Genomic DNA, 57,671 nt, shown 5'->3' with positions numbered 1-57,671 from the left:
GGACGAGTTACCGGGCTTTCTGGAAGTACCAGCCTGCCACGTACGAGATGGATCAGCAGCGTCATACGCTCTTTTCGCTGACGATTGCCAATGCCGGACAATTTGGCAATAACGCCTGGATTGCTCCGAAAGCCAATGTAGCCGATGGGTGGCTGGATGCGTGTCTGTTAAAACCGTTTCCGGGGACGGCGGTGGGCGCGTTGGCCTGGCGGCTTTTTAATAAAACGCTCGATCAATCGAAATACCTGACGGTGCGCCCGCTGCGCTCCCTCGTGGTGAAAGGGGAGGGGCCCCTGCTGATTCACGTGGACGGCGAACCGGTTCAGTTAAGAACCGATACGGCCACGGTACAAGTCATCCCTTCGAGTCTGCTGGTGGTTCGGTAAGACAGCCGTTCGGGAAAACCAGACGGTTTTCAACTCAGTTGAGCATCCCGGCAGTTGAGTTCGTATTTTTAGCAAATCAATCCGCTTTTCATCGGTTTGGAGGCCGCCGGACAACAATTTTGTTGCATTCGCAGGTGACCTAAACAACAAATACATTCCCAGTTGCCGCGAACGGATCATGATGAAGCATGCCTATTACCTAGTGGCGGGCTGGCTCCTGCTGAGCAGCCTGTGCGCCTGCCGCCCCGCCCCGACGACCATCGACCCCGAACCTCCCGGTACGGAGCAGCCTGGTTCCCCGGGCGATGTTACCGAAATTGGCCAGCCCCAGGGAGCAGCCGTGAGTCAGACCATCGGACCGGAAGGCGGTACGTTGAGCACGGCGGATGGACGCGCGCGGCTGACCATCCCGGCCGGAGCGGTGGAGAAAGCCACGACCATTTCCATTCAACCCATTACGAACCACACACCGCAGGGTGTCGGACAGGCCTACCGGTTTCTGCCCGATGGACTCCAGTTTAAAAAACCGGCCCTGTTGACGTTTCAGTATGCCGATTCGGACGTAGCAGACAGTGCCCCCGCTGCCCTGGGAATTGCCTACCAGCGGGCGAACAAAATCTGGTATGCCGTGGAAGGAAAACAGGTGGATACGCAGAAACGGGAAGTATCCGTGCCGATGCCCCATTTCAGCGACTGGAGCCTCTTCGAGCAGTTTCATCTGGTGCTTGCGTCTGGTTCGAATCGGGGGTATCTGAACTACGGTGAATCGGTTACCCTGGAGTTTGTCGAAATCGCGTCGCTGACGGGAAAGGGCGAAGAACCGCTGGTCACGAAAAATACGGGTGGGCAGGCTAATTCCGGATTAAAATGGTCGTTACTCGGAGAGGGCAAACTGACGTATGATAAAACCTCCGCGACTTACACGGCCCCGACATCGCAGCCCAAACAAAATCCGGTTACCATAAGCGTCGAGGTGACGTTCACCAACAGCCCGGCGAAGCTGATTCTGGTGCGGCAATTCTTCATCGGCCCCGGCTATATCAAGATTAATTTTCTGGGACAGGAGCGTGTCTATACGGTTGGCGTGTTTCTTAACGACGAAGAACCGGCGTATTCGGCCATTGTCGGCGGAACGCTCACCGAAATGTTCAGCATTGAGTTCAGCAATGGCCGGGAGGGCAGTGTCTTCCGGTTTCATGATGAATCAGACGCGGGCCGGTGCCGGGTCAATTTTGAAAACAGCAGCGGGGACCAGTACGATTCCGGGCATTCGTGGTGTAATGGGGAAGATATGATTGCGAATGGTCAGGTCGTGTTTGAAAAATATGTGCCCGGTAGTTACGTAAAAGGCAAAATATCGGGTAATCTGATCAACTACAAGGATCACTGTACCAAATCCGGTCCGGCGATCAGTGGCGAATTTTACGTCCGGGCCATGCCGAATTTATAGTCTTTTTGGACGTAACTTTGCTCATGGCAAGATGTTGAGACGATGAGCAAAAAAAACAGCAGCAATAAATCCCGTTCGGGGATTGTCTTTTCGACCGACCCGGACTACGCCTATCAATTCGATAACGAACCGGAGGCCGAAACCCTTCCGTCCGCGCAACAGAACCTGAAAATCTGGCTCGACCGCAAGGGGGGCGGAAAAATCGTTACCGCCATCCGGGATTTTATCGGCACCGAAGCCGATCTGACCGACCTGGCCAAACAGCTCAAAACCGTCTGCGGCACTGGCGGCTCCGCCAAAGACGGCGAAATCCTGATTCAGGGCGACCACCGCGACAAGGTGCTGGCCTGGCTGACGGGCAAAGGCTACAAGGCCAAAAAGTCGGGAGGCTGAAATTAATTAAAAGTTAAAAGTTAAGAGTTAAAAGTTGGCTCCGCCCAATAGCTGATAAATTGGCGGAGCTAACTCTTCACTCTTACCTCTTCACTGAATTTAGTATCCAAAGATTTCTTCCAGGGAGAGTTTTTTCACCGGGCCGTATTTGTTCAGGTCGGTCGGGTTGACGCGTTTTTCGGAAGCTACAATGCAGTAGGTATACGGTTTGTTGGCCAGGTACTCGTCGCTGAATTTCTTCAGATCCGCGTAGCTCAAATTGTCGAGCGCATCGTAAATTTTCTGGCGTTCATCGTAATCCAGCCCTTTTTCCTCGGCGGCCAGGTAGTTATAAATCACGCCATCCTGCAAAATACGCTCGGTTTCGTATCCTTTTTTCATCCCTTTCTTCGCGGCATCCAGTGCGACGGGTGATTCCGGCAGGGCGTTCAGCAGTTCGTTCATCCCGGCCACGGCTTCGGGCAGTTTGTCCGCCTGGCTACCGATGTAACCGATGAGGGTGTATTGATCGTCTTTTTTGGACGGGGTATCGTAATAGGCGTAGGTCGAGTAGGCGAGGGCTTTCGATTCGCGGAGCGTCTGAAACACCACCGAAGCCATACCGCCCCCGAAGTAATTGTTGAAAAATTCGATGATAGGCGTTTGCGCCGGATCGAACGCCCGGGTGTTGCGCACCCAGGAAATCTCGGACTGGACCATATCGTAATCGGCAAACAGGACCTGGTTTTCGGCCTGCGGGATTTGTTTGAAATCCTGTTTTTTCGGTACAGCCGCAAAAACCGCCGGTAATTTGTGCAACGTCACGATTTCTTTCGTAAAAGTCGCCAGCGGCTGCGGGCCGTAGTAAATAATCTGGTGTGGCAGATTGACCAGATTATGAAGGAAGGCTACCAATTCGGCGGCTGTCACTTTTTGTAATTCGTCGTTGGTCAACTGGTTGTTGAACGGATTTTTCGGGCCGTATTGCGCGTATTGCATCAAACCCTGCATAATGGCCCCCTTGTTGAGCTTGGCATCGGCGCGCTGTTTCAGAATGCGCCCTTTCAGCTCCTCCAGCGCCTTTTCGTCAGGTTTGCAGGTGCGAAGCAGCGTTTCGAGCAGCGTCACCGCCGGAACAAAATTTTCCTGAAGACCGGTCAGTCGAATGGTCGTGTATTCGTTGCCGGGCTGGATGGCGTAGTTGCAGGCCAGGCTGTAAAACTCGGTGCTCACCTGCTCGGCGGTTAGTTGGTCTGTACTCAAAAACGACAGGTATTGGGCCGCCAGACCCACTAATTTGCTGTGGTAGGTTCCCATTTTCAACCGGTAGCCCAGTCGGAAAATCTGGTTCTCCACGTTCGGAGCGTATAAAACATCGGCCAGACCGGCTTTCCCGCGCTTAATATCCTTTTTGTAGTCGAGCCAGACCGGTTTAACCGGTGCCATGGGCATGGAGTTTACGGTTTCCAGAAACGGCGACTGCTTGTCGGTGTTGGTCGCTACGGGCGTGATGGCCGGTTTGTCCACTTTCTGAATGCTCTTGTCCTCACCCTTGCGTTTGTAAACGATCACGTAATTATCCTTCATCCACTGGTTGGCGAACTCCACCACGTCTTTTTTGGTGATTTTGCCCATTTCGTCCAGCCGCCGGGTATAATTCAGCCAGCTTTCTCCCTTATCGTTGATGAAGGCTTCGAGCAGCGGATTCACCCGGCTGTAGTTGTTTTCCAGTTCGCGGATGGCGTTCAGTTTATAATTGTTGACGATGGCCCGCAGGATTTTTTCGTCAAACTCCCCGCGCTTGAGTTTCTCGACCTGCCCGATCAGCAAATCCTTGACTTCTTCCAGCGACTGCCCTTGTTTGGGACGCCCGGATAACGACCAGACCGAGTAATCCTTCAGTTTTTCGAGGGAGGAGCCACCGCCCAGAATTTTCTGCTGTTTGTTCAGGTTCAGGTCGATCAGGCCAGCCGCCGAGTTCGACATCACTTCGTCGGTCAGCGTTGCCAGCAGGGACGCTTTTACATCGAGCGCACCCGGCAGGCGGTAGCCAATCCGCACGTTATCGGGCGTCGGGCCAAACACGTCACGGGTCTGAATCCGGGTCAGCGGGGCTTCGGGGGCCGGTTGGTAAAGCTGTACGTCCCTGGGTTTCCAGAAGCTGAACGTTTTGTCGATTTTCTTCACCACTTCGTCCGGATTCAGATCACCAGCCATGATGATGGCCATGTTGTTCGGGACGTAATAGGTATCGTAGTAATTCCGGATTTCGACCAGCGACGGATTTTTGAGGTGTTCCACCGTTCCGATGGTCGTTTGCTGGCCGTAGTTGTGGGTCGGAAACAACGTCGCCATCAGCACTTCTTCCACCTTCCAGGGGTCGTTGTCCAGGCTCCGGTTTTTTTCCTCGTAAACCGCTTCCAGTTCGGTGTGGAAAATCCGCAGGACCGGTTTCCGAAACCGTTCGGCCTGGAGTGCCAGGTAGCGGTCGAGGGCGTTGGCCGGAATGTCTTCGAGGTAGCAGGTTACTTCGTAACTGGTGAAAGCATTGGAGTTCTGGCCGCCCATGCTGGCGATCATCTTATCGTACTCATTGGCGATGGCGAATTGGGCCGCTTCGCCGGATTTCTGGTCGATTTCCCTGTAGATGGCCTTCCGCTGAACCGAATCGGTGGTTTTGTTATACGTTTCGTACAGCGCATCGATCTGGTCAAGCAGCGGTTTTTCCTTCGCCCAATCCAGGCTGCCATACCGGTCGGTGCCTTTGAAAAGCATGTGTTCCAGGTAGTGCGCCAGACCGGTATTGGTGCGCGGATCGGTGTTGGAACCCGCCCGCGTCGGGATAAACGTGAAGATGCGGGGTTCTTTTTTATTCACACTGAGAATAACCATCAGACCATTCCTGAGCGTATAAAACCGCGTCTTCATCGGGTCGTTGGTCACGTAACGATAGGTGTACCCGTTGCTGGTGGCGGTTTTCCATTCCGGAACCGTGCGCGGTTTCTGGGCAATGATCGGCTGGATCGCCACCAGCCCCAGCAGAAGAGAGAGAAGAAGCGGTTTCATTTATATAGAGTGATGAATGATGAGTTAAGAGTTATGAGTTGGCTCTGCCAGTTTATTGGCTTTTGGGCGGAGCCAACCGCCGGGCGGCCCCGTCATAACTCTTAATTCTTAACTCCTAATTTTTAACTTACTTAACCCCTCCCAGCCAGTTTTTCAATGGCTTGTAGAACAGGAGCATCAGGGCGGCAAAACCGAAGCTGAAATAGACGACACTCATAAACATGTCGGGCATTTGCCGGACGTTTTCTTCGTCGAAACCGCCCGCAAACAAACCGGCGATGAGGTTCCCGAGCGAGGTGCCGACGAACCAGATACCCATTAACTGGCTCATATACCGTTTTGGGGCTAGCTTAGTAAACGAGCTGAGGCCCACCGGACTGAGGCATAACTCGCCCAGGGTGTGAAATAAGTACGTGAACGTCAGGAAAATAGGAGAGGTGAGCTGGCCGGTCAAGGCAACCTTGGACGCCACCACCATCACCAGATACCCGAGGCCCAGCAGCAGCAACGCCACCGCAAATTTCAGGTGTGGGAGCGGATTCTGGTTGCGGTTTCCCAGGAAAATCCAGAGACTGGCCAGTACCGGTGAAAAGAGCAGGATAAAGGCCGGGTTGAAGTTCTGAAACCAGCTGGAGGGCATCTCCCAGCCGAAAAAATTCAGGTCGGTGTACCGATCGGAGAAAATCTGGAGTGATGAGCCCTGCTGCTCGAAACCGGCCCAGAAAATGGCCGACGCCAGGAAAAAGACGAACAGAACGCCGACGCGCTTCTTTTCGACAAGCGTTAACCCTCCGGCCAGCAGAATAAACAGAAAGTACCCCACCGCCGTCAGCGCAATAATGATTCCGGCGCCCTTGGCGAGCCCCTGGGCCGTGGTCAAATCCAGAACACCCGTTAGTTGCAGAACGGCCAGAATACCAATCAGGCCCACCACAAAAAACAGACTCCGGTTCTGGCTGCTGCCTTCAGAGGTGCTGGCGGATTTGACCGGCACATTCCCAAAGTCGCTGAGGTATTTTTGGCCGAAAAGCCGGAAGATGATCAGGCCCAGCAACATCCCGACAGCGGCCGCGCCAAATCCGTAGTGCCAGCCCACTTTCTGCCCCAGGTAACCGACAATGGTGATGCCGAGGAAGGAGCCCATGTTGATGCCCATGTAGAAAATCGAGAAAGCCGCGTCGCGCCGGGCACCCCCTTCGGGATAGAGTTCGCCGACGATGGAACTGATGTTGGGTTTGAGCAGGCCCGTTCCGATGGCCACCGTAACCAGGCCCAGGTAAAACAAGGTGCTGCTACCGGGAATCGCCAGCAGAATATGCCCCAGCATGATCACGATACCGCCGTACCAGATGGATTTTCGCTGGCCGAGAAGGTTGTCGGCGATCCAGCCACCGGGCAGCGAAAGCAGGTAGGCCGAAGCCGTGTAAAGTCCGTAAATAGCCGCTCCTTCAGATTCGCTGAGGCCCATCCCGCCCCGTACGTTGTCGATCAGGAAGAGCAGCAGAATGGCCCGCATCCCGTAGTAGCTGAACCGCTCCCACATTTCGGTAAAAAACAGGACGTAGAGGCCCGTTGGGTGTTTTGCCGAGGGAGAAACGGCGGAAGGTGATGCGATCGTTTGCATTCGAAAAGTTAGGTTGATGAGCGTTAGACGGCGTTAAAATCCGGTTTTTATCGTAAAAAGCACATTAAATATACTCGTTCCGCCGGAATCTCCCAAAACTGGATCGGTTATTACCGAAATGGTCCAACTTTGTGCTATGATTCTACCCGTTACTTTTCAAACCAATCCGTACCTGATTCTGGACTTTACGGAGAACAACCCGGACCTGGCAACGCTCGACCTGACGGATACCGCCGTTTTTACCGATTATGTGTTTGGTCAACTGCGCCGGAACGGAGCCGCTGTGGGCGTCGGCGGGTACAACGAACACCGGGTCATTTACCGGCGCAGTGCGCATTTTAACCAGACCGACGAACCCCGTTGCATTCATCTGGGCATGGATCTCTGGGCGGCAGCCGGCACCCCGGTTTTTGCCCCGCTGGACGGCGTGGTCCATAGTTTTCAGGATAATGACCAGTTCGGGGATTATGGCCCGACACTTATTCTGGAACACGAACGGAACGGAAAACCGCTGTTCTCGCTCTATGGTCATCTCAGTCGGCTGTCGCTGACGGGTTTGCAACGGGGTAAGCGGGTAGCGACTGGGCAGAAAATCGGCGAAATCGGGCCGTATCCCGAAAATGGCGACTGGCCCCCGCACCTGCATTTCCAACTGATGACCGATCTGCTGGGTCATCAGGGTGACTTTCCGGGTGTTTGCTCGGTTTCGGAGCGGGAGCGGTTTCTGGCGATTTGCCCGAACCCGAACGAACTGCTGCGGATTCCGGGGCTGCCCTGACTATTCGGTGATGGTGATCGTGATGGTGTGCGGAGCGACTTCGTCACCACCGAAGTACGGAAAGAGCCGGTAGCGATTAGTATTTTGGCCATTGGGACAGCCGCGGGCGAAGGTGGTTTCTTGTCCCTTGAAGGTAAAAACGTATTTGTCGCCGACAATGCTCAGTTTGTAATTGGCGGGTTGGTTGAGTTCGGCGGTGCCAAGCTCCTGGGAAAACCGCTCCCCATTGCGGTAGCAGTAGGCATAGATGCGCAGGGAGTCATCGCGCCAGTTCCAGCCAAACCGGGCACTGGCCGTTTGGTGGTGTGTGTTGCAGTCGGAAAAACCGTATAACTTGTTGATGTCGTTCTGGTTTTCGGCGAGCTTGCTGGTGTAAATGGCCGAATTGTCAAACGTGACGTTGAAGGACAGGCTGGTTTTGGTGGTAAACGTCAGGGCTTCATGATCCGACGACTGTTCACCAGCTTTGATGCGGTAAACCGTTGTGACGGGAGCAGAAGGGGCAACGGGTTTGCTGGACGGCTCTTTACAGCCCAACAAGCCCAGGTAAATCAGAACGATAAAAAGCGGCCGCAATAATAGCATAGTTTGACTCAGCGAATCGTTAGGACACATTACGGTACAATCAATGGTAACGGCAAATTGAACAAAAGCTTCTGGTAAACGGTAACTAACAAGTAATCTTTTATATCCATGCGTAAACTTTCATTGTTGATTTTAAGTATTCTGAGCCTTTCACCGGCCCTGGCTCAGGTGAACCAGACCCCCGATTTGCCCGCCAACCGCATCGTGGTGCTGGGCGACGCCGAACTCGAACTCCCGGCGGATCAGGTCAGGATAACTGTAACCCTGCAATATTCGGACCCAACTGATGCCCGAAAAGCGTACAATGCGCACCAGGCGGCCGAAAAACAACTGGTAAAACTGCTAAAAGACTATCAGATCGACGAAAAAGACATTCGGTACACCCTGTTGCAGGTGCAGAAAAATCAGAACGAAATTTATCAAACGGGCGAACGACGGCAGGAAGTTGTCACCTTTCAGCAGGTGATTTTCGAACTCAGCAAGCCCGAGCGCTACCCGGCGCTGCAACTGGCCCTGATCAACGCCGGATTCAACCGGTTTCAGGCTTCCTATCGCTCCACCAAAGAAGAGACCAGTAAAAATCTGGTGCTCGAAAAAGCCGTGGAAGCCGCCCGCGAAAAAGCCGTGGTGCTGGCCAAAGCCGCCGGCCGGACGCTCGGAACGGTCCTGAGTGTACGCGATACCGAAGAATCGGATCCGGTTTTGCAAAAACGGTTCGGCCTCGCGACCGAAGCCATGTCGGCCCGGGTAGGATATGGCAGCAACCTGCTCGATATTCCGCAAACCATCCGGATTCCGGCGCAGGTAAAGGTGACTTTTGAGCTGCGATAAACCGGTTACGCTTTTAGAGCGTGTTCAGCGACTCCGTTGGTGGAACAGGCGAGGAGTATGGAGTCAGCGTGGTAATAAACCGTTCGCGGGATGTCATTACTTAATTGTACTTTTTAGTATGTTTAGGTAACAAACCTGCCAAACGAATGAAATACTGTCTACTCCTTTTTTGTTTCCTGTTTTTTATTCGATTCGTACCAGCCCAGACGCCAAGCGGTTCTGTACTAACCATTTCCACGTTTACGAACGGGATGGAAAAACAACCCGGTTTTCTGACATTTTACTGGGATGCCAGGAAGGGGAAGGTCTGGCTGGAAATTGATAAATTCGATACGGAACTGCTCTATTATCCGTCGCTGGCATCGGGCATCGGCTCCAACGATATTGGGCTGGATCGCGGGCGGCTGGGGCAGGAGCATATTGTAAAATTTCAACGCACCGGCCCGAAGGTTCTGCTGGTCGAACCCAATTACCAATACCGGGCGATCAGCACTGATCCGCTCGAACGGCGGGCCGTGGAAGAATCCTTCGCGCAGTCGGTGCATTGGGGGTTTGATATCGTCGCCGAAGAAGGAAACCGGGTGCTGGTCGATCTGACGCCGTTTCTGTTGCAGGATGCCGTGGGGGCCATTCAGGACATCAGCCGGACCCGGCAGGGCAGTTTCCGGCTGGATGCCAGCCGCTGCGCCATGTACCTGCCGCATTCCAAAGCCTTTCCGCAAAACACGGAATTCGAAGCAACCATCACGCTGACCGGCGATTCGCCCGGTGCGTATCTGCGCTCGGTGGTGCCGACGCCCACCTCCGTGACCATGCGCCAGCACCATTCGTTTGTGCAGCTGCCCGAGCCAGGGTATAAATCCCGGGAATTCGATCCGCGGGTTGGCTACGGTGGTATTGAGTATTTCGACTACGCTACACCGGTCAGCCAGCCGATCGTGAAAAAATACATATCGCGGCACCGGCTCGAAAAGAAAGACCCGAAGGCGGCTGTCAGCGAGGCCGTGAAACCGATTGTCTATTACCTCGATCCGGGCACGCCCGAACCCATCCGGTCGGCGTTGATGGAAGGAACCGCCTGGTGGAATCAGGCGTTCGAAGCGGCTGGTTACAAAGACGCTTTTCAGGTGAAACTGCTGCCACCCGATGCCGACCCGATGGATATTCGGTACAACCTCATCCAGTGGGTTCACCGCTCGACGCGCGGCTGGTCGTACGGCGCCAGTGTGATCGACCCCCGCACGGGCGAAATCATCAAAGGCAAGGTGACGCTCGGGTCGTTGCGGGTTCGGCAGGATTATTTGATTGCGCAGGGCCTGGTCGGTAAATTCGATACGGATACCGCGCACGTAGCCGAAATGATGAAGATGTCGCTCGACCGGCTGCGGCAACTGGCCGCTCACGAAGTGGGGCATACACTCGGTTTACCGCATAATTATATCGCCAGTTCGCAAAACCGGGCCTCGGTCATGGATTACCCCACGATGGTGGCCAAAGTAAAAGGCGCTAGCATCGATTTGTCGGATGCCTACACGCTCAGCATTGGAGACTACGACAAATGGAGTATTATCTGGGGCTACCAGGACTTTCCGGCCGGAACCAACGAAAAGCAGGAACTGGACAAAATCGTCCGGCAAATGCACGCCAAAGGGCTGACCTTTCTGACCGATCAGGACGCCCGGCCCGAAAGCAGCGCCCACCCGGCGACCCACCTGTGGGACAATGGCGCGAATGCCGTGGATGAACTGAAGCGGACGATGGAGGTTCGGAAGGTGGCCCTGAGCAATTTTTCGGAAAAGAAAATACCGGCCGGAACACCGATGGCAACGCTCGAAGAAGTATTCGTTCCCATGTACCTGTTTCACCGCTACCAGGTCGAAGCAGCCGCTAAAGTGCTCGGCGGCCAACAATACACCAATGCTTTACGGGGCGACGGGCAACCGGTTTTATCCACGGTCCCGGTGGATGAACAACGCCGGGCGCTGGATGCGTTGCTGGCCACCATTGACCCGCAATTTCTGGCGGTGCCGACATTTTTGCTGAAATCCATTCCTCCGCGTCCGTTCCGCTACAGTCCGAACACGCGGGAGGTATTCAAACGCCGGACGGGGATGACGTTTGATCCGCTGGGGCCGCCCGAAGCCGCCGTTGGCCTGACGCTTCGCTTGATGCTCAACCCGGAACGCTGTGCCCGGCTGGTGCACCAGAAAATGTTTTATCCCAACCAGCTAGGCCTGGACGATGTGCTGTATCAGCTCATTAAAACGGTCTATAAAAAACCAATCGATCGGACCTATACCGGTGAAATTAACCGGATGATTGATCTGAAACTGGCCGAACAGCTGATTGCCCTGGCCCAGAACAAGGAAGCCAGCGGAGCCGTGCGCGATTTGGTCCATCGGGCGCTGCTGGACATTAAGAAACTGGTCGAACCGGTTGCCGCGTCAACCCATTACGGACTGATTACGCACCTGATCCGGCAATACGAACAGAATCCGGCCGAGACAACCACCTCACCGGTTTTGACGCCCCCCGACGGGATGCCGATCGATCCGGGACAGGACTGGTTGGAAGGTTTACGGGGGGAACCGGCCTGCGAATGGGAGCAATAAGCCAGTGACTCAACCGTTTGAAAAATAGGTACTTTAATTTGCTATTACCGGACAATGCGTTTTTCATTTGTTTTTATCGTGCTGGGGATTGCGCTGGTTTTTTACCTGAGCTGGATTCCCAGTCCGTATATGCAGTTTGTGTGGTTTTTACCGGACTGGGTGGCCCGCTGGGCCGATGTTCGAAAGAATGGCGATTTGCGCACCGCCGTTCCTTTCGTCTTTCTGGGGTTTTGCAGCGGAATGATGTTGTCCCGTGCGCAGGCCCCCTGGTTCTGGTGGCTGGCTACCGGTTTCGGCCTGACAATGGTGGCCGTCATTGCGGAGGTGGGGCAACTGGCGTTGCCTTACCGGTATTTTAGCTGGGCCGATATCCAGTGGGGGGCCGCCGGTTCGGTGCTGGGTTTGGCGGGAGCCGTACTGGTTGTCTTCATTGGTCGGCGACTCCGCATCGGCAATCCGTCTGAATAAAGGCAAAACCGGGTTTGTTTTTCCCGTCATCGGGGTTCATTATCAAGGTTTCGGGATGGAAAACCGGTCGCTGGTCAGCCTGTGGGCCGACGGATTGGCTGACTGCATTTTGATGATTCTGGACAAGAATCAACCCGTTTCAAACCCGTTCATTTTTAGGGTCAATGAAATAAGAAAGAAGATAAGTTAGGCTCAAACTGGGTAAATAGGTGGATATTTGTCGTTTATTACTATAATCTTATCCACTTATTCAACCCAACATGAAAAGAATTTTGAGCATTTTCTGCTTATTAGGCAGTCATTTGATTAGTGCCCAGCAGGCCACCGATTCCGCCAGACCGGCCGCCCTTTCCGAGAAAAATGAATTAAAATATAACCTGAATGAGTCCGGTTCGCATTTCTTCAAAGTAACCTTTCTGAACCAGACCTGGCTGCGGCTCAACCAGAGCAATCCCGGAAGCACCGTCGTCAGCGATCCCAAAGACAACACCTTCGACATTGGCCTGCGCCGGACCCGGATGCAGCTATACGGTCAGATCAACGACCATGTGCTGGTGTACTTCCAGTTTGGGATGAACAACTTTAATTTCCAGAACGGTTTTCCGTCATTTAATACCGCCGGGACACCGTCAAACCGGAAAGTACAGGCGTTTTTTCACGATGCGGTGGCCGAATACCGGGTTTGGAAGAACAAAGATTACCTGAAAATCGGAGGGGGGCTGACCATTGTGAACGGGTTGTCGCGCTTCAGCCAGCCCGGCGTAAGTTCAATTCTGTCGATGGACGTGCCGGTTTTTGCCCAGGCTACGGTGGATCAGACGGATGAGTTTGCGCGTAAACTGAGCGTGTATGCGCGCGGTCAGGTCGGTCCGATCGATTACCGGTTTGCCGTCAGCGATCCGTTCCCGATTCAGACCAGTGGAGCGGTTCCGCCCGCGCTGGGGCCCAATGCCAGTTTTGCGTTGAAAGGGCATCATAAACAGTTTCAGGGGCTGTTGCTCTACCAGTTCTTCGATAAAGAGTCCCACCAGACTCCCGGCTACCTGACCGGAACCTACCTGGGGAAGAAGAAAATCTTTAATCTCGAAGCCGGTTTTATTACGCAGAAAAATGCTACCTGGCATACCGGGGAGACTCCGGCTGATACGGTTTACCAGAATTTGAATCTCTGGTCGGTCGCGGCTTTTCTGGACATGCCGACCAATCGGGCGACCGGAACAGCCATCAGCGCCTACCTCGGTTATTTCAACCTGGATTATGGCAAAAACTACCTGCGCTATAACGGGATCATGAACCCGGCCACCGGCACGACCCGGCCCATCGGTGGGTTAGGCGGAACGCAGGGGAACGCGTTTCCAATGTTCGGAACGGGTAGCGTCATTTATTCGCAACTCGGCTACTTGTGCCGCCAGGATTTGCTGGGTAGCGCGGGAACACTGATGCCGTACGCCCAGGCCCAGGTCAATAATTTTGACCGCATCAACGGCAGCATGGGTGTCTATAGTCTCGGACTAAACTGGCTGCTCAAAGGACATATGTCCAAACTGACACTCGACTACCAGAACCGTCCTTACTTCCAGGCTTTGCCGTCGGGGCAACTCAATGCGGAGGGGCGCCGCGGACAGTGGGTTTTGCAATACCAGGTATTTATTTGATGACCAGGGGGTAGCATGAAAGGGAGGTCTGACAGCCTCCCTTTTTCGTTGGAGCAATTTGCAGCATACGGTTTTCGAAGCCTGTCAGGTACCGAAAACAGGAGGTTCGCTTGCCATTGAAGCGGGGAGAAAACAAAATGGCAACAAACGATAAATAGTACCACAAATGAAGAGAATAGTAGTAGACCCCAGTAAGCGAGGGGGGTATTTTTGCCCTGGAGCCGATCGGACACCTATTCATCAGCGGCCTATCCTGGAAACCCTAAATCGGACGTCCAGTCCTTAGAAACTGTACAGCAATGCAAAGAAACGAGACTGAAAACCCATCCCGAAGGAGTTTCCTGCAAAAAGCAGCCCTCCTGACGACCTTACCCGTCAGCCAACTGACCGCATCGGTCGAAAAGCCGTCCTCTCAGGCAGTTGAGGTAGGAAATTTACCGGAAATGATTGAAGCCAATGGCCGGTTACGGCTGCAGTTCGGGAAAGAAACCGTGGTGATTTCAAGGGGGCTGCAACCGTTTATGGTGGTCACCAAAACCGGCGCGATTGTGGTGCAGGCCCAGTTACCGGAAAAACCGTTTCCGTCCAAACGCATCTCTTACGGATCCGCCCTGGAGACGGTGATTTCGCGGGATAACGGCAAAACCTGGACCACAATTCCGCTGAAACCCGGCGAGAACGGGTTGAATCTGGAAGGGGGCGGTGTTCAGTTGAAGGACGGCACACTGGTCGCGCTGGACACCTACATGACGCCGGGTAAGAAAGATGGTCAGGGTTTGGGACAACTCTATACGTCGCGCGATGACTGGCAGACGGTGGATGGGCCTCAGGAGGTTGTTTTCGAGGTCCCCAACGCCGATTTTTACGCGTCCAAAGACGACGGGGGGCATCCACACGAGGCCCAGCGAATCCATCGCCGGATTCTGGAAATGCCCAACGGGGATCTGTTGACCACGTATTATGGCTGGAAAAAAGGTGACCGGACCCCTTCGACCTACATGCCCACCATGATGAAGATGCGGGTTCTGTTGGTCCGTTCGACCGATAAGGGCAAGAGCTGGAAGCAGGTTTCGACCATTGCCGTTGGTCCGGAGATCGGTACGGAAGGGTTGGACGAGCCGGTCATTACCCGCATCAGTAAGGGGCCAAACGCCGGGCGACTGCTTTGTCTGATGCGGACGGGCCGGGAGTTGCGGGAGGCTTACTCGGACGACAATGGGGCCAGCTGGAGTCCGCATTATCCCCGGATTTTTGCCGGATTGGATATTTATCGTACGGAGCTCTGGGGAGACTGGCTGCAAAACCAAACCGATGCGACAGGCAAACCGGTGCAGGAAGTCAAACCGGATGACCTCCGGGGCGCGGTAGTCGATCCGGATCTGATCGAACTGCGGAGTGGTTTGCTGGTAGCCGCCTTCGGGGTGCGGGTTCCGCAGAAAGCGTGCTGGAAATATCCCGGGCATTCCTGGAATGGGAACTATCTGGCGTTTAGTGAAGACCACGGAAAAACCTGGCCCAATGTGGTGCGGCTTACCTCCGGTGTCATGACGACGCATTACATGGCCATTGAAGAATTGCGAACCGATAATCAAATTTACGTGACCTACGATCAGGGGGCCTGGGGAAAACCCAACCGGAATATCATCGGACGAACCCTGGATATTACCCTCAAAGGCTAAGGCGGATCGTTTGCCGCGTTGACATCAAAAAGGGCACCGACAAGTGCCCTTTTTAGTGGAAGAAAACCGGCTCATTACAGGTCCAGCGTTTTCAGAACATCGTTCATGTTCCGAACGGCGTCGGCTGATTTGTTGAAAGCCGCCTGCTCATCACCGTTGAGTTCGAAATCAATGATTTTTTCCCAACCGCTACGACCGATCACGACCGGAACGCCCAGGCAGATATCCGACTGGCCGTATTCGCCTTCCAGGTACACGCAGCAGGGGAACACCCGCTTCTGGTCGCGGACAATGCTTTCGACCAGGATGGCACCCGCGGCACCCGGTGCATACCAGGCCGAGGTGCCAATCAGTTTCGTCAGCGTGGCACCGCCTACCATCGTATCAGCCGCTACTTTTTGCAGCGATTCGGCATCCAGGAAGTGACTAACCGGCACGCCCGAGTAAGTGGCCAGCCGCGTCAGCGGAATCATTGTCGTATCGCCGTGACCGCCGATGACCGTGCCCTGTAAATCGTTGGGCGAACACTTTAGCGCCAGTGACAAATACGTTTTAAACCGGGCCGAATCCAGAATTCCCCCCATCCCGATGATGCGGTTTTTGGGCAGACCGGACGATTTCAGCGCCAGGTAGGTCATCGTATCCATCGGGTTGGAAATAATCACAAAAATAGCCTCCGGGGAGTATTTCAGGATGTTTTCGGTAACTCCTTTGACAATGTTGGCGTTGGTACCGATCAACTCTTCGCGGGTCATACCCGGTTTCCGGGGAAGGCCCGATGTGATCACGACAACATCCGAATTGGCGGTTAATTCGTAATTATTGGAAGAACCGGTAATCTTAACATCGCAGTCCAATAAAGTAGACGCCTGCAGCATGTCCAGCCCTTTGCCTTCGCTCAGCCCTTCTTTAATATCCAGGAGGACAACTTCCTCCGCTAGTTCTCGGCGGGCGATGTTATCGGCACAGGTCGCTCCAACCGCCCCGGCACCTACTACGGTAATTTTCATAGAGTTAGTGGTTTTAAGTTTTCGTTTCCCGGTTCACTTGGTAGAGAACCGTTTTAATTATTGTGGTTAAATCAATGGGTATACAACTGATTCATTGCCAACTATTTTAACGGGTACAAAAATAGGAGAGCCGCCGAACACTGCTATTGTAGAACCGGCTTTTTTTTAAGAAAGCAGACTTTTGAGGGAAAAAAAGTGTTATAGTGGTGTTTTCGTATTCAAACGCACTACCCGAACACTACATATGGCAAACCGTCGGTTATTATCGGCAATTTTGAGTTCTATTTTCTTTCGACGTTCGACCAAGAAGGCGTCCCGGTATGCCCGGAGTGGCAAAAGCCTGCTGGAATTAGTGCAGCGGGTTGCCGACAAAACCAGGGTACTGGGCGTGGGGGCCAGCTACTCGGCGGCCAAGGATCATATCAACATCGTGGTGCGGATGGTCCGGGCGTATGCAAAAGGCGAATACCGGGCCATTTCCGGCAAAACGCTGCTGCGGATGGTGGCGGTTCTGGTGTACTTTGTGTCGCCGATCGACTTCATCCCCGACGTCCTTCCGATTCTGGGGCTGACCGACGATATTGCGCTTATTTTGTGGCTGGTCAGCTCCGTTTCCGACGATATTGAGCGGTTCCGGGATTGGGAGCGGACGCACCCATCGTCGATTAAAATTGGGTGAAAACGTTTTTTTTGTGCACAATAAATTCGTAATAATCGTTACATTTGTAAAGAGGTTCTGCATACACTTATAATTCATACTATCATGGCATTACTCACAATTTATGCATTCTTAGGCTCACTCGGTGGAACCGAACTCCTTTTGATTGGTTTGGTGATCCTGTTGTTCTTCGGTGCAAAACGCATTCCTGACCTGATGAAAGGCCTTGGCAAAGGCATCAAAGAATTTAAAGACGCTACCAAAGACGTTCGCGAAAATATCGAGGAAGGACTTCGCGATACGAATGTTAAATAAGGAGTTTTGAATGCTGAAAGGCGTTAATGGATGAATAGATTGATCCTGTAGCTATTGATTCATTCGGGCTTTTATTCATTCAGGACGTTTCGTTATTTCAGACAACAGCTCGGCCTGACTGGTCGTTCTGTTGTCTCTTTTTTTCTACCAGTCGTACCCGATTATGCCTCTAAAACCGTACGAATCTCTCGCCGGGATTCAGCGCGATTTGGCCGCCGGAGCCATTACCTGTCGCCAGTTGGTTGAACATTACCTGCAACGGATCGAAGAAAACCGCCACCTCAATGCGTTTGTTGCCGTCTATGCCGATGATGCCCGCCAGCGGGCCGATGAAGTAGACGCCAGATGGCAGGCCGGCACCGCGGGTCGTCTGGCCGGAATGGTGCTCGGTATCAAGGACGTACTCTGTTACGAGCAGCACGGCGTTCAGGCCGGAAGCCGGATTCTGGACGGTTTTGTGTCGCAGTTTACCGCCACCGCCGTGCAGCGGGTGCTGGACGAGGATGTGATCATTATCGGGCGGCAGAATTGCGACGAGTTTGCGATGGGCTCATCGAACGAGAATTCGGCATTCGGGCCGGTGCGGAATGCCGCGGATACCAGCCGGGTGCCGGGTGGATCGTCGGGCGGTTCAGCCGTGGCGGTTCAGGCCGGTTTGTGCCTGGCGTCGCTGGGGTCGGATACGGGCGGGTCGGTGCGGCAACCGTCGGCTTTCTGTGGTACGGTAGGCTTAAAACCAACGTACGCGCGGGTATCCCGCTGGGGGCTCATTGCCTATGCTTCCTCCTTCGATTGCATCGGACCGATTACGCATACGGTGGAAGACGCGGCCCTGCTGCTGGAAATCATGGCCGGCCCCGATGTCTTCGATAGCACGGTCAGTCGAAATCCGGTTCCGGCGTATAGCCAGAACCTGACCCTGAACCGCCCCTTGCGGATCGGTTATCTGCGCGAAGGCGTGGAAAGTGAAGGGGTCGATCCGGCGATTCGGCAACAAACGCTGGGGGCACTGGATTGGCTGCGCGAGCAGGGGCACACGGTCGAACCGGTGGATTTCCCGTTGCTGAAACATATTCTTCCTACCTATTATATTCTGACGACCGCCGAAGCGAGTTCCAACCTGTCGCGCTTCGATGGCGTCCGCTACGGTTTTCGGAGCCCCGAAGCCACGGATCTGGAGTCATTGTACAAAAAATCCCGGACCGACGGTTTTGGCGATGAAGTCCGTCGGCGGATTATTCTCGGAACCTTCGCGCTCAGCTCCAGCTATTACGACGCCTATTATACGAAAGCCCAGCAGGTCCGCCGATTAATCAAGGATGAAACCGATGCCTTGTTTGCGCAATACGATCTGGTGGCTTCGCCGGTAACGCCGACCACGGCCTTCCGGATCGGCGAGAAAGCCAGCGATCCGCTGCAAATGTACCTGGCTGATATTTTCACGGTACAGGCCAACGTGGTTGGTTGCCCGGCCATTTCCATTCCGAACGGGACGGACAACGAGGGCCTTTCCATCGGTTTTCAGCTGATGGCTGCACCATTCGGTGAAGCGGATTTACTGGCCACGGCCCAGGCGCTCACGGAGCGGGAGGGCGCGCTGGCGTAGAACGTCCAAAGCCCCCCGGATCGACCCCGTTGTGAAATCATTTCGTTCTGGAAATTATTTCTGACACGATAGACGCGTCTGTTTTCGTTTCCTTTCCAGAGAAAGGCACGGTAATTGAAGCGGGATCAGCAGTTTAGCGGTCAAAACCAGCCTCCGTTTTGCGGAACGGTTGAATAGGTTTTTCCGCTTGTTTGCGTAAAAGTTTGACGAAAACTGTTTTTTGTCCTATTTTTATCCACCATACCGTTCTTTCCTCCGGAAATACTTAACCAAAATGTAAACCAAAAACCTGCTCATGTCGAACCTGAAGAAGACCCTTCACGGCCTCCGATTGGCTTGTACAGTCCTCATTTTCGTAAGCATTGCTCCCCGGAGCTGGGGCTTTTTTCAAACCGATACCACTAGCGTTAAAGCCGACACGGTACAGGAATCCGCCATCGAAGTGGCCGACGTCCCCGAAGTACTTTCGATCCCCGAAGAGGTGCTGCGCGATCGGCTGGCGAAACTGGAACAGTCGATTCCCCTCAATTACAACAAAACCGTCCACGGCTTTATTGATTATTTTACGTTCCGCAAACCGAGCTACACCAAGAAGGTCCTGGAGCGGGTGCCCATGTTTTTCCCTTTATACGAGCGGTTACTGGCCCAGTACGAAATTCCGGACGAGCTGAAATATCTCTCCATTGTGGAGTCATCGCTGGACCCTAAGGCGGTTTCCCGCGTCGGGGCCGGAGGGTTGTGGCAGTTCATGCCATATACCGGGGAAGAATACCAGTTGTATCAGGATGAGTATGTGGACGAACGGATGGACCCGGTGAAATCGACGGATGCCGCCTGTCGCTACCTGAAACGCTTGTACAATGTGTTTGGCGACTGGCACCTGGCCCTGGCAGCTTACAACAGCGGACCGGGAACGGTAAAACGGGCCATGCGCCGGTCGGGGGGCGATTCGTTCTGGACCATTTATAATTACCTGCCCAAAGAAACCCGGGCGTACGTGCCGCAGTTCATCGCCCTGACCTACATGATGAACTACGCCAACGACCACGGTATTTTTGCCGAACAACCGGAGTATCCGATTCCCTGCGACACCATTCACGTCAACGGCTATCTGTCGATCGAGCGGTTTTGTCAATACAGTGGCGTACCACTGGCCGAGATTCAGAAAATGAACCCGTCGATCATGACCGGGGTTTTGTCGGACCAGACTCGCGGCTTTGTCCTGCGGGTGCCCCGAGCGCATTTCGATTATTTTGCGTCCAACCGCCGGTCTATTCTTGATTCGGCTGGCCGGACCCCCGCGCTCGCCACCAACATGCTGCTGGCATCGACCGAAAGCGTAACGTATGGATCGGATCTGGCCCGGAAGCGGGATCATTTCCCGTTCACCGATGCCGATGAAGAGCAGGCCCGGGAATCGTCCCCCGTGGTTGCCGCAAACCCGATTGCCGCGGAGGACGATGATGTCGAAGAGGTGGTTCGCCGAAAACCGAAGAAAATCGTGTACGTGGTGAAAAAAGGGGAAGCCCTGTCGAACATTGCTGAAAAATACAAGGTGGAGCTGTACGACCTGAAAAAATGGAATCACCTGCGCTCCAACCGGATTCTGCGCGGTCAGAAACTGGTGATTTTGCGGGAACCGGCCACTCCGACAACGGCCTCGCGGCTGGCCCACGCTGGCAAAAGCCAAGGCAAGTCAGAAACCGCAAAAAAGTCGAAAACCTACAAACCAAAATACCACCGCGTGCAGGACGGCGATACGCTCTGGAATATTTCCCAGCGGTATAGCGACCTGACAGTGGATCAATTGAAAAAAATCAATAATATCAAAGGGAATTCGCTCAAACCGGGTCAGAAGCTGATTGTCGGCTAGGCCAAGCCGGGTAGCGCTGATGAGCAGAAAACCGGGATGAAAGCCTCTTTGTGGACTGACAAAGAGGCTTTTTAAGGTAATAAATCCGGATTGGCGGCTCAAACAAGTCGGACATCCTTCGTATCTTTGTTTGGTTAGCACACCGCAAAGAAGAAGCCATCGATCGATACGCATAAAGGGATCGTATCGTTCGAAAAGTAAAAAAGCATTTCCGGATGTGGCATACGTGATTCCCGGCCAGGGGAAATTCGGGAAGGCGAGTCGGTTGGGTGATCTCATCCAGCTTTTTAATGAAGGATAAAACGGCTAGAACCCCTGGAGGGAGCTAGCCCGTTCACCAGGTCGAATGAACCGAATATGATTGCTTATATTTCCGGAAAAATTACCCATAAGGAACCCACACTGGTTATTCTGGAAACCAATGGGGTGGGCTACGAAATTCACATCTCCCTGTATACATCGACGGGCTTGCCCAAGCTGGACGAGCCGTTTAAATTGTATACCTATCAACACATTCGCGAAGATGCTCAGACGTTATACGGTTTCGCGAATCTCGACGAAAAAATCCTTTTTCTGGATCTGATTGGCGTGTCGGGCATCGGCCCGAATACGGCCTTGACGATGCTCTCGACCCTGACGCCCGGTGAACTCCGGCAGGCCATTCTGATGGAAAATATCCGGGCTATCCAGGGAATCAAAGGCATTGGTAGTAAAACCGCCCAGCGGGTGATTCTGGAACTGCGCGACAAGATGAAGAAAGCCGGTATTCTGGCCCAGGCCGATACGCCCACTTACCGGATGTCGGCCAATCCCGTTCGCGACGAAGCGCTGGCGGCCCTCGTTACCCTCGGTATCCCGAAACCCGTTGCCGAAAAAAGCCTCGATGCCATTCTGAAACGGGAAGGTGAAGAACTCAACGTGGAACAACTTATCCGGCTGGCTCTAAAGTAGTTAAGTGTTGGGGCTTACGAATGAAGAGTGGGCGGAGGCATTCTTCAGCCTCTTAATTCTGAACTCTTAATTCTGGACTAAAATATTGGCCCGGTTTTCGCCGTTTGGTTGTAGAGAAAACTCTGTTAAATAGAAAACTACCTATTCCACCGAATCTAACTATACGTGCCTCTTTTGGAATGTGTTGAGTCCCACCGTTTGACCCCGATGCAGTTGGTAAAGGGTCGAATTGATCCCTGGTGGATTGTGCTGTGTGCGTTGCTAGTCGGTCCTTTCTGGATGAATTCGGCCGTCGCTCAAACGCCTGCACGTCGGCGTGCTGTTTCGCAGGCCGATTCCATCGCGCGCGCCCGTCAGGATAGTATCCGGGCGACCCGCGCTGCCGAACGCCGTCCGGTTATCCGTTGGCGGGATCGGTACGTGAGTCCTTTTTCGTTGACGGTTCCCAAATCGCCGTTCCTGTTGCGTGACCCCCGGGCGGTTTCCACCGATGTGCAACTCGACCATGCGGGTCAGATTTCGGTTCGGGAACGCGTTGGTGCTCAACCGGGCGTTGCCCGACCAACGATGCCCGGCCCGGCAACGGCTACTCCCCCCGCGGCTACAACCGGCGTCATCGGATCGACGGTGGGCGTTCCGGCGCTCCCCCGTTCCACCTATGGGCTGCCTTACCGCCCCGCAGAAACCATGTCGTTTCAGGAGTATAACCGGGTGCAGAACCAGCGGGTTCAGCGCGGATTATGGCGGGAATACAGCGCCCAGAGCGACGGCAAAAGTGCCGTCAGTGGGAGGGGGTTGCTTCCGAAGCTGGAATTACCCCCGGTTTTTGACCGGCTGTTTGGCGGCAATCTGGTCGATTTCAAGCCGAACGGTTTTGTGATGCTGGACTTTGGGTATCTCTACCAGTTCATCGACAACCCGGTTATTCCGGTTTTGCAGCGCCGGAATGGCAACTTTATTTTTAACGAACAGATTAACATCAACTTCAACGGGAAGATTGGCGAACGGCTGGGCGTGACGGCCAACTACGATACCAAGTCCAGTTTCAATTTTGAGAACGTCCTGAAACTGAACTACCGGCCACCCATTCCGAACCTGCCCAACGCCAACAACCTGACGAACGGTTTGCCCGGCACGGGCGGACTACCAACCAGCCTGTCGGCGGTCGGCGGGATGGGCCAGTCGGCGGTGCCGCAGTTTCAGCCGCAGGACCCCAGCATCATCCAGGGCCTAGAAGCCGGTAACATTAGCTGGCCGCTCAGCAGTCAATTGATTCCGGGCGTGCAGAACCTGTTCGGGGTGAAAACCCAGTTACGTTTCGGGAAACTGTATGCCACGCTGGTGGCATCGCAGCAGCGTTCGAAGCAGGAAGAAATCACGATTAAGGGCGGTTCGTTGCAGCGGCCGTACGAAATCCGGGTCGATACGTACGACGAAAACCGGCACTTTTTCCTCTCCAGTTTTTTCCGGGATAATTACGAACGGTCGCTGAACCGGTTGCCGCAAATCATGTCCGGGGTAACCGTTACGCGTTTAGAGGTGTACGTAACCAACCGGACCAATACCACCACAACCCTGCGGAATATTGTCGGTTTTGCCGACCTGGCCGAACCGCAGCCGTACAACCGGACCAACCCCAACCTGCAACCCATCAACGCCAATCCGGCCAGCCCGGCCGACAACACGCGTGGCAACGGGTTGTATAACCGGTTGAGAACAAATAACGCCGTTCGGCAGGTGGATCAGACGAGTTCGGTGCTGGACGGAACTTTCAATTTTGCCAAAGGCATTGATTACGAATTGCTGCGTGGGGCTAAACGCCTGACGGAAACCGAGTATAAATTTCAGGCCGAACTGGGGTATCTCTCGCTGGTAACCCCGCTCCGCAACGACGAGGTACTGGCGGTTGCCTACGAATATACCTATCAGGGCCAGAAGTATCAGGTGGGTGAACTGACCGAAAATTACCAGAATCGTCAGGATGATGAAGTGCTGGTTCTGAAGTTGTTGAAGTCATCGACGATCCGCAACAATACGCAGTTGCCGATGTGGAACCTGATGATGAAGAACATCTATTCGCTGAACACCACCCAGATCAACAAGCAGAATTTTCAGTTGCGGATTATCTACAAGGACGACCTGACCGGGATGGACAACCCGAACCTGCAGGAAGGGCCAGTCAAGGACATCCCGCTGGTGCAGGTCTTTAACATGGATCAGGTCAACGCGCAGCTTGACCCCCAGCGTGATGGAAATTTTGACTTTGTGGAAGGCATTACGGTTGATAGTCGCTATGGGAAGGTCATCTTCCCGGTTTTGGAACCGTTCGGGTCGTATCTGGCGAAAAAACTGGGGTCGGACGATGCACTGAAAGCCAAATACGTGTATAACGAACTGTACCGCAATACACTGGTCGATGCCCAGCAGGTGGCGGGCAAGAACAAGTTTTTCCTGAAAGGGAGTTACCAGTCGGCGATGGGGGGCGAGGTAACGCTGCCGTACGGCGTCGATGAAAAATCGGTGCAGGTCACGGCGGGTGGGGTTCCGCTGACGCCGGGCGTTGATTTTGTGGTCGAGTCGCAGATTGGCCGCGTGCGGTTTCTGAACGAAAGCATGATGAACTCCGGGCAGGAGATCAAGGTCCGGTACGAGCGCCCGGACCTGTTCCAGAACCAGATTCGGCGGCTGGTCGGAACACGGCTGGACTACAAGCTGAGTCCGGACGTGAGCCTGGGGATGACCGCCATGAATATGAAGGAAACCCCCGCCGGTTTTCTGACCCGGGTCGCCATTGGCAACGAACCGGTGAACAACACCATTCTGGGCTTCGATGCCACGATCCGGAAAGACTCGCGGATGCTGACTAAACTGCTCGACGGTTTGCCGCTGATTCAGACGAAAGAATTGTCCAGTATCGCCTTTCAGGGTGAGGTCGCGCAGTTGTTTCCCGGTGTGGCACCCCGCGTGAAGCAGAACTCGTTCATCGATGATTTTGAAGCCGCCCGCACCCTCTACGACCTGACCCGCCAACCGACGCGCTGGCGACTGGGCTCGACGCCGACCACGCCGGAACGGGCGTTTCCGCAGGGCACGGCGGCCGATCCGCTGGCGTATGCCTACAACCGCGCCCGGATTTCGGTCTATACGGTGGATAACACCTTTGCCTCGGCCACCACTGTTATGAACAACCGGGTGCCGACCAGCAACCTGACGGATGCAGACCTGAACAACCACTACGCCCGGTTTTTCCAGTCGAATGAACTCTTCAAAGGCCGCTCGCTGCGGCTGGTGAACCTGCCGGAAAATATTCTGGACGTGGCTTATTTTCCGAAAGAACGCGGGATGTACAACTTCAACCCGAATCTGGATGCCGACGGGCGCCTGACGGGGGATCCGCGCAAGAATTTCGGAGCCGTAATGCGGGCCATTTCGTCGGATGCCGATTTTGACAACGCCAACATCGAAAACATCGAATTCTGGCTGATGGACCCGTTTCTGGGACAGGTTGATCAGACGAACGCCATCATTCACGACGGTTTCGACAACAAACCCAACCTGACGGGGGGGAAGCTGGTGTTTAACCTCGGCGATATTTCGGAGGATGTCATCAAGGACAGTCGCTACGGTTTTGAAAACGGGCTGGCGGTTCCGAACGGGCTGACGCCCGATTCGACGCAGTGGGGCCGGGTGACGCGTTCGCAGTTTGTGACGCAGGCGTTCGACAACGTGACGCGTTCGCAGCAGGATGTGGGGCTCGACGGGTTGAGCAACCGCGAAGAAGTCCGGTATTTTCAGAATTACATCAACCAGGTGTCACCCCGGCTGAACGCAGCGGCCCGGGAGCGGCTGCTGAGCGATCCGGCCAACGACGACTTCATGTTCTATTACGGGCAGCGGGCCGACTCGGTGCGACACATTGTCAGCCGGTACAAGCAATACATGGGGATGGAAAACAACTCGCCCGAATTGCAGGATCGCAACCAGTTGGTGACGCCCGCTTCGACCACCTTGCCCGACATCGAAGACCTGAACACCGATAACACGATCAACGACAACGAAGCCTATTATGAATACGAGATCGATCTGCGGCCGGGCCAGTTGGCGGTGGGTCGGGGCTATATTGTCGATAAAGTAGACGTTCAGAAAGGCAATACCACCATCACCTGGTATCTGTTCCGGATTCCGGTCAAGGATAATCCGAAAAAGGTCGGGAACATCAACGGGTTCAAGTCGATGCGGTTTGCCCGGATGTACCTGACGGATTTTCAGGACCCGGTGGTGCTGCGGTTTGCGCAGTTGCAGATGACTTCCAACCAATACCGGAAATACACCGGCGATTTGTCGGCGCGGGGGCTGCAGGAAGTGCCGGAACCATACGACGCGCAGTTTAAAGTGGCCGCCGTGAACGTGGAAGAAAACAGTGCCGCCGGTCAGAATAAGTATGTGTACCGCGTGCCACCCGGTTTTCAGCGCGACCGTGACTTTACGCAGATCAACACGGTGGAACTGAACGAGCAGTCGATGAGCCTGAGCGTGACCAACCTGCGCGACGGCGATTCGCGGGCGGCTTACAAGAATACCAGCCAGGATTTGCTGTTCCGGGAGCGGTTACGGATGAACATCCACATGCACAACGAAGCCGACGAAAGCGGGCAGGTGTCGGCGTTTATCCGGCTGGGGACCGACTTTACGGACAACTACTACGAAATCGAAATTCCGAATCTGGTCAGTACGCCCGAAGGTCCCCAACCGGAAGATATTGTCTGGCCGGATGCCAATTACCTCGATATAGCCTTCGAAGAACTCATTAACCTGAAGGCGGAGAAAAACCGCCAGCTGACCCGGCTTTCGGCCGCGCCGTTTACGATGAACAGCCTCGATGGCAAGTACAAACTGACGGTGGTCGGGAACCCGGATCTGAGTTCGGTGCAGATTATTATGATCGGGTTGCGGAACCCCAGATCGCCGGACGAGCAGCCCAAGAGCTTTACCGTCTGGGTGGACGAACTGGTGGCGAATGGCTACGACCAGACCGCCGGGCGCGCGGCTGTTGGGGTGCTCAATGCCAAGCTGGCGGATGTGGCCACCGTGACCGCTTCGGGCAAGATCACGACGTTCGGTTTTGGCGGGGTGCAGCAACGGATTGCCGAACGATCCCGCGAGACGAGTTCGGAATACGGAATCCAGTCGCAAATTGCGGTCGATAAGCTGTTCCCCGAAAAATGGGGCCTGCGGATTCCGCTCTATGTCAACTATGACCAGCGCCTGATTCAACCGCATTTCAACCCGCTGGACCCGGACACACCGCTGGAAACGACCTTATCGACGATGGGCGAGAACGAACGATCCCGGTATCGACGGCTGGTGGAAGACCGCACGGTTCAGCGCGGGTTCAACCTGTCGAACTTCCGGAAGGTGAAAACCAATCCGAACGCGAAGAACCATTTCTACGATTTCGAAAACTTCTCGTTTACCTACGCGACCAACGAAGCGACCCGGACCAACATTCTGACCGAGCAGTATACCCAGCGGCAAACACGGGGTGGTGTTGCCTACATTTACAGTGCGCAGCCCAAACCCTTCGAACCATTCAAGCGGTTTCAGTCGTTGGAGCGGCCGTATCTGCGCTGGCTGCGGGATTTCAACCTGACGCTGCTACCAACCCAGGTGGCCATTCGGGGGGATGTGGACCGGAGTTTTATCAAAACCCAGCTCCGAAATTCGGAGCTGACCACGGCGGGCATGGTGCCACAGTTTGAGAAGTATTTCTGGTTTAACCGGGATTATGATTTGCAGTGGAACCTGACCCGAAACCTGATTGTGACCTACAAAGCCCACACCCAGGCCATCATTGACGAACCCGCCGGGGATTTGAATACGCAGGCGAAGGTCGATTCGGTTTGGGCCAATGCCAAACGGTTTGGCCGGACGAAAAACTTTGAACAGAATATCCGGACGACCTACCGGATGCCGCTGGATAAACTGCCGTTGCTCGACTGGATTGCCGCCGACCTGACCTACAACATCGGATACCAGTTTCAGGCCAATTCCTACGGCATTACCGATACGCTGGGCACGCCGTTTGGCAATACCGTCCGCAACAACCGCGAGTGGGGCTTGCAGGGCCGGGTGGATTTTATTCGCCTGTATAACAAAATCAAGTCGTTGCGGTTTGCCAACACGCCGTCTCCGCCCCGGAAAAATTTCACCCGGAACCCCGGCGACATCGAGGATATCCAGCGAACCGAAAGCCGGGTGCTGAAGAGTTTTGTCCGGACGCTGCTGACCGTTCGGGGCATCAACTTCAATTATACCGTCCTGGAATCGACGATTTTACCCGGCTTTATGCCGACACCGCGCTTCTTCGGTCTTTCAAGGGAGAACGCGCCGGGGTTGCCGTTCGTGCTCGGTAGTCAGGATCGGAACATTCACCACAAAGCCGCCGAACGGGGCTGGCTGACGCGCAGCGTGGTGCAGAACCAGCCGTTTACGCAGACGCTCGGCAAACGATTCGATGCCCGCACGACGCTGGAACCGTTCAGGGATTTCCGGATCACGGTCGAAGCCCGGCTGACGCGGCAGGATAATTACCAGGAGTTTTACCGACCCGATTCAACGGGCCGGTTTGTGAGCCAGAGCCCGCTGCGAAACGGGCAGTTCAGCATGTCGTTTTTGTCGTTCAAAACCGCGTTTATGAAACAAAACCGCGACAACTCTTCCCCCATTTTCGACCGGTTTGCCGAATACCGCAAGATCATTTTGAACCGTCTGATGGGATTGAACACGGGCGTAGGAACGGGGGGGGAATACAACCTGACTTCGCAGGATGTCCTGATTCCGGCGTTCTTTGCGGCTTACAGTGGGAAAGATCCCAATACGGTGAAAATCAATCCATTCCTGCGGTTTCCGTTGCCAAACTGGCGGGTCGATTACAACGGTCTGTCGCAATTGAAACCGTTCCAGAAACTGTTCAGCGCCTTTACGCTGACACATAGTTACAATTCGACCTACAGCGTTGGAAACTTCATTTCGTCGCTGGATTACGAAGCCGCTTACGTCAATCTGGCCGTCATGGGGTATCGTCTCGGAAATCGGTTCAACGACGAAAATCAGTTCATTCCGATTTTTGTCATGAGTACGATTACGATGACCGAGCGGTTTGCGCCCCTGCTGGGGGTGACGTTCCGGACGCAGAGCAAAATCAGTGGGGGTATGGAGTACAACCAGGACCGGAGCGTGGCGCTGAACCTCTCGAACGCCCAGGTCGCCGAACTGAGCAATAAGGACATCACGTTCCGGTTTGGCTTCACGAAAACGAACTTCCGGATTCCGTTTAAAATCAACGGTGCTTACCGCCGGTTGAAAAACGACCTGACCTTCAACTGCAACCTGACGTTCCGTGATACCCGCACGGTGCAACGGAAGTTTGACGATTCGAATACGGCTTCACCGGACGATAATGGCGTCGGTGAGCAGATCATTACGGCCGGGAACGTCAATTTCCAGTTGCGGCCGCAGGTGAGTTACGTCGTCAGTCGCCGGTTGAATGTACAGGTGTATTTTGACCGGACGTTCAACGATCCGCTGGTGTCCAATTCGTTCCGCCGGGCTACTACGGCGGGTGGGGTGCAGGTACGGTTTAACCTGGCTGAATAAAACCGGGTTTTGCCGGTTTTATTCAGCGTCCGCGTTGTAATCATTCGGGCGTTTTTTCAGTTATACATTAAGTTTCCATTAAAACCAGACGGTTTTGGGAAGAGCAATGCAGCTATGAAAAACCGCCTGAAGGTTCTTTTTTTTGTTCTGTTTTCCGGTTTGATGATTTCTCCGGCCAGCGGGCAGGGCCAGTTGATCCGTTTCGTCAACCGGGTGCTGAACGATACTTCGTCGGCGGCAACCTCCAAATTGCTGATTTTTCCTACGGCCGGTTTTGCCCCCGAAACCAGCGTGGAAGTAGGGCTTCGGGCGTTTTCGCTGTTTTACGCCAAAAAAGACACGACCGTCAACCGGCTGAGTGAAATCGTGCTTTATTCCTTCGTGACCTTCAAGGGACAATTTGGTGCGTTGCTGGAGAATGCGGCTTATACGCATAAAAACCGGTATTTCTTTCTGGGCCGGGCCAAATACCAGCAATTTCCACTGCTCTTTTACGGGATTGGTCCCGGCACGCCATCGGCGAATCCGGCGCTCGTCAATTCGCATTATGTACAGGTTCGGCAACGCATTCTCCGGCAGGTGAATCGGAACTGGTATGCGGGCATCGAAGCCGATTTTCAGAGCCTTGGGCGGGTGACGTTCGAACCGGATGAACGAAACCATTTCGAGTTGCCGCTGGGCGGTAACGGTTCAACCACCGTAGGGCTGGGGGCAGCTGTGGTGTACGACGACCGTAAAAATGTACTGAACGTCCGCAAAGGCCATTTTCTGGAAACCGGAATCTTGTGGTACCGCCCCGGTTTTGGCAGCGACTTCCGCTACCGGAGTTTGGTACTCGATGGCCGGCTCTATCGGCCGCTGGGCCGGCTCAACCGGGTGCTGGCGCTGCAACTCGCCGGAACGTTCATGACGGGCGATATTCCGTTCAATAACCTGGGCCTTATTGGGGGCGAGTCGCTGATGCGCGGGTATTACCTGGGCCGCTACCGCGACAAAAACGTGCTGGCCGGACAGGCCGAATTACGCTGGCTGCCCTTTGGTTTCAGCCGACGCTGGGGCGGAACCGTCTTTGCGGGGCTGGGAACGGTGGCCCCGACTGTCGGTTCGTTTCAGGCCAATCAACTGCGCTGGGCGGCTGGCGGAGGATTGCGGTTTCTGTTTTTTCAGAAAAAAGACATCTTCCTGCGGGCCGATCTGGGCGTCACCCGCGAAGGAACCGGTTTTTACATTTCGCTGGGCGAAGCCTTCTGAGTCAGAGCACATTCCGCCCGATCCAGTAGGTCAAAACGATACCGAATACCACCCAACTGGCGGTTTTACCGTAGAAGCGGTTTTGAACGGTCGCGTACGTTTTTCCCAGAGGGGTATATTCCAGCATTAAACCCGCCAGAAGATAAGGCAAGGACAACACCAGCAGCGGGTTATACCGATATGCCTGGTCAATGTGACCGTGTAGCAGTTGGTGTAAACACCGCTGCGAACCACAGCCGGGGCATTCCAAACCGGTCAGCAGGCGGAACGGACAGGGCGGAAAAAACGATTGCTGTTCCGGGTCGAACCAGAAATAAACCGTCGCAATCCCGAGTAGGACGAACAACGGGATAATTCGCCGGGAAGGCTTCCTAACGGAATGAGCTCCAGATGCCACTGAATACGCCGATGAAGATGGCCGCGATGTATAAAACCCAAAGCCCGATGGCGACGAAAAAGCTGACTTTAGTCCACTTTGCGGCTTCGTCCGATGCCCGTTGAGCCCCCGCGAAATCACCGTTGGCATACCGGGAATCGACATTCGACGCGTTGACAATGCCCGCAATACCGAACGGGAGGCAGCAGAATAACGTAGCCAGAATGGACTCAACCAGCCAGCTTTTGGGTTTGGGCGGCATGTTGCCCAGCGGTTGATTGGGCGTATACGACTCCTGAAAAGGCCGGGCGACCGGCGGCACCGGCACGGCAGGTTGGAAGGGTTGGCCGGATGCGCCGGAAAGCCATTCGTTGATTTCGGGAACGGTTTGCGCAGCCACCCAGTCGGGCAGGCCCTGCGCCCACACTTTGGTGGTCGGCTGGATGTTTTTGCTGCGTAACTCGTCCAGGCTGAACGGGCCAAACTGCTGGTTGCCCTCCAGGTAGTAGTACTGCTTCATGTAAACGAAATAAGGATTAGTTTGGAATAGACAGCCGGGCTCTTTCCACGGTTCTCACGGTAAAAGTGAACGGATTGGTAAGATAGAAAAAGAAGCTGATTCGGCATGGGGCCGGTGGCCGTTTTTTTAATTAATGGCTACAGACAGTATTTATACGCCGGAATCCGTCTTTAACACAGTCAGATCGAATCGTTTAAAAAGAAAACCGATGCCCCGACGTTTCGCGACCCTGCTCCCGGCCGGCCTCTTTGTTTTGTTGGCGATTTTGCTCCTGACCACGGCGTTTCAGGGCGTACCCGATACCGACTGGCGGGAATACAACGGCGATGCTGCCCAAAGTCATTTCTCCCCGCTGAGCCAGCTAACGGCCGACAATGTCGGGCAACTGACCAGGGTGTGGGAATACGCATCCGGGGGTGTCGATTCAGTCCGCAATCAGACCCAGATGCAATGCAACCCGATTGTGATCGACGGCATTTTGTACGGGGTGTCGGCGGGTTCGCAGGCGTTTGCGCTGGACGCGGCTACCGGTCGGGAACGGTGGAAAACCGCCTTGGACGACACGACGTTTAAAATGACCAGCCGGGGCGTGACGTACTGGACTGACGGCACCAGCAAACGGATTTTCTTCGCGTTTGGCCACCTGCTCTACGCGCTGGATGCGAAAACCGGAAAACCGGTGCCGACCTTTGGGCAGGGCGGCAAAATCAACCTGCGAACCGGCCTGGAACGAGCTGGGGCGGATGATTACGTGATCGCCAACACGCCGGGCGTGGTGTTTGAAAACCGGATCATTGTCGGCGTCCGGGTTTCGGAAGGGCCAACCGCTTTAAAAGGGGATATTCGGGCGTATGACGTTCGCACGGGCCAGCGGGTCTGGACCTTCCGGACGATTCCCGAACCGGGCGAATATGGCTATAACACCTGGCCGAAGGACGGTTATTTGAATGTCGGGGGAGCCAATAACTGGATGGGTATGGCCCTCGACCGGCAGCGGGGCATCGTGTATGCGCCCACGGGTTCGGCGGCTTTTGATTTTTACGGCGGCAACCGGCCCGGTGCGAACCTGTTTGCCAATTGCCTGCTGGCGCTCGACGCCCGAACGGGCCGGCGCATCTGGCATTTTCAACTGGTCCACCACGATATCTGGGACCGTGATCCGCCCGCTCCGCCGAATTTGCTGACGGTGGTGCAACCTGGCCCGGATGGTCGGCCCCGCAGGATCGACGCGGTGGCGCAGGTGACCAAACAGGGGCAGGTTTTTGTCTTTGACCGGGTGACCGGAAAACCACTGTTTCCGGTGGAGGAAAAACCGTTTCCGGCCTCCGATATGCCCGGCGAACAAGCGTACCCAACCCAGCCCATTCCGCTCAAACCGGCCCCGTTTACGCGGCAGACTTTTACCGAAAAAGACCTGAACGAAACCGTCGCGGATCGGGACGATATCGTGCGCGAACTGCGGGCCAGCCGGACCGGAACGCCGTATTATCCGGTAGGCCGGCAGCGAACCATTTTTTTTCCGGGAACCGATGGCGGGGCGCAATGGGGCGGAGCCGCTGTTGATCCGCAGGGCATTCTGTACGTGCCGGCCAAAGAAATTCCGGTGTATACTACGCTGGTCGATGCGCCCAAACCCACGGCGGTGAGTAGCGCGGAAAAACTATACGCAACGAATTGTGGTGCCTGCCACGGCCCCGATCGCCGGGGGGATCATAGCGGGGCGTATCCGTCGCTGCTGGCCATTGCCGACCGCATGAAACCGGAGGCCATTCACCAGTTGCTGCTGAAAGGACGGGGCATGATGCCCGCGTTTTCGCACCTGTCGGTGGCGGAGCGGACGGCAATTGTGGATTTCATTGCGGGGAAAAAAAGAGCTCAGCAGGTGGTCGCGACGACCCCGGCACGCACCTGGTTGCCGTATCAGCACACGGGTTATAACCGCTGGTACGACCGGAACGGGTACCCGGTGAGCCGCCCGCCCTGGGGGACGCTGACGGCCATCGACCTGAATACCGGCGATCACCGCTGGCAGATTCCGCTGGGGGAATTTCCGGCGTTGACCCGGCAGGGGCTTCCACCGACGGGAACCGACAACTACGGTGGGCCGGTGGTCACGGCCAGCGGGTTGCTGTTCATTGCGGCAACGCCCGACGCCAAATTCCGGGTGCTGGACCGCCAGACGGGGAAACTGCTCTGGGAAACCCAACTCCCGGCCCCCGGTTTTGCTACGCCGGCGGTCTATTCGGTGCGTGGAAAACAGTATGTGGTGATTGCCTGCGGAGGTGGCAAATTGAAAACGCACTCGGGCGATCGCTACGTGGCCTTTGCGCTGCCGTGATGCAAACAAAGGCCGGGCGGAAGGTTTGGCAAAACCGTTTTATCAGTGTAAATTGCAGCGCAAAAATCAACCGTCCGTATGAATTTTCCCGGAGAATTAAAGTATACACAAGATCACGAATGGGTTCGCATCGAGGGCGATACCGCCGTTGTCGGTATTACGGATTTCGCCCAGAGTGAGTTGGGTGATATTGTTTTTGTGGACATTACCAGCGTCGGTCAGAGTCTGGCCAAGGGAGATATTTTCGGTTCGATCGAAGCGGTTAAAACCGTATCGGATCTGTTTTTGCCCCTGGCGGGTGAAGTACTGGAAATCAATCCCGAGGTTGAAAAATCGCCCGAACTGGTCAATGATGATCCATATGGCCGGGGTTGGATCATTCGTCTGAAAGTGACCGACGGAACGGATGCCGATGACCTGCTATCAGCCGACGCCTATAAAGATTTGGTGGGTGCCTGACGCACCGAATGAATCAGGAAGCTCCAGCCGGGGCTTTTTTTTTGCATTTCCGACCGCCGGGCTGCGGCCAACCGTTTGCTGGCGGAGCTATTATACCCATGAAACTACTCATCCGTGCCGCCCGAATCGTAGACGTTCAGTCGCCCTTTAATGGACAGGTTCGTGACGTTCTCATTGAAAATGGTTTGATCCGCCAGATTGGCGAGTCGCTCGCCGTCGATTCGAGCGACTCGGAGAATTCACTCCAGATCATCGAACAGGAAGGCCTGTGCCTTTCGCCGGGCTGGTTCGATTTGCGGGTGTCGGCCAAAGACCCGGGGGACGAACACAAGGAGGACCTGACGACGGTTTGCCGGGCCGCCAGCCGGGGCGGTTTTACGGATATTGCGGTCTTGCCCACGACCAAACCGGCCCTCGACTCAAAAGATACGCTTGGTTATGTCCGGCAGATGACGGTCGGCCAACCCGTGACGGTGCACCCGATTGCGGCCATTACCAAACGAACGGAAGGCAACGATTTTACGGACATGATCGACCTGCATCATGCCGGGGCGGTGGCGTTTTCCGACGGCGAACACCCGCTGATGAATCCCGACCTGCTGCTGAAAACCCTGCAATACCTGCAACCCTTCAACGGTTTGCTGATGAACCGGCCGGAAGAAATCAATCTGACTCATTTCGGGCAAATGAACGAAGGGCTTTCCAGTACGCTGCTGGGGCTGAAAGGCATGCCCGCGATGGCCGAAGAAATGCTGATTGAGCGCGATCTGCGGCTGCTGGAATACGTGTATCCACAGACCGGTTCCGGACGAAACACCGGGGAGACGGAAGGGGCGGTTTTGCATTTCTCGACGATCTCGACGGCGCGGTCGGTGGAATTGATTCGGCGGGCGAAACAGCAGGGGTTGCCGGTGAGTTGCGATATCGCAGCCCACCAGCTGGCGTTCGACGACACCGCCCTGATGGGTTTTGACACGAACCTGAAAGTAAATCCGCCGTTCCGGTTGGCAACGGATGTGGACGCCCTGAAAGCCGGGCTGACCGACGGAACGATCGACGCCATTGTGTCGGATCACAACCCGCAGGACGACGAAAGCAAGAACATCGAATTCGATCATGCCGAGTTTGGAATCATTGGCCTGGAAACGGTTTTCAGCGTGGTTCGGACCCATTTCGATACCTTGCCGCTGGACCAGTTGATTGCTAAACTGACCGTGAATCCTCGTCGGATTGTGCGGTTCCCGGCCCTGACCATTGAGGAGAATCAACCTGCTACACTGACGCTGTTCGATCCGGAGCAGGAGTGGACGTACGAACGGACGGTATCCCGCTCAAAAAACTCACCCTTTTTGGGCAAGACCTTGCGGGGGAAAGCGTTATGGATTATTAACAAAGGCCAGATTAGCCATCTATCAACTTAGTGAAACACTTTATTTCGTACTTTAACCACCCCCTGCTGAAACTCCCGGTTTTCTTCGGATTGCTGGCGGGGCTCCTTTGCTTTCTCTATTTTCTGGCGCTGTATGCCATTGGAGTTGTGCCGCTTGGCAATATTCGGGTACCGGATTTCGGTTTTCAGATCATCATGATGGTCACGGCGGTCTGGTATTACCGCAAATACATCGGGCACGGTTTTCTGCATTTGTGGGAGGCCCTGACCATCTGTTATATCGTCAATACAGTGGGTGCCCTGCTGACCGCCTGGTTGATTTATCTGTTTGTGAAATACATTGACCCCGAGGTGTTTACCCGGTATCTGGACGATCTGCGGCAGTTACTGATTTCGACGAAGGGACGATTGATCGAAACCCTGGGGCAGGCAGAATACGCGAAGGCCCTCAAGAATATCGACCAGATTACGCCCGAAACGCTGGTGGGCGACGAAATTAGCAAGAAAACCGTACTGGCGGTTTTGCCGGTTCTGATCATTTCGTTACTTTTCAGGAAACAGGATTATAGTTTGTACAATCCGTCATCCGACGCTCCCAACCGTTCTAAAACCTCCAACTCTTAACAACATGGAAGAAAAACCGTCGCTTGCCCGTGTCGCCCTGAAATGGGGTCTGATATCCGGTGTTATTTTTATGGTTTACACCACCATTATCAATGTAGCCGGTTTGTTTACCAACCAGTCCATGCAATGGATCAGCCTGGTGATTGCCATTGCGGTAGCCATTATGGCCATGCGGGACTATCGTGCGTTGAACGGCGGTTTTATGAGTTACGGCGAGGGCGTTGGGTTGGGAACCCTGTTATCGGTGATTTCGGGTCTGGTGTCGATTACCTACAGCCTGATTTACACCAACTTCATTGATACAACCATTCGCCAGCAAATGCTGGACAACGCCCGTGAACAACTGGAAAGCCGGGGTATGTCCGACGAGCAGATCGACCAGGCCATGCAGTTTACCGAGAAGTTGCAGAGTCCCGGATTGCAGTTTATGGTGGGAGTCCTGTTTTCCGCTATTTTCGGTGTGCTGATTGCCCTGGTTGTGGCGGCTTTCCTGCGCCGGAACAAACCGACGTTCCCGGATTTTCAAAACTGAGTTTTCGCTCAAGTGAGGCAAAACCTACGAATGGACAGGGCCGGATCGGTATTATCTTTTTCTCTTGTCTAACCGCTTGCACTGAATGGCGATGTTCCCGGTTTTTCGGAAAGAAATCAACGGTTTTTTTAGCTCACCGGTTGCGTACGTCATCATGGCGGTTTTTCTGACTGCCGTGGGCCTGATGGTGTGGGTTTTTCCGGATACCAGTCTGCTGGAATACGGCTATGCCGATCTGGGTGTTTTCTTTTCGCTGGCTCCCTACGTCATGCTTTTTCTGGTCCCGGCCATCACCATGCGTTCCATTGCGGAAGAGGTGCGGGCGGGCACCATCGAATGGCTGCTGACCAAACCGCTGACACGCTGGCAGTTGGTGGTGGCAAAATTTTTGGCCAACTGGCTGCTGGTGGTCCTGTTATTGCTACCGACCCTCGTGTATTATTATACAATTTATCAATTGGGAAATCCGGTTGGGAACGTGGATTCCGCTTCGGTCTTTGGTTCGTATGTGGGGTTGGTGCTGCTGGGCGGGGTATTTGTCGCCGTCGGTCTGTTCGCTTCTTCCATCAATGAAAACCAGGTGGTAGCGTTTGTGGTCGGCGTGTTTTTGTGTTTTTTATTATACGTGGGCATCAGTTCGCTGGCGAGTCTGGCGTTTTGGGGAACGCTGGCTTATCCGTTGACCTGGCTTGCCCTCGATGAGCAATACCAGGCTCTGGGGCGCGGCCTGATCGACTCCCGGAACGTCCTGTATCTAATGAGTGTCATTACCGTATTCTTGTTTTTGACCGAGTGGCGTATGACGGCCCTCACCCGCTGATATGCGACTGAAACAACTCATCAAGTGGGCCGCGATTGGGTGGACAATCGCTATTTTTATCGGTTGTGCCTGGCCCAGCGATTACCTGTCTCCGGAGATGACCACCAACGATAAATTCATTCATGTCGGCATTTTCGGCCTTTGGGGATTGCTTTGGGGAACAGTTTCCAAGTCTCCGATCCGGATTTTTGTCATTGGGGTTCTCTACGGTTTTCTGATCGAAATCTACCAGTTGGTGATGCCCATCAACCGCAGCTTCGAATGGCTGGATCTCGCAGCGGACTCGGTTGGCATTGCCCTCGGGCTGGTGGTCAGCGTCGCGCTGATGCGCCGGATTATCCAGGGGTAACTTCCTGCCTGCTCCTTCTGCGACCGAATCGGCTTATCATTTAGTACGGTTTTAGAACCGTCGTCACGGGCGGGCCAACCGGGTGCTCGCATTTAAAATCTTCGCCTAACAACCGCGCCAGCGTAGCCGCCAGCTGATTCTGGAATAAAACCGGGCCACCCGTCTGTTCGCCGGTGGGTGGGGTGTCGGGGCCGATGAAGGCAAACCACATCTGGTACGAATCCGGCGTTTTGGTGCCGTGCCCTTTCCAGGTTGCTTTCGGGGTATGTCCGCGCCCGTGGTCGGTGGTCACGATCAGGGTGGTTTTCCCGGCATACTGCGGAATCTGCTGAAGGGTTTTCCACAGATCGGCCAGGAAAGCATCCACCGTGTTCACCATGCGCAAATCGTCGGCATACCGGCCGGCATGGGCCAGGCCGTCGGTTTCGTCGAACTGCATGAACAGCACGCGGGGGCGGTTTTGCAGCAGATAATTCTTCGCGGCATAATACGTCAGAAAATCGCTGCGGACGGTTTTGTCCCAGACCTGCGGGGGAATGGTACTCATCATGCTGTTGAGCAGCGAGTCGGTGGCGGTTTTGGGGTTGGTAATTCGTTCATTGCCCGAACTGGCATAAATGCCGGTTTTCGTCTCATTCACGGCGGCTTCAATAACATCCCAGGACGAAAATGCGGCAATCCGGCCTTTATAAGCCGGTTTGTTATGCAGAAATTCGAGCACAGTCGTATTCGGATTATCAATCTTGTCGTTCGATTTGATGCGTTCATCGGCATACCCCGACAGAATTTCGTTGTAGCCCGGGTAACTGAACCAGAACGGGTTGGAGGTGTTTACCTTGCTGCCTTTCAGTCGGTTGCCGTAGAGTTGGCCTTCTTTGGAAACCGTATTCCAGAGAAAGGGAAACAACTGTTTGCGCCGTTCCTGGGGGGTGGCGGCCCAGAAAAATTTGCGGGCTGTGGCCGTATCGGGCGAGTAGGCCGGGTCGAAGAGCAGCGTGGAATCGGCGCCGGTGAAAACCTCCTGCCAGCGAACCCCGTCGAGTGTGACCAGAATGACATTCTGCGTTTGCTGGGCGTTGACGGGTGCAAGCGAAGATAGCAGGAAAATCAGGGAGACGGTTAGTAACAGTCGGTTCATAAAATTGAGGAAGGTCTGAATCGGAACGGATGAATGGGTAAAATAACGAAAAGTCGCCGGACTCTGTGATTCCCGGTTGGTTAATTTTTTGTAAAGAGTTTAATGAGCAGAATTTGATTTATTTGTACCTTAAATCTGCATTTCTGACCCTTTTACCGTATGAATCACCTACTTAACCGCCGTGAATTTTTAAAACAAAGCAGCGCGGGCGCCCTTGGTCTGACGCTGTTGCCGAATCTCCGGAAAGTGGCACCGAGCGACCGCTTGCGAATTGCCCACATCGGCCTGGGCGGCATGGGCAACAACCACATGGGCTGGTTTGCCAAACTACCCGAAGTCGAGATTGTGGCTCTCTGCGATCTGGATCAGGACCACCTGAACAGCAGCCTGAAACGCTTGTCGGACCTGAATCCGGGGACGAAATCCCAGGGATACAGCGATTTCCGGCATATTCTGGACCGGAAAGACATCGATGCCGTAACCGTGGCTACGCCCGATCACTGGCACGCGCAGGTGGCGATTCTGGCCTTTCAGGCCGGAAAAGACGTGTACGGCGAAAAACCGCTGTCGTTCGATGTGCGCGAAGGGCAAAAAATGCTGAAGCAACTGAACCGCCATAAGCGGGTATTTCAACTCGGTACGCAGATTCATGCCGGGGATAATTATCACCGCGTCGTGGAATTGATTCGGGGTGGGGCCATCGGCAAGGTGCATACCGTGCGGTTGTGGAAAACCGGGTTGCCGCCCGATCTGGGACCGGCCAACTACCAGACGCCACCCGCTACCCTGAACTGGGACATGTGGCTGGGGCCCGCGCCGTATTCGCTGTATACGCCCCAGCGCTGCCATTTTACGTACCGCTATTTTCTGGATTATTCGGGGGGCGTCTTTCAGGATTTCTGGAGCCACATTGCCGACATTGTCTGGTGGTCAATCAGTCCGAAAAACCTGAAAAGCGTCAGTGCGACCGGGGAAGCGCCGGACGGAATCGCCGACGCTCCCAAGTCGATCAGCATTGATTACGAATTCGAAGGCCTGAAACTTCACTGGACCTCCGTACCGCCGGACGTGCCGGGCGCGGCCAATCGGGGCATTGGGGCTTATTTTGAGGGCGATAAAGGCACCTTACTCTGCGATTACAACTCCCGCGAAATCACCGTTAACGGTGTGGTGATGACCGATGTTCCAGAAATAGCCAAGAGTATTCAGCGGTCGCCGGGTCACCAGCAGAATTTTGTGGATGCCGTCAAGGCCCGCACCCAGCCGGAGTCCAACCTCGAATACGCCCGGCAGATGACGATGCCCATGCACCTCGGCCTGATCTCATACCGGCTGGGCCGGAAGCTGGAATGGAATCCGCGCAAGGAAAAATTTGTCCACGATCGGGAGGCCAACGGCTACCTCTCGCGCGAGTACCGCAGCAAGTGGGATCTGACGTAATCTGGTCAATTGCTGTCAATTCGCGTCCGAGGTTACATACAGTTTCAGCTTGATCCGGTCGGTGGTGTGGTGCCGGTTTCCGAACGCGACCCGCTGCAACATGGTTTTCATCGTGATCTGGCCCGACGGAATCCGGAGCAATATCGGCCGGGCAACCGCTTCCCCGCGCATGATCTGGTTGATGTACTGCGTAATGTTGAACACATAAGCGTCCTGCAACTCGAGTTCGTTGGGCAGGTACTGGTAACTGGCGACGGCCGATATCTCCCCGTTGGCCAAACCCGGAACCGCCGTCAGCGTTTCGTTCTGGGCGTTGGTAAAATAAAGGCCGAGTTGAGCCGGTGGGGGAGCATTATCGCGCAGATTCCGGCGGATCGGTTCGATGACCAGTTCAGCCCGGTTGAGACCGAGAAATCCGGTCGGTTTAATGAATTCGCTCAGCGACGGAATTTCCAGGCGGGTGTATAAAAAAGCACCCGGAACCAGGAAGGCCGAATTCCCGGTCGTGTGACTGGGAATGACATCCGACGCCCGTTGCAGCGCCTGCAAGGGCGTGCCGCTGCGGTTGTTGGCCAGTTGCGTAAACTGTCCGGCCTGGAACGGGAAAATCAGGTTGTGGGCAGTCTGGTTGAGGTCGTTCTGGCGGTAGTACAGCCGGATTCCCGAAGTGGCCGAAGTCAGGTTCAGCGCCAGAAAAACATTGTTCGCGGGGGCACTCACAAAGGCAAACCCTTTCCAGAACGCCGACATGGTTTCGGCGCTGTTGATGTCCCGGCTGATCAGTTTATCGTAGAACGTTCGGGCCAGCGCGTCGGGAATCCGTATCCGAATTTGCCGGGTGACATCTTTGAATTGCGGCAGGAACGTTTTCTGAATCAGTGGCTGCGTGTTGTACGGAACAGATTGCGTATTGTAATGCACCGCCCCAACCTCAAGCGGTTTCTGGAGCTGATGAATCTGGAGGGAAACCGGGTTCAGCGTGTCACCAATTGAGTACGCGTAGTCCATTTCCAGCACCAGCGAGTCGAAACGAATGCCTTTCTGATCGGGTAAATCGTTCGTCGCATACGATAACGAGCCAAAACCGCGGGCCTGCATCAGGCCGGTTAGCGGATCCGTCCAGCGCCCCACCAGGACCGTGCTGTCGGAAGAAGTGATGAACGAGTCGGGAACCATCACGGTCGAGAGGTTGACGGTAACCGTATCGATGTATTGAATCTGCATTTCGTCGGGTCTGATCAGGTCCTGCCCCACGTCCAGGTCGCCCGAGGTACAGGCAGCCAACACGAGAAAAACCGCCAGCACCGGGAGTGTTAAGCGCAAAAAGGGTTGCATAGAGGAAAGAATTTGACGGGGACGGTTTACGGTTTTCAGTATTCGGTTTACGGCGGCTGACGACTTTCAACCCAACACCGAATCCCGAAAACCGTAAACCGTCCCCCGATTTATTGAATCGGCACCCCAAGCTGGTTCAGTTCAGCTGGCGTGAGCGTGGGCGGAAACTGGCCCAGTTTCAGTTTGGAAACGACCCGCTCACCCACGCGCCGGGCCAGCGCTTCGCTGACAAAACCGCGCTGGCCGGATTGCCCCGGTACGGTGGGCTGGTCGATCACGGGTTTTCCGTTCAGCACAATCCGATACCCCCAGCCGGTCGGGGAGTTCAGGGTCCGAAGTTCATACTGCGGTTTGGGCCGAAACAGGCTGTAGACGGTTATGGCGGTCAGCCCCAGCAGCAGAAGGGCAAACGATTGCAACGGTCTGCGTTTCATGGCGTCGGTTAGTTGGTGGAGGTGTCCTGCTCGACGTTCGGATCATATTCCCACAGGTCGTCGAAACGGCCCGAGCCATTGCTGCCCGTGGTTACATAGCCTTTTCCGTTGATGGCAAAACCGAACGCATATTGCCGGGCGGTTCCTTCAAACGTGCCCTGCTCATACCAGTCGTCGGTGGCTGGGTCGTACACCCAAACCGTCGTGCTGCCGTCGCCGAGCGTCACATAGCCCTTGTTGCCGATTGAAAAACCGATTCCGTAGCTGCGTTGCACCAGCTCGTCGCTTTCAAAATCCCCTTTTTCGATCCAGGTATCATTGGCCGCATCGTAGGCCCACCAGTCTTTTTCCGCCGAGCCGTTGTTGTTGCCGGTGCCAACGTAGGCCAGCCCATCGATCACGAACGAGATCGCCCCCAGGCGTTTAGCGCCCCCGTAGCTGGCGGTTTTGGTCCATTCGTCCTTGGCCGGATCGTAGGCCCAGAAATCTTTCAGGTAATTACCGTCAAAACCGGTGCCGACAAATCCTTTGTTGCCGACCGAAAAGGCCACCGCGTTGCGCCGGGCGGTTCCGCCGAAGTCGGCCACGCGTTTCCAGGAATTAGTCGTGGGCGTATACTCCCAGAAATCTTTCAGCCGGTCGCTGTTGGTGTTCAGACCCGTTCCCAGATAGCCTTTGGAACCGATGCCAAACCCGACGGCAGCATTCCGGGCTTCACCCCCAAAATCGGCCCGTTGGGTCCAGGTGTTGCGGGCCGGGTCGTACGACCAGAAGTCTTTCAGCCGGTTGTTATCGGAATCGGTGCCCGTACCCATATAGGCTACATTGTTCAGCACAAAACCGGCTACGGCGTTGCGGGCAACCCCTTCAAAATCGGACCGACGCTTCCAGTCACCGAGGACGGCCACGGATTCTTCGCTGCTGCAACTGCTCAGTATGGCCCCCCACAGGCTCCAGACCAGGGCGTAACCCAGTAGCGTGAGCGTTGCAGAACGGCGGTTTTTAAAGAAACTGGTTACCCGTGTGGATGCCGGAATCGGCAGGCGTTCAACTAAACTTTTCATAAAAAAAGGGGAAAGTGATTAAACAGAAAAACCCGGTGCTGCATGGACACCGGTTTGAAAAAAGGGATAAAGAGGTTCGCGTTTGAACTAAAGGCATTGATTTAAAGTCCGTTTCGTCGTTTCCCGGTCGCCGGTTCTGGCCGGTTACCGCGCAGGTTAAAAATGCCGGGCATTTTTCGCAGGTCATAGCGGAGCGCGTAGGCATACCGTACCGATAGGCCCACGCTCCAGCCGCTGCCGTCGCTCCGAAGAACGGCGGGCTGCGACGCTCCGCTATTGACGGTATACAACAGGTTGGTTGTTAGTGAAGGGCCGATGCCCCAGTATTTTCGGGCAAACAGGCTTAGATCGGCATGACCGCCGAGTTTGATGGTATACTCCGCCGTGGCTTCGGCCATTCCGCTCAGGTGCGAACTCTGGCGGGTTACCCCGAAAATCTGGAGGGTATCGATCAGAATCTGACTGGTTCGCCGACCCAGGCCACCACCCGAGCCGCGATAGCTATACCCTTCGACTAAAAAGCTGCTTACCTGCTTCCCGTTGTTGGGAACCAGCCAGGCACCGGCCCCGAGCCAGAAACCGGCGTTGCCGGTTCGCCTGCCAAACCGCATCAGGTATTTTCCCCGCGCCACCAAACCGGTTTTGTTGTTCCCGAACCGCAAATCCAGCGCATTGATCCCACTGCCGACCACCAGCGTGTTGTGGATGGGGGAGCGGGCCAAACCACCTTCGAAGGCCCAGCGTTCGTTACTGACCCACCCGACGAGGGCGCTCCAGCCGGTTTTGGTGGTGGCTTTCGTGCTGATCAATCCATCAAACGTTTCATCCAGCTGTCCTTGGTCCGACCGGAAAAAACCGTCGAGGCTGAGGTACCAACGATCCCGGATATACGCTTCACCGTACCGGGCAAGCAGTTGCGTCAACTCGGTTCGGCGGCTGTGGGCCGACCGCCCTTCCGGGCTTCGCTCTTCGGCGGTTTCCCCCGTCGGGCGGTAATAGTCCGCCATTCCCTGCGCAATAGCCGGGGAAGCCAGGATCATGAGCCAGAACGTGTTCAGCGCGGTTTTCATGGAAAAGGACCTGCTTGGTGGTTTTGTTAGAACTTGCTCGGTTTAAAGGTTGACAGCGTTTTAATCATCCGGCCGCCATTGGCTCTGTGCTGGATCGACGACCCCAGGGCGGGCAGCCTGTTGGGTTCGGCCACGGCGCGCCGGGCAAGCCGGTTGCCCGTAATCTGGTAAAGGGCTTCGTTGAGCAGGGCTTCCTGAACATCGCCGAGCGGTTGCAGGTTGATCGGTTCCTCCACCTCGACGTTGGGCGCAAAACCGCCCGAGTAATCGGACTGGCCCAGGCTGTTAAAAGATTTGAAAACAATCGGCTGCATACCCCACTTGATCTTGCCTGAATCATCAACAATCGTGATAGACCCCACATTCTTGCCATGGGTTGTAGTGCCGATGGTCGTTACGGTCATGTACGGACGCAGGCCGTTGATAATCAGTTCGCTGGACGAAGCGGTTCCGTCGGTGGTCAGCACAAAGACCCGCTGGAGGTTGCTGCCGATGTTCTGCGATTTGTTCAGAAACCGCTGGACGAAAAATTCGTCGCCGTATTGCTGTTTGAGGTAGGGCGTCAGGGTCGAGTTCCATTCTTCCCGAAAATAAATCTTGCTGTTGTCGATGCCTTTGCCCATCAGGCTGGCCAGATTGGCCGACGAAGACGTGTAGCCGCCCGGATTGTAGCGCAGATCCAGCACCAGCTCGTTGACGCCTTTCGCTTTGAACTGGCCGAAAATGGCATCCACCTGATCGTCGTATTCCGAACCGTTGCTGTTGTTGGGCGCCGGAACAAATTGGTTGTAAACCAGGTAGCCAACGGTTTTGCTGCCAACCGTATAAATCGAATCCAGGAAAACCGGGTTGGCCTGGAGAACCGTTGCTGTCACGGCGCGGGTTAGGTCGGTATCGACAATCGCACCGTTCTGCACCGTGGCCAGCCCAAACGAATAGTTTGTTTGGCCCGAATACAGCAGCGAAGCGTAGTTGCTGGTCGTGATGCCTTGTCCGTTTACCTGGCTGATGATGTCGCCCCGTTTGAAACCGGCTTTTTCGGCCGGTGAATTGGGCAGTACGTAGAGCACCTGGGCGATTACACTGGTCGAACCCTGCGCCCGCAGGTAGAGCATGAATTCCATGCCGGTCGTTTTCGATTCACCACTCAGCGAAGCCGACAGTTCATCGGCATTTTCTTCGATCCACGAAAACCGGTCGCCGTCGGGGCGCGATGTCGCGTCGTAGGAATACAGAATAGAGTCAAAGAAGTCGGAGGGGGCCAGCGTTACAGCCGGGTTGGTGGGGATTTTATCATTCCAATAATAATAGTCCCGCATGTTTTCCAGAATCCAGTTGTTAATGGTCTGGTTCTCCGATGATTTTGTGGCTGGGTCCACCATGTCGGTGTCCTTTTTGCAGGACGACAGCAGCCAGACCGACAGCAGTGCCAGGCTCAACCAGGCTGGTTTATGCAGTTTGGGTATCATAGAAGTATTCAGGTTGTATTCGGTAAACTCTCCTTCTCATCACCTCAAATCTTTCCCGGCCGGTGTCACCGTTTAACCGGGAAAGCATCCATACCCGCTTAGCGCCGTGGCTTCAGCACCTGTTTGAAGGTTCCATCGGCGGCAAAGAGCAGCGCAACCGGTTTTCCATCCCCGGTTTTGATCATGACGATGACCTCACCCTCTGCATTTTTAGCGGCATCCTTAACGGATGATCCGGGGTAATGGATTGATATGTAGTTGGTTATGGTGGTAGGTAGTGTTGCTGTCGCCACCTGGGTAAACCGGCCGTGGGGCGGTTTCGATACTTCTTTGATAAAGCTTCCGTCGGTATTGAACAGCAGGGTTTTGGGCTGTTCGTTCAGGACAATCATCACCAGATACCCACGAATACTGTCTTTGGCTGCGGTTTTCAGTTCGGCTCCGGCGTAGTTGGCCGTGATGTAACCGGTGATGGCCGACGGCAGGTCGGTGACCGCGATTTGCTCCAGGTTCCCTTTCGGCCCGCGACCTGGTCCTTTACCGCGCGGACCACCGGGTTTGCCGTCTCGGTCTTTGGGGGCCAGTTCTTCGTTGAAACTTCCGTCGGCGTTGAACAACAGGGTTTTATGGTCGTTGTTCTGGATGATGGCGACCAGGAAGTTGCCCGTATCGTCCTTGGCTGCGTACTCGATGGTAGCCCCGCTGTAGTTCGTTGAGATATAACCGGTGATGGGTGACGGCAGGTCCGTGGTGGCTATTTTGGTTACTTTCTTTCGGCAAAAAAAACCGGAACTGTCGGAGGCCAGGCGGGCGGTGCTGGTGGCTGAGAGGTCCGAATCGTTGTTCGGGGAAACCGGCTGTTGGCTCGGATTGCACCCGTACAGACCTGCCAGGAGCGCGGTGAAGGCAATGAAAAGGGATTTTCTCATGATATTTTACAGGTTAATACTTGGTTGGTAATGCTTACGTTACGATGATGAGAATGTGTCAGGGAATCAGGAATCCTGTTTCAGGGAACCGGTGGTAATGCTGGGTTCGGTTCGGTAAAAGTCGTAGAGCCGCCGGCCGATGAGTTCATGGCTGATGGCATTCAATCGTTCACGGTCGCCGGGAATGAAATATTCTTCGCCGGAGTCAATCAGCGCCTGCACATCAAAGACCCGGAAGCCCCAGTGACGGCCTTCGTTTTTAATCAATTTGCTGCCTTTTCGGCGCAGCCAGCCACTGACCGGTTCGCGGTGGGGGAAAGGCGTCAGCAGAATGACCCGCTGGCGGTGGTACCGCAGGGTTTTGAACATCAGCAACAGATTTTTCCGCACTTCCCGCAACGGACGAATACCCCGCAGCCACGACAGGAGGTTTAGTTTTGCAACCGTCAGGTATTCAGTTAGTTGTTTGCTCCGTGTAGGGTGGAGGGCTAACCGGCTATCACGCAGGTGGCGGTTGGCAATTTGCAGGATAATCAGATCGTACCGGCGGAGCGGAACCCGATGCAGCACTTCGGAGATGGTAGCGAGGGCCATTGGCGCGAAATACGTTATCACCACTTCCTGTCCGCTGCGTTCGATCTGCTGAACAAACTGATCAATATAACTTTGCCGGGAGGTAAGTCCCGCGTCGTAATGGAGATGATCCGCAATGACCAACAAATGCATTTTCATTGCCTGTACAATTTCTGGTTCGGGTCGGGAAAGCGGCTTTGTGTTGTCCCACCCGGCTTTCCAACGATACACTTGCCATGACGCCCCGGCAACAGGCAGTGTTGCAGTGTTTATCGAAAAAAAAAGCAGAAATTAAAATGTTGAAAAAAACAGCGGGCCACTGCAACAGGGGGTACGGCTTTGGCGTATAGGATACGTATGAGTGAATCATTTACCTAAATCGTTACGGCCTTGTTTTTTCGAAAGCGCCCTTCCTTCGCGGAAAACGATCTTGATAGCGTCATTGCAGCCTGTCGCAATCATGATGCCCAGGCCCAGCGCGTTTTGTTTAAAAAATTTTACAGTTACGCGAAAAGCATTTGCCTGCGGTACTCCGCAACGGTAGAGGAAGCGGAAGAGGTCTTGAACGAGAGTTTTCTGAAGGTATTCCAACGGTTACATCAGTACAATACTTCGCATCCGTTCAAGGCCTGGTTGCGGTCGATTCTGATCAATACGGCCATCAGCTATTACCGCAAATACCACAAACTAGACTTGAATGGGCTGGAGACGGGTCAGGATGTGCCGTTCGAAGACGATGTGATCGACCGGATTTCGGCCGACGAAATTCTGGCGCTGGTGCAGCAGCTACCCCCCGCTTATCGGACGGTTTTTTCGATGCATGTCGTTGATGGCTACAGCCTTCGGGAGATTGCCGAGGTGTTGCAAAGCAACGAAGCCACCATTCGTTCGCATTTTTTACGGTCGCGGCAGCGCCTGCAGCAGGCTATCCGGTCTGCCTATCCCCATCTCTTTCCATCCGATCCTGCGATTCCTGTTCGTTACTATGAAAACTGATAAATTTGAGGAATCTATACGAAAAAAGCTGGAGGGCATAGACCCTCCGTTCCGGGAAACCCATTGGGTACACCTCCGGTCGGTTTTGCGTCGCAACGGCGTTCCTTCGATTGGCTCCACGGCCCTGCCGTGGGCCGTGCCCATGCTGAGTGCGGCTTCGGTGGCCGGTTTGCTGATCCTGACTGTCTGGCAATACCGGACCAACCAGCAGTTGGAAAAAACCGTCGCAACGCTGAAAGATTCGGTGACGATTCTGCAACAGGCCCCGGTGACGGCAGCGCCTAAACCCGATACCGTGTACATTACGCGCGAACTAGAAGGGCCCCGGTTGATTCCCGTGACTCCCGACTCGCGTTCCGAAAACCGGGGGACCGACGAGCAAACCGGTCTGTCGGCATTGGATTCTGCCGAACCGGCTTTGCCGGGCCGCCCGGCTGACCCCGAATCAACGCCCTGGCAGAAACCGGATAACCGGGTGTTTCCGGAGCGTTCGGGCACGCCGGAACGGCTGACCGAATCGACCCGCGAAAACCGGCTGAACGAAACCGAGTCGTCGGTGGCTGGGCGCGAGCGGACCGAACGAAACGCCGAATCGTCACAAACCGGCCAAATGACCGGCTCGAAAGCAACCGGCGAACGCTGGAACCGGCGGGATGACCAGCGGTATTCGGGTCGGCAAAAACCGGACGGATTCGAGGCCGCCCGGCCGGTGTCGGGCGCGAACCGTCTGCCGGATCAGACCGCCTTATCCGGGAATTTTGGGGCGCGAACGGAATCCGCAGGCCCACAATCGCTTTCGTGGGGACCGGTGATGAGTCGCCAATTGCTGAATCGAGCGCTGGCGTTCGATTCGAGTTATTACGTCGAAAATTACCAGCGTCGAATCCGCCGGATTCGCCCGTTGTACACGCCAGCGGCCCCCGCGTCGCCCGTTGCCAAACCGCAACAGTCTGATATTGAGGAGCCGGCGCCCATGCTCCGGTTCCGGTTGGGTGCGGGGGGCGAAATTGCGGGCAACCAATCCGGTTTTGGAATCGCGGGGGAACTACTGATCGGGAAACACCTGGTGGCAAGTGTCGGTCTGAGCCGGCTGAAATTGCAGGGCGATGAGTTCTTCAGCGATTTTCAGTATTTTCAGAAACGGAACAGCGATTTCCGGAATGATTTCCCCGGAAAGGTCCCGGCTGACCCGAAAATTGAGGTCTATAACATCAGCCAGAAGGCGCAAACGTGGCAATTACCGATTACCCTCGGCTACCGTCTGCCCATCGGGAATGATGTCACCGTTCTTCCTTCTGCCGGGCTTAGTTTCAGCATGAGTACGCTGGAGAAAATCACGTTTACCCGGCGGAGAGGCCCTACGGTGCTGGACGGTTTCTACGAAGCGGGCTTTGAGCGGAAGTGCGAGCCCAGTCTGTATAATAGTTGGTTGATGAGCCTGGGCGTGGAGAAAAAGGCGGGTAACTGGGCCTTGCAACTGATGCCGTACCTGTCCAACCCGGTGAAGCAATCGCGCAATAGCCTGAACCAGACGACCGCCGGTTTCCGGGCGCGGATCATGTATGAGTTTTAGCAATGAGAGTCAGGTTTTTAAGCGAGTACAATAGGGGTTTGCGTCTCACCGTTTTTGGCTGATTCCCATAACAAGAACCATCGAATGGCGGTTTATGGGTAAACTATCCAACCATTCTATGAGACCACTCTTTGGAACCAAGGCTAGCCCATCGACTGTCCATGTCGTTTTACTGTTGCTGCGGGTGGCGGTTTCGGCCATTATGCTGACGCATGGCTGGCCCAAATTCATTAAAGTATTGACCGGGGATTTTACCTTCGGGGACCCCATCGGTATAGGCAGTGCCCCGTCACTTATTCTGTCCATGCTGGCCGAATTCGGGTGTTCGATTCTGCTGATCCTCGGTTTTCAGACGCGGGCAGCCGCTAGTGTGTTGATGATCAATATGCTGGTGGTGGCTCTGTTTGCCCACGGGGCCGATTCTTTCGGGAAGAAGGAAATGCCGTTGCTGTTTTTTCTGATTTATACCACTATCTTTTTTGTGGGACCGGGCAAGCACTCGGTGGATGGACGGAGCCACAAAACCTGGCCTGGCTGATTCCTTTTTGGGATAAAACCGTTGTGTTACGGTCTCGTACCAGGGAAAGAAAGCCATTCCAAACTACCCCTGACAACATTTTGCCAGGGGTAGTTTGGGAGCGTTTTAAACCATTGGATGGCTCTCCAGCCAGATTCTCAGTGGTTGCGCCACAGATTGGGCAGAAGCCGGTAGTAGAGCAGATGCCGCCAGGTCCCCCAGTCGTGAGCGCCGTCACCACCGACGTAATAATCGTGCTTGATCTTGTGTTTTTGCAGGGCTTCTTGGAGTGCAACCGCCCGTTGGCCGATCGTCGCTACTTCGCCGGTTCCCTGTCCAACAAGCAGATAATCAATCTTTTTGTTGACAGCCGGATCGTTCAGGAATTTTGCGCTCGATTGCTCCGTATTGACATCGCCCGAACTCAGGCAACCGAACGAACTGAACAAATCCAGGCAATTAAAACCGACGAACTGGGTATGCCGTCCGCCCATCGACAAACCGGCCAGCGCGCGTCCTTTCGGTCGGGTAATTGTGCCATAGTGCTGATCGACAAACGGAACGATCTGTCTGCGCAATTCTTCTTCGAACAGTTTGAAGGTCAGTTCCGTATGCCGGGGATCGCTGCGGTGAACGACCTGGTTGTTGGGCATGACAATAAGCATCGGAACGGCTTTGCCCTCGGCAATCAGATTGTCCGCGATAAAGTTGGCGCGCCCATCCAGTGCCCAGGTTGATGCCAGTTCGCCACTGCCTCCCAACAGGTATAAAACCGGGTATTTTTTCTTCGGATTGTAACCGGGTGGCGTGTAAACATACAGTTCACGTTCGCCGTTCAGAACCTCCGAATGGTATACATGCCGGGTGACGGCTCCGTGCGGCACCGGACGCGCATCGTAGTACGCCGGGCCGTCGCCGTGGACCACCAGTTGGCTGTAACCCGGTTGGTCTGAAAAACCGGTCAGCGTGTTGTTGGGATCGACCACGGTGACGCCGTCGACGATGAGCCGGTAGACGTACATATCCGGTTTTACGGGGCCAACCGTTAAAGTCCAGAGCGTGTCGTTGCTTTTTTTGAACGGAATCGGTTTATTGGCCTTCAGGGCGAGCAGTATCGGGCCGCCCGTCAGCAGCACTTCCTGCGCCTGGGGGGCTTTCAACCGGAACGTCACCAGGTGATCGTCGGTCACTTCGGGCGAAATAACATTGGCCCCGAACGGGTGGAGGTTCTGGGTATTCTTGAGCGGATTCCAGTCCAGATTGACATGAGCCTGTTGTGCCCGGGTGCTGAAGGCGAAGGCCAGCCATAGGAGCGGCAGGGAAAATAGTTTTTTCATCATAGGTGTAAATCCATCCGCGACCTTGATCGCATGGGAATAAATGTTCATTTTTAGTCAAAAACCGCCGGAAATCGCATCATAGTCGCTTTCCCGGCTGGTCTGATAAAAATAAATATCGAATATGTAATTAGGACATAAAGATTATCTTTTATTTTTTCCCCATGGATTACAAAAAACAACTGGAAGCCTACTTTGCGGAAGTCGATGAAAAATGCCTGCTGGGGCTTTCCATCGACTGCGTTATTTTCGGTTTTTCGAATAATCAGTTGAAAGTGTTAGTGCTGCGGTGGAAGCTGACGAATGAGTGGGGATTACCCGGCGGTTTTGTTTACAAGAATGAATCGGTCGATGTGGCCGCCCAGCGCATTTTGAAGGAACGAACCGGGCTGAGCGAACTGTTTCTGCAACAGTTTCATACGTTCGGCGAAGAGGTTCGGTATAACCGGGCCGAAATTAGCCAGAAGCTGAACTGGCCGGATCCTTCGACCCGGAAATGGCCCAATCGGACGGTTTCTATCGGGTATTTTGCCCTGGTCGATTTTTTAAAAGTAACGCCCTCGGTCGATTTTCAGACCGATGAATACCGCTGGATGGACGTCGAAAATCTGCCACCGCTGCTGTTCGACCACAACCATATTGTAGAAGTGGCACTGAAAACGCTACAGGTTCAGCTTAGCTGGCAACCGGTTGGCTACAATTTACTACCGGAAAAATTTACGATGCCCGAATTGCAGCGGCTCTACGAAACCATCCTGAACCGACCGCTCGACCCCCGGAATTTTTCCAAGAAAATGCGGGCACTCGGCATCATCGAACGACTGGAAGAACAACGGCGGGGCGGGGCGTTCAAGTCGCCGTATCTCTTCCGATTCAATAAAGAAAAGTATAAAAAGGCCCTGAAAGAGGGCAGTCTGGCCTTTACCTGATAAAGTAACTTGTGGTTAAAAAAAGCGTCCACGACTTTTGCCGTGGACGCTTTTTTGCGGTTTTCGCCCTGAGTGCGCATTTGGAGAAATCCGCTTTCAAAACTCAGCTTATTTTTTCTCCAGGCTGAACCGAACGCCCGCCAGTGACAACAACGGTTCGATGTCTTTCGCCTGATCGTTTTTGAACACCAGATAAACGTCGTGTACGCCCGTTGTCGCCTTCAGATCGACGCGCGGATAGACGGGTCCGCGGGGGGCTGCCGGAGCGGGTGTCGTCGCCGGTTTTGCCGCAGCCGTTCCGGTGGTGGTCCCGCCCGCGTTCTGAATGGCGGTGGCCGTTGGAGCCGCTACGCGGGGTTGCGCAACGTCCACCTTCGTCTGTCCGATCAGTTCACCCGTGGGTGAATCCAGCCGGATTTCCACCGTTCCGCCCACAGCACCTTCGCGCTTCTGGGCGGCCGCCACCAGTTCGAGTTGTTGGATGTCGGTCAGGTCCAGTTTTTTGAAACCGATGTATCCGTTCGAGAATGCCATCAGACTCACGCCGTTCCCCATCCCGCGGGCTTTGATGTCAACACCTTTGGTTATTTCCGCATCCGCCGGACTTAACTCCGGATTGCGCAGCACCAGCTGGGTCTCGGTGGTCTGGGACGGAACGGTTTTGATTGGCCGGTCGCTATACGCAGCCCGCACCAGCACCGCCCCTTTACCATTATCTCCTTCCGGAATTTTGACGGTATAACGGCCTTCCATGGGCAGGGTGCTCAGCGTTTTCTCGGTACTGTTCAGAATGTATTTGACAATGGCAGCGGCATCGGCAACAGGCATGGCCGGGTGCGCAGGCATGGCGACTTCACCCCAGACACCGCCCCCGCCGTTGATGACTTTCTTGACCAGCTTGTCGGCCGCATCGTTTTGGCCTTTATACCGGTTGGCAATATCGTGGAAAGATGGCCCGACGGATTTCGACGCCACCTGGTGGCAGACTTTACAATCGCTCTGGCTGATCAGCGTCTGGGCAACGGCGAATTGCGTAGAGGCATCCACACTTCGCTGACTCTGAATAACTTCGGCATAGTCGAAGCCTTCGGCGGTGTAATCGATGCTCATGGCCACCCGGGCCGGATTGATCGTCTTGCCGGCCAGGCTGCCGTCTTCTTTATCGGACACCTGAACGGCATACTGGATCGGTTTGTTCGGGAAGAAAAAGCTCTTGTTGCCCGTCAGATGAACGGCTACCATCGGCGGTTCGTTTCCGGCAATGATCCGGACGGACTGGCTATTGCTGGCTCCTTTCGGGTCGCTGACGGTTAAGGTTGCGGTATAAACCCCGGCTTTATCGAACGATACGGTAGGATTCGCCGTCGTGAACGTGCGGGCGGTTCCCCCGGGTGCGGTTACTTTCCAGACGTATTTCAACGCATCGCCGTCAAAATCCTTGCTTCCTTCCGACGACAGGGTGATCCGGAACGGAACCGTACCGCCCGTTTTGCTGGCCGATGCCTGAACAACCGGTTTGCGATTGCCACCGTTGTACTCTAGCCGGACCAGCCGCGAGTTGTCACTTTTCCGGAACCAGTTGCTGCCGTATTCCAGGACGTAAAGATCGCCGTCCGGGCCAAACTTCATGTCGATCGGCTCCACCGGGCGGTAGCTGGGCAGGACGCGTTCCATTGATTTATAATCGCCGTTCTGGTCCATCGTAATCGCCATGATCCAGCCGCGGGAGAAGTCGGTGGCCAGCCACTTGCCCTCGTAATAGGCCGGCCAGGGACGTTTGGGATCTTTGAAATCCGAACGGTGGTAAATCGGGCCACCCGTGGCGCTGCGCGAACCGCTGCCGACGGCCGGAAACTGCTCGGAAATTCCGTACGGATAATAAATGAAATTGGGCGCCACCGGCGGTAATTCCGTCAAGCCGGTGTTGTTGGGCGAACTGTTGATGATCTTTTTGGGATCTTTTTTCGCCAGCGGTTTATTGGTGGCGTAATCGAAAACCGGGAAAGCCTGGTCGTTGCCGACAAACCATGGCCAGCCAAAATTACCCGGTTTGCGGCCCTGGTTCAGTTCGTCGTACCCCCGGGGGCCAATTTCCGAGTCTTCGTTGGCATCCGGACCGACTTCGCCCCAGTAGAGGTAGCCGGTTTTGCTGTCGATGGCAATCCGCCAGGGATTGCGGTGGCCCATCGAGTAAATTTCCGGGCGGGTTTTTGAGGTCCCTTTCGGGAAGAGGTTGCCGTCCGGAACGGTGTAGGTGCCATCCGGTTCGGGGTGAATGCGCAGGATTTTACCGCGTAAATCGTTGGTGTTTCCGGCATGTCCCTGATCATCCCAGCTCGCCCGGCCGGGCCGCTCGTCGGTCTGGGCGGCCTGCTGGTTGCCGGTATTGTTGCCCACCGTCAGGTAGAGGTTGCCGGCTTTGTCCCAGGTCATCCCGCCCCCGGTATGGCAGCAGACTTCACGTTGCGTTGTCACTTCAAGTACTTTCTTTTCCGACCCGTCGACCAGTTTGTCGTTGACTAGATCCCAGCGTGACAGAATGTGTTTCTTTTCGGTGGGGTGCGCGTAGTACAGGTATACCCAGTGGTTTTTGTCGAAATTAGGGTCCAGCGAAAGGCCCATCAAGCCTTCTTCCGCTTCCCGCGAAACCCCTTCGGCGCTGGTGTATTTGGTATTGACCGGAATATTGGCAATGAGGTTAACGGTTTTGGTCGCCGGATCGTATTTCTTGAAAGCCCCCTTGCGTTCGATGATGTAGGCGGTGCCGTCTTTGAGTACTTCGAACACCATCGGTTCGTCGAGTCCGTCGGCCACTACCACGGGGGTAAAACGGCTCTCGTCCGGTTTTTGGCCATTCGGATTATCCTGCAGCGTAAAGGAAGCCAGCCCGACGACCAGTGTGGCATTAAGCAACACCGAGCAGACTTTGGTGAAAGGGTTTGTGTTTAACATAGAAAAGTAATGGAGACCCACTTGTGATTTGTTGTGCGCTTAGATACGAAAAAAAGCCATTCGCAGTTACAAAACATTCGGTTTCCATTGAAAAAGACCAATGAATGAAAACAGAGAATGCGTTTGAACAACGAATGGCCGGGGTTAGTAGCGGGCCGTAAAGGGCCAAAATAACGAAGAACGCCTACACCGTTTCGGGTGGGTTTCTGGCTTACATGGGTTTGGATTTCTTGCCGACCAGTTTCAGATCAAGTGAAAAGGTGTCTTCGATAATCCGGTCGGCAGCCGTTCCTATAATGGCCGCCCGGTATTTGATGTCGTAATCCAGGCGGTTGACCGTCAGTTTGGCAGTTGCTTCAACGGCATCACCGGCTACTTTCACCACGGCCGGGAACGTGATCGGCTTGGTCGTTCCTTTGATCATCAGATCGCCGGTGATGTTGTAGTTGGGCTGGCCGTCTTTGGCACCGGAAATGGCATCAACTTTGGTGATTTTGAAAGTCGAAGCCGGGTTTTTCTCGACACCGAAAAAATCATCGCCTTTCAGGTGGTTGACGACCCGTTCGCTGTTCTTGTTTTCGGTAATTGTCGTCATGTCGGCGGTGAAATTTCCGGCCGTCAATTTTTTACCGTCGAAAACAAATTCCCCTTTCGACAGCTTGATGTTCCCGGTATGCTCTCCGCCCACCTTTTTGGAGTTCCAGATCATGGTACTCTGCTCGGTATCCACTGCGTACGTGGTGGTTTTGGCTACAACTTTCGCCGGCCGTTTGTCGGAGCCCGGCGTTCCGGCGATACTGGTCAGGGGGGTGGATGCCAGCAGGGCAAAAGCGAGCAGTCCGGCAAAAATACGATTGGTGTTCATAATAGAGAGGTTGGTTTAATGAAAGGTTTACGTGAACAAAGGAAACAGGATTACAGGGCACTGCTGTAATCCTGTCGGGAAACGGAATAGTCAGGGGTATTATTTTTGACGGGGGCGGCCACCTCCCTGGTTCCCACCAGCCGGTTGGGATTGTTGCTGGATACCACCGCCGTTATCGTCACCTCCACCTTTCTGGTCGTCGTTGTTAATGGACTTTTTCCGGCGGCCGAAGCTGAAACCAGAACCGTCCATACTCATTTTACCCAGGCGGTAGGAGAAGTTGACCCGAACACCGGCGTTGTACATGCTGTTGACACTACGCTGGGTCACGAGCGGAGAGATCGTTTCGGAACGGACCTTGAAGGGGTGATTGAAGAAGTTCTCGGCACCGATCCCGATGCTTCCCCGTTTGTTGTTGAAATCTTTTTTCACCCCCAGGTTGTAGAAGGCAAAACTGCCCTGGTAGCCCTGCAGGTTGATCTGCCGTCCGCGACCACCCCCGAAGCCCTGAATACCCCAGCCGTTTTTCAGCGTTATGCTCGTGAACAACCGGCCACCCAGCACCCAGCCGGAGTTTGACGCCCCGTAGATGGCACTCTCGTTGTTGTTGGTCAGGAAGGTATGGTAGAGGTCGAAACCACCGCCCAGTTGCCAGATGGAGAACAACGTAACGTTCGTGAAAAAGTTAGCCCCGTACGCCCGCTCCGTTCCGATGTTCTGCTGCGTGCTTAGAATCGCCTGCTGACCGTTGTAGGTAACGGTGTCCCGAATGCTCATGATCGAGTTGTCGGTCAGACGGGCGAACAGGGTCGCATT

At 54.8% G+C, this 57,671-nt stretch carries 46 protein-coding genes (2 of these 46 running past the window's edge); 28 read left to right on the top strand and 18 right to left on the bottom strand.

Going from position 1 to position 57,671, the window contains the following annotated elements; genetic code table 11:
• The 3 genes from ACFPMF_RS22050 to ACFPMF_RS22040 all read left to right on the top strand — a co-directional run.
• A protein-coding gene (locus ACFPMF_RS22050; RefSeq protein WP_379849122.1) for a diacylglycerol/lipid kinase family protein crosses the window boundary here: on the top strand, positions 1-386 show its 3' end. It extends 490 nt beyond the left edge of the window; the window shows 386 of its 876 coding nt (coding positions 491-876); the start codon falls outside the window, past its left edge; it ends in the stop codon at positions 384-386.
• A 178-nt stretch (positions 387-564) separates the two neighbouring features.
• Entirely contained in the window at positions 565-1,836 is a 1,272-nt protein-coding gene (locus ACFPMF_RS22045) for a hypothetical protein (protein WP_379849120.1), read from the top strand.
• A gap of 42 nt (positions 1,837-1,878) precedes the next feature.
• On the top strand, positions 1,879-2,229 hold the full coding sequence (locus ACFPMF_RS22040) for a translation initiation factor (protein ID WP_379849118.1): 351 nt from the start codon (positions 1,879-1,881) through the stop codon (positions 2,227-2,229).
• 99 nt (positions 2,230-2,328) lie between these two features.
• Here ACFPMF_RS22040 and ACFPMF_RS22035 read toward each other — a convergent pair whose 3' ends face one another.
• Positions 2,329-5,274, bottom strand: a complete 2,946-nt coding sequence (locus ACFPMF_RS22035; protein ID WP_379849116.1) for a M16 family metallopeptidase — start codon at positions 5,272-5,274, stop codon at positions 2,329-2,331.
• Between the two features lie 127 nt (positions 5,275-5,401).
• Positions 5,402-6,898 carry a peptide MFS transporter gene (locus ACFPMF_RS22030; RefSeq protein WP_379849114.1) on the bottom strand — a complete coding sequence of 499 codons (1,497 nt, stop codon included), beginning with the start codon at positions 6,896-6,898 and terminating at the stop codon, positions 5,402-5,404.
• Between the two features lie 136 nt (positions 6,899-7,034).
• Between ACFPMF_RS22030 and ACFPMF_RS22025 the strand changes: the two genes are divergently transcribed.
• Positions 7,035-7,676: a peptidoglycan DD-metalloendopeptidase family protein gene (locus ACFPMF_RS22025; RefSeq protein WP_379849112.1), complete on the top strand. Its 642-nt coding sequence runs from the start codon at positions 7,035-7,037 to the stop codon at positions 7,674-7,676.
• On the opposite strand, the gene ACFPMF_RS22020 is transcribed toward ACFPMF_RS22025, so the two are convergent.
• Positions 7,677-8,261, bottom strand: coding sequence for a hypothetical protein (locus tag ACFPMF_RS22020; protein ID WP_379849110.1), 585 nt, complete (start codon positions 8,259-8,261; stop codon positions 7,677-7,679).
• A 108-nt stretch (positions 8,262-8,369) separates the two neighbouring features.
• On the opposite strand from ACFPMF_RS22020, the gene ACFPMF_RS22015 reads away from it, so the two are divergent.
• The 5 genes from ACFPMF_RS22015 (at position 8,370) to ACFPMF_RS21995 (ending at position 15,506) form a co-directional block, all read left to right on the top strand.
• Positions 8,370-9,092 carry an SIMPL domain-containing protein gene (locus tag ACFPMF_RS22015; protein WP_379849108.1) on the top strand — a complete coding sequence of 241 codons (723 nt, stop codon included), beginning with the start codon at positions 8,370-8,372 and terminating at the stop codon, positions 9,090-9,092.
• Positions 9,093-9,238: 146 nt separating this feature from the next.
• Positions 9,239-11,704: a zinc-dependent metalloprotease gene (locus ACFPMF_RS22010; RefSeq protein ID WP_379849107.1), complete on the top strand. Its 2,466-nt coding sequence runs from the start codon at positions 9,239-9,241 to the stop codon at positions 11,702-11,704.
• 54 nt (positions 11,705-11,758) lie between these two features.
• The gene (locus tag ACFPMF_RS22005) at positions 11,759-12,172 is read left to right on the top strand and encodes a VanZ family protein (RefSeq protein ID WP_379849105.1); all 414 of its coding nucleotides are present in this window, start codon (positions 11,759-11,761) and stop codon (positions 12,170-12,172) included.
• A 260-nt stretch (positions 12,173-12,432) separates the two neighbouring features.
• Positions 12,433-13,827: a hypothetical protein gene (locus ACFPMF_RS22000; protein ID WP_379849103.1), complete on the top strand. Its 1,395-nt coding sequence runs from the start codon at positions 12,433-12,435 to the stop codon at positions 13,825-13,827.
• Between the two features lie 299 nt (positions 13,828-14,126).
• A complete protein-coding gene (locus ACFPMF_RS21995) occupies positions 14,127-15,506 on the top strand; it encodes a sialidase family protein (RefSeq protein ID WP_379849101.1) in 1,380 nt (459 codons plus the stop codon).
• A 74-nt stretch (positions 15,507-15,580) separates the two neighbouring features.
• Here ACFPMF_RS21995 and mdh read toward each other — a convergent pair whose 3' ends face one another.
• Complete coding sequence (gene mdh / locus ACFPMF_RS21990; RefSeq protein WP_379849099.1) at positions 15,581-16,516, bottom strand: malate dehydrogenase; 936 nt, start codon at positions 16,514-16,516, stop codon at positions 15,581-15,583.
• Positions 16,517-16,760: 244 nt separating this feature from the next.
• On the opposite strand from mdh, the gene ACFPMF_RS21985 reads away from it, so the two are divergent.
• The 7 genes from ACFPMF_RS21985 (at position 16,761) to ACFPMF_RS21955 (ending at position 30,826) form a co-directional block, all read left to right on the top strand.
• Positions 16,761-17,195 carry a YkvA family protein gene (locus ACFPMF_RS21985; protein ID WP_379849097.1) on the top strand — a complete coding sequence of 145 codons (435 nt, stop codon included), beginning with the start codon at positions 16,761-16,763 and terminating at the stop codon, positions 17,193-17,195.
• Between the two features lie 84 nt (positions 17,196-17,279).
• Complete coding sequence (locus ACFPMF_RS21980) at positions 17,280-17,489, top strand: Sec-independent protein translocase subunit TatA/TatB (RefSeq protein ID WP_114408458.1); 210 nt, start codon at positions 17,280-17,282, stop codon at positions 17,487-17,489.
• A 163-nt stretch (positions 17,490-17,652) separates the two neighbouring features.
• Positions 17,653-19,095 carry an Asp-tRNA(Asn)/Glu-tRNA(Gln) amidotransferase subunit GatA gene (gatA, locus tag ACFPMF_RS21975; protein WP_379849095.1) on the top strand — a complete coding sequence of 481 codons (1,443 nt, stop codon included), beginning with the start codon at positions 17,653-17,655 and terminating at the stop codon, positions 19,093-19,095.
• Between the two features lie 331 nt (positions 19,096-19,426).
• Positions 19,427-20,968 (top strand): lytic transglycosylase domain-containing protein, encoded by a 1,542-nt coding sequence (locus ACFPMF_RS21970; protein ID WP_379849093.1) that lies wholly within the window; start codon positions 19,427-19,429, stop codon positions 20,966-20,968.
• A 357-nt stretch (positions 20,969-21,325) separates the two neighbouring features.
• The gene (gene ruvA / locus ACFPMF_RS21965) at positions 21,326-21,919 is read left to right on the top strand and encodes a Holliday junction branch migration protein RuvA (protein ID WP_379849091.1); all 594 of its coding nucleotides are present in this window, start codon (positions 21,326-21,328) and stop codon (positions 21,917-21,919) included.
• Between the two features lie 207 nt (positions 21,920-22,126).
• A complete protein-coding gene (sov, locus tag ACFPMF_RS21960; protein WP_379849089.1) occupies positions 22,127-29,575 on the top strand; it encodes a T9SS outer membrane translocon Sov/SprA in 7,449 nt (2,482 codons plus the stop codon).
• A 114-nt stretch (positions 29,576-29,689) separates the two neighbouring features.
• Positions 29,690-30,826, top strand: a complete 1,137-nt coding sequence (locus ACFPMF_RS21955; RefSeq protein ID WP_379849087.1) for a BamA/TamA family outer membrane protein — start codon at positions 29,690-29,692, stop codon at positions 30,824-30,826.
• Position 30,827: 1 nt separating this feature from the next.
• Here the strand turns inward: ACFPMF_RS21955 and ACFPMF_RS21950 are convergent, their stop codons facing one another.
• Together ACFPMF_RS21950 and ACFPMF_RS21945 are read right to left on the bottom strand one after the other, a co-directional pair.
• Positions 30,828-31,172 (bottom strand): DUF2752 domain-containing protein, encoded by a 345-nt coding sequence (locus tag ACFPMF_RS21950; protein WP_379849085.1) that lies wholly within the window; start codon positions 31,170-31,172, stop codon positions 30,828-30,830.
• A 25-nt stretch (positions 31,173-31,197) separates the two neighbouring features.
• The gene (locus ACFPMF_RS21945; protein WP_379849083.1) at positions 31,198-31,722 is read right to left on the bottom strand and encodes a CD225/dispanin family protein; all 525 of its coding nucleotides are present in this window, start codon (positions 31,720-31,722) and stop codon (positions 31,198-31,200) included.
• Between the two features lie 208 nt (positions 31,723-31,930).
• Between ACFPMF_RS21945 and ACFPMF_RS21940 the strand changes: the two genes are divergently transcribed.
• The 7 genes from ACFPMF_RS21940 (at position 31,931) to ACFPMF_RS21910 (ending at position 38,234) form a co-directional block, all read left to right on the top strand.
• Positions 31,931-34,060 (top strand): outer membrane protein assembly factor BamB family protein, encoded by a 2,130-nt coding sequence (locus ACFPMF_RS21940; RefSeq protein ID WP_379849081.1) that lies wholly within the window; start codon positions 31,931-31,933, stop codon positions 34,058-34,060.
• A gap of 78 nt (positions 34,061-34,138) precedes the next feature.
• Positions 34,139-34,519, top strand: coding sequence for a glycine cleavage system protein GcvH (gene gcvH, locus ACFPMF_RS21935; RefSeq protein ID WP_379849079.1), 381 nt, complete (start codon positions 34,139-34,141; stop codon positions 34,517-34,519).
• Between the two features lie 98 nt (positions 34,520-34,617).
• Positions 34,618-35,940: a dihydroorotase gene (locus ACFPMF_RS21930; RefSeq protein WP_379849077.1), complete on the top strand. Its 1,323-nt coding sequence runs from the start codon at positions 34,618-34,620 to the stop codon at positions 35,938-35,940.
• A complete protein-coding gene (locus tag ACFPMF_RS21925) occupies positions 35,940-36,533 on the top strand; it encodes a DUF4199 domain-containing protein (RefSeq protein ID WP_379849075.1) in 594 nt (197 codons plus the stop codon). The genes ACFPMF_RS21930 and ACFPMF_RS21925 overlap by 1 nt, the downstream gene beginning before the upstream one ends.
• 4 nt (positions 36,534-36,537) lie before the next feature.
• Positions 36,538-37,065: a DUF4199 domain-containing protein gene (locus tag ACFPMF_RS21920; RefSeq protein ID WP_379849073.1), complete on the top strand. Its 528-nt coding sequence runs from the start codon at positions 36,538-36,540 to the stop codon at positions 37,063-37,065.
• Between the two features lie 91 nt (positions 37,066-37,156).
• A complete protein-coding gene (gene gldF, locus ACFPMF_RS21915; protein ID WP_379849168.1) occupies positions 37,157-37,885 on the top strand; it encodes a gliding motility-associated ABC transporter permease subunit GldF in 729 nt (242 codons plus the stop codon).
• Position 37,886: 1 nt separating this feature from the next.
• On the top strand, positions 37,887-38,234 hold the full coding sequence (locus ACFPMF_RS21910; protein WP_379849071.1) for a VanZ family protein: 348 nt from the start codon (positions 37,887-37,889) through the stop codon (positions 38,232-38,234).
• A gap of 40 nt (positions 38,235-38,274) precedes the next feature.
• Here the strand turns inward: ACFPMF_RS21910 and ACFPMF_RS21905 are convergent, their stop codons facing one another.
• Entirely contained in the window at positions 38,275-39,372 is a 1,098-nt protein-coding gene (locus tag ACFPMF_RS21905) for an alkaline phosphatase family protein (RefSeq protein WP_379849069.1), read from the bottom strand.
• Positions 39,373-39,531: 159 nt separating this feature from the next.
• Between ACFPMF_RS21905 and ACFPMF_RS21900 the strand changes: the two genes are divergently transcribed.
• Positions 39,532-40,812: a Gfo/Idh/MocA family protein gene (locus ACFPMF_RS21900; RefSeq protein WP_379849067.1), complete on the top strand. Its 1,281-nt coding sequence runs from the start codon at positions 39,532-39,534 to the stop codon at positions 40,810-40,812.
• A gap of 15 nt (positions 40,813-40,827) precedes the next feature.
• On the opposite strand, the gene ACFPMF_RS21895 is transcribed toward ACFPMF_RS21900, so the two are convergent.
• The 7 genes from ACFPMF_RS21895 to ACFPMF_RS21865 form a co-directional block, all read right to left on the bottom strand.
• Positions 40,828-42,147, bottom strand: a complete 1,320-nt coding sequence (locus ACFPMF_RS21895) for a DUF4270 family protein (protein WP_379849065.1) — start codon at positions 42,145-42,147, stop codon at positions 40,828-40,830.
• A gap of 110 nt (positions 42,148-42,257) precedes the next feature.
• Complete coding sequence (locus ACFPMF_RS21890; protein WP_379849063.1) at positions 42,258-42,581, bottom strand: DUF4907 domain-containing protein; 324 nt, start codon at positions 42,579-42,581, stop codon at positions 42,258-42,260.
• 8 nt (positions 42,582-42,589) lie between these two features.
• Positions 42,590-43,645 carry a Kelch repeat-containing protein gene (locus ACFPMF_RS21885; RefSeq protein ID WP_379849061.1) on the bottom strand — a complete coding sequence of 352 codons (1,056 nt, stop codon included), beginning with the start codon at positions 43,643-43,645 and terminating at the stop codon, positions 42,590-42,592.
• A 101-nt stretch (positions 43,646-43,746) separates the two neighbouring features.
• Positions 43,747-44,715: a hypothetical protein gene (locus ACFPMF_RS21880; protein ID WP_379849059.1), complete on the bottom strand. Its 969-nt coding sequence runs from the start codon at positions 44,713-44,715 to the stop codon at positions 43,747-43,749.
• 26 nt (positions 44,716-44,741) lie between these two features.
• Positions 44,742-46,184, bottom strand: a complete 1,443-nt coding sequence (locus ACFPMF_RS21875; RefSeq protein WP_379849057.1) for a S41 family peptidase — start codon at positions 46,182-46,184, stop codon at positions 44,742-44,744.
• Between the two features lie 98 nt (positions 46,185-46,282).
• Positions 46,283-47,113, bottom strand: a complete 831-nt coding sequence (locus tag ACFPMF_RS21870; RefSeq protein WP_379849055.1) for a PepSY-like domain-containing protein — start codon at positions 47,111-47,113, stop codon at positions 46,283-46,285.
• Positions 47,114-47,179: 66 nt separating this feature from the next.
• Positions 47,180-47,845, bottom strand: a complete 666-nt coding sequence (locus ACFPMF_RS21865) for a hypothetical protein (protein ID WP_379849053.1) — start codon at positions 47,843-47,845, stop codon at positions 47,180-47,182.
• Between the two features lie 231 nt (positions 47,846-48,076).
• On the opposite strand from ACFPMF_RS21865, the gene ACFPMF_RS21860 reads away from it, so the two are divergent.
• The 3 genes from ACFPMF_RS21860 (at position 48,077) to ACFPMF_RS21850 (ending at position 50,793) form a co-directional block, all read left to right on the top strand.
• Positions 48,077-48,682, top strand: a complete 606-nt coding sequence (locus ACFPMF_RS21860) for an RNA polymerase sigma factor (RefSeq protein ID WP_379849051.1) — start codon at positions 48,077-48,079, stop codon at positions 48,680-48,682.
• Entirely contained in the window at positions 48,672-50,255 is a 1,584-nt protein-coding gene (locus ACFPMF_RS21855; RefSeq protein ID WP_379849049.1) for a chromosomal replication initiator protein DnaA, read from the top strand. Before ACFPMF_RS21860 ends, ACFPMF_RS21855 begins: the two co-directional genes overlap by 11 nt.
• Before the next feature lie 118 nt (positions 50,256-50,373).
• Positions 50,374-50,793 (top strand): DoxX family protein, encoded by a 420-nt coding sequence (locus ACFPMF_RS21850; RefSeq protein WP_379849047.1) that lies wholly within the window; start codon positions 50,374-50,376, stop codon positions 50,791-50,793.
• A gap of 137 nt (positions 50,794-50,930) precedes the next feature.
• On the opposite strand, the gene ACFPMF_RS21845 is transcribed toward ACFPMF_RS21850, so the two are convergent.
• The gene (locus tag ACFPMF_RS21845) at positions 50,931-52,112 is read right to left on the bottom strand and encodes an esterase (RefSeq protein WP_379849045.1); all 1,182 of its coding nucleotides are present in this window, start codon (positions 52,110-52,112) and stop codon (positions 50,931-50,933) included.
• Positions 52,113-52,273: 161 nt separating this feature from the next.
• Between ACFPMF_RS21845 and ACFPMF_RS21840 the strand changes: the two genes are divergently transcribed.
• Positions 52,274-53,038: an NUDIX hydrolase gene (locus tag ACFPMF_RS21840; protein WP_379849043.1), complete on the top strand. Its 765-nt coding sequence runs from the start codon at positions 52,274-52,276 to the stop codon at positions 53,036-53,038.
• A 108-nt stretch (positions 53,039-53,146) separates the two neighbouring features.
• Here ACFPMF_RS21840 and ACFPMF_RS21835 read toward each other — a convergent pair whose 3' ends face one another.
• The 3 genes from ACFPMF_RS21835 to ACFPMF_RS21825 form a co-directional block, all read right to left on the bottom strand.
• Positions 53,147-55,990, bottom strand: coding sequence for a PQQ-dependent sugar dehydrogenase (locus tag ACFPMF_RS21835; RefSeq protein ID WP_379849041.1), 2,844 nt, complete (start codon positions 55,988-55,990; stop codon positions 53,147-53,149).
• A 211-nt stretch (positions 55,991-56,201) separates the two neighbouring features.
• Positions 56,202-56,855 (bottom strand): YceI family protein, encoded by a 654-nt coding sequence (locus tag ACFPMF_RS21830; RefSeq protein WP_379849039.1) that lies wholly within the window; start codon positions 56,853-56,855, stop codon positions 56,202-56,204.
• A gap of 99 nt (positions 56,856-56,954) precedes the next feature.
• A protein-coding gene (locus tag ACFPMF_RS21825) for a TonB-dependent receptor (protein ID WP_379849037.1) crosses the window boundary here: on the bottom strand, positions 56,955-57,671 show its end. It continues 1,968 nt past the right edge of the window; 717 of the gene's 2,685 nt are visible here — the last part of the coding sequence; its start codon lies off the right edge, out of view; its stop codon occupies positions 56,955-56,957.

This window comes from Larkinella bovis (genome assembly GCF_042655385.1).
GTDB lineage: Bacteria > Bacteroidota > Bacteroidia > Cytophagales > Spirosomataceae > Larkinella > Larkinella bovis.
This window is presented reverse-complemented; position numbering and strand designations above follow the sequence as displayed.

What these genes read in the sequence shown, in the direction of transcription:
- ACFPMF_RS21845 (WP_379849045.1), bottom strand. Translation starts at nt 52,112, where the DNA reads ATGATGAAAAAACTATTTTCCCTGCCGCTCCTATGGCTGGCCTTCGCC.
- ACFPMF_RS21940 (WP_379849081.1), top strand. Translation starts at nt 31,931, where the DNA reads ATGCCCCGACGTTTCGCGACCCTGCTCCCGGCCGGCCTCTTTGTTTTG.
- gatA (WP_379849095.1), top strand. Translation starts at nt 17,653, where the DNA reads ATGCCTCTAAAACCGTACGAATCTCTCGCCGGGATTCAGCGCGATTTG.
- ACFPMF_RS22005 (WP_379849105.1), top strand. Translation starts at nt 11,759, where the DNA reads ATGCGTTTTTCATTTGTTTTTATCGTGCTGGGGATTGCGCTGGTTTTT.
- ACFPMF_RS21945 (WP_379849083.1), bottom strand. Translation starts at nt 31,722, where the DNA reads ATGAAGCAGTACTACTACCTGGAGGGCAACCAGCAGTTTGGCCCGTTC.
- ACFPMF_RS21865 (WP_379849053.1), bottom strand. Translation starts at nt 47,845, where the DNA reads ATGAAAATGCATTTGTTGGTCATTGCGGATCATCTCCATTACGACGCG.
- mdh (WP_379849099.1), bottom strand. Translation starts at nt 16,516, where the DNA reads ATGAAAATTACCGTAGTAGGTGCCGGGGCGGTTGGAGCGACCTGTGCC.
- ACFPMF_RS21835 (WP_379849041.1), bottom strand. Translation starts at nt 55,990, where the DNA reads ATGTTAAACACAAACCCTTTCACCAAAGTCTGCTCGGTGTTGCTTAAT.
- ACFPMF_RS21855 (WP_379849049.1), top strand. Translation starts at nt 48,672, where the DNA reads ATGAAAACTGATAAATTTGAGGAATCTATACGAAAAAAGCTGGAGGGC.
- ACFPMF_RS21930 (WP_379849077.1), top strand. Translation starts at nt 34,618, where the DNA reads ATGAAACTACTCATCCGTGCCGCCCGAATCGTAGACGTTCAGTCGCCC.
- ACFPMF_RS21830 (WP_379849039.1), bottom strand. Translation starts at nt 56,855, where the DNA reads ATGAACACCAATCGTATTTTTGCCGGACTGCTCGCTTTTGCCCTGCTG.
- ruvA (WP_379849091.1), top strand. Translation starts at nt 21,326, where the DNA reads ATGATTGCTTATATTTCCGGAAAAATTACCCATAAGGAACCCACACTG.
- ACFPMF_RS21895 (WP_379849065.1), bottom strand. Translation starts at nt 42,147, where the DNA reads ATGCAACCCTTTTTGCGCTTAACACTCCCGGTGCTGGCGGTTTTTCTC.
- gcvH (WP_379849079.1), top strand. Translation starts at nt 34,139, where the DNA reads ATGAATTTTCCCGGAGAATTAAAGTATACACAAGATCACGAATGGGTT.
- gldF (WP_379849168.1), top strand. Translation starts at nt 37,157, where the DNA reads ATGTTCCCGGTTTTTCGGAAAGAAATCAACGGTTTTTTTAGCTCACCG.
- ACFPMF_RS21980 (WP_114408458.1), top strand. Translation starts at nt 17,280, where the DNA reads ATGGCATTACTCACAATTTATGCATTCTTAGGCTCACTCGGTGGAACC.
- ACFPMF_RS21995 (WP_379849101.1), top strand. Translation starts at nt 14,127, where the DNA reads ATGCAAAGAAACGAGACTGAAAACCCATCCCGAAGGAGTTTCCTGCAA.
- ACFPMF_RS21905 (WP_379849069.1), bottom strand. Translation starts at nt 39,372, where the DNA reads ATGAACCGACTGTTACTAACCGTCTCCCTGATTTTCCTGCTATCTTCG.
- ACFPMF_RS21985 (WP_379849097.1), top strand. Translation starts at nt 16,761, where the DNA reads ATGGCAAACCGTCGGTTATTATCGGCAATTTTGAGTTCTATTTTCTTT.
- ACFPMF_RS22040 (WP_379849118.1), top strand. Translation starts at nt 1,879, where the DNA reads ATGAGCAAAAAAAACAGCAGCAATAAATCCCGTTCGGGGATTGTCTTT.
- ACFPMF_RS21840 (WP_379849043.1), top strand. Translation starts at nt 52,274, where the DNA reads ATGGATTACAAAAAACAACTGGAAGCCTACTTTGCGGAAGTCGATGAA.
- ACFPMF_RS21955 (WP_379849087.1), top strand. Translation starts at nt 29,690, where the DNA reads ATGAAAAACCGCCTGAAGGTTCTTTTTTTTGTTCTGTTTTCCGGTTTG.
- ACFPMF_RS22025 (WP_379849112.1), top strand. Translation starts at nt 7,035, where the DNA reads ATGATTCTACCCGTTACTTTTCAAACCAATCCGTACCTGATTCTGGAC.
- ACFPMF_RS21910 (WP_379849071.1), top strand. Translation starts at nt 37,887, where the DNA reads ATGCGACTGAAACAACTCATCAAGTGGGCCGCGATTGGGTGGACAATC.
- ACFPMF_RS21890 (WP_379849063.1), bottom strand. Translation starts at nt 42,581, where the DNA reads ATGAAACGCAGACCGTTGCAATCGTTTGCCCTTCTGCTGCTGGGGCTG.
- ACFPMF_RS21875 (WP_379849057.1), bottom strand. Translation starts at nt 46,184, where the DNA reads ATGATACCCAAACTGCATAAACCAGCCTGGTTGAGCCTGGCACTGCTG.
- ACFPMF_RS22010 (WP_379849107.1), top strand. Translation starts at nt 9,239, where the DNA reads ATGAAATACTGTCTACTCCTTTTTTGTTTCCTGTTTTTTATTCGATTC.
- ACFPMF_RS22015 (WP_379849108.1), top strand. Translation starts at nt 8,370, where the DNA reads ATGCGTAAACTTTCATTGTTGATTTTAAGTATTCTGAGCCTTTCACCG.
- ACFPMF_RS21920 (WP_379849073.1), top strand. Translation starts at nt 36,538, where the DNA reads ATGGAAGAAAAACCGTCGCTTGCCCGTGTCGCCCTGAAATGGGGTCTG.
- ACFPMF_RS22035 (WP_379849116.1), bottom strand. Translation starts at nt 5,274, where the DNA reads ATGAAACCGCTTCTTCTCTCTCTTCTGCTGGGGCTGGTGGCGATCCAG.
- ACFPMF_RS21870 (WP_379849055.1), bottom strand. Translation starts at nt 47,113, where the DNA reads ATGAGAAAATCCCTTTTCATTGCCTTCACCGCGCTCCTGGCAGGTCTG.
- ACFPMF_RS22030 (WP_379849114.1), bottom strand. Translation starts at nt 6,898, where the DNA reads ATGCAAACGATCGCATCACCTTCCGCCGTTTCTCCCTCGGCAAAACAC.
- ACFPMF_RS21900 (WP_379849067.1), top strand. Translation starts at nt 39,532, where the DNA reads ATGAATCACCTACTTAACCGCCGTGAATTTTTAAAACAAAGCAGCGCG.
- ACFPMF_RS22020 (WP_379849110.1), bottom strand. Translation starts at nt 8,261, where the DNA reads ATGCTATTATTGCGGCCGCTTTTTATCGTTCTGATTTACCTGGGCTTG.
- ACFPMF_RS22045 (WP_379849120.1), top strand. Translation starts at nt 565, where the DNA reads ATGATGAAGCATGCCTATTACCTAGTGGCGGGCTGGCTCCTGCTGAGC.
- ACFPMF_RS22000 (WP_379849103.1), top strand. Translation starts at nt 12,433, where the DNA reads ATGAAAAGAATTTTGAGCATTTTCTGCTTATTAGGCAGTCATTTGATT.
- ACFPMF_RS21885 (WP_379849061.1), bottom strand. Translation starts at nt 43,645, where the DNA reads ATGAAAAGTTTAGTTGAACGCCTGCCGATTCCGGCATCCACACGGGTA.
- sov (WP_379849089.1), top strand. Translation starts at nt 22,127, where the DNA reads ATGCAGTTGGTAAAGGGTCGAATTGATCCCTGGTGGATTGTGCTGTGT.
- ACFPMF_RS21850 (WP_379849047.1), top strand. Translation starts at nt 50,374, where the DNA reads ATGAGACCACTCTTTGGAACCAAGGCTAGCCCATCGACTGTCCATGTC.
- ACFPMF_RS21880 (WP_379849059.1), bottom strand. Translation starts at nt 44,715, where the DNA reads ATGAAAACCGCGCTGAACACGTTCTGGCTCATGATCCTGGCTTCCCCG.